At 74.5% G+C, this 42,042-nt stretch carries 33 protein-coding genes, 1 tRNA gene and 3 pseudogenes; 19 read left to right on the forward strand and 18 right to left on the reverse strand.

The features are described 5' to 3' along the window. Window positions 1–58: 58 nt before the first annotated feature. The 3 genes and pseudogenes from RM780_RS22585 to RM780_RS22595 all read right to left on the reverse strand — a co-directional run. A complete protein-coding gene (locus RM780_RS22585) occupies window positions 59–3,736 on the reverse strand; it encodes a CHAT domain-containing protein (RefSeq protein ID WP_311632718.1) in 3,678 nt (1,225 codons plus the stop codon). 144 nt (window positions 3,737–3,880) lie between these two features. Then, window positions 3,881–4,534, reverse strand: a pseudogene (locus RM780_RS22590) (response regulator transcription factor); the annotation flags it as partial. Next, window positions 4,531–5,550: pseudogene (locus tag RM780_RS22595) on the reverse strand (sensor histidine kinase); the annotation flags it as partial. The pseudogenes RM780_RS22590 and RM780_RS22595, both read right to left, overlap by 4 nt. A 263-nt stretch (window positions 5,551–5,813) precedes the next feature. Between RM780_RS22595 and RM780_RS22600 the strand changes: the two are divergent. From RM780_RS22600 to RM780_RS22625, 6 genes and pseudogenes are all read left to right on the forward strand, one after another. Continuing rightward, window positions 5,814–6,181 (forward strand): annotated as a pseudogene (locus RM780_RS22600) (type II toxin-antitoxin system RelE/ParE family toxin). Then, window positions 6,181–6,504: a helix-turn-helix domain-containing protein gene (locus RM780_RS22605; RefSeq protein ID WP_311632689.1), complete on the forward strand. Its 324-nt coding sequence runs from the start codon at window positions 6,181–6,183 to the stop codon at window positions 6,502–6,504. Before RM780_RS22600 ends, RM780_RS22605 begins: the two are co-directional and overlap by 1 nt. A gap of 287 nt (window positions 6,505–6,791) precedes the next feature. Continuing rightward, window positions 6,792–7,091: a hypothetical protein gene (locus RM780_RS22610; RefSeq protein WP_311632690.1), complete on the forward strand. Its 300-nt coding sequence runs from the start codon at window positions 6,792–6,794 to the stop codon at window positions 7,089–7,091. Then, entirely contained in the window at window positions 7,088–7,426 is a 339-nt protein-coding gene (locus RM780_RS22615; RefSeq protein WP_311632691.1) for a type II toxin-antitoxin system PemK/MazF family toxin, read from the forward strand. Before RM780_RS22610 ends, RM780_RS22615 begins: the two co-directional genes overlap by 4 nt. A 367-nt stretch (window positions 7,427–7,793) precedes the next feature. Continuing rightward, on the forward strand, window positions 7,794–8,189 hold the full coding sequence (locus RM780_RS22620; protein WP_311632719.1) for a transposase: 396 nt from the start codon (window positions 7,794–7,796) through the stop codon (window positions 8,187–8,189). A gap of 1 nt (window position 8,190) precedes the next feature. Next, window positions 8,191–8,451 carry a hypothetical protein gene (locus RM780_RS22625; protein ID WP_311632692.1) on the forward strand — a complete coding sequence of 87 codons (261 nt, stop codon included), beginning with the start codon at window positions 8,191–8,193 and terminating at the stop codon, window positions 8,449–8,451. A 109-nt stretch (window positions 8,452–8,560) separates the two neighbouring features. Here RM780_RS22625 and RM780_RS22630 read toward each other — a convergent pair whose 3' ends face one another. Continuing rightward, the gene (locus RM780_RS22630) at window positions 8,561–8,806 is read right to left on the reverse strand and encodes a hypothetical protein (RefSeq protein WP_311632721.1); all 246 of its coding nucleotides are present in this window, start codon (window positions 8,804–8,806) and stop codon (window positions 8,561–8,563) included. On the opposite strand from RM780_RS22630, the gene RM780_RS22635 reads away from it, so the two are divergent. Further along, window positions 8,775–9,239, forward strand: a complete 465-nt coding sequence (locus tag RM780_RS22635; RefSeq protein WP_311632693.1) for a transposase — start codon at window positions 8,775–8,777, stop codon at window positions 9,237–9,239. The genes RM780_RS22630 and RM780_RS22635 overlap by 32 nt on opposite strands. A 191-nt stretch (window positions 9,240–9,430) precedes the next feature. Here RM780_RS22635 and RM780_RS22640 read toward each other — a convergent pair. The 5 genes from RM780_RS22640 to RM780_RS22660 all read right to left on the reverse strand — a co-directional run bounded on the left by RM780_RS22640 (window position 9,431) and on the right by RM780_RS22660 (window position 15,204). Further along, window positions 9,431–9,504 (reverse strand) — tRNA-Gly (locus tag RM780_RS22640). A 289-nt stretch (window positions 9,505–9,793) separates the two neighbouring features. Beyond that, entirely contained in the window at window positions 9,794–11,284 is a 1,491-nt protein-coding gene (locus tag RM780_RS22645; RefSeq protein ID WP_311632694.1) for a ricin-type beta-trefoil lectin domain protein, read from the reverse strand. Window positions 11,285–11,369: 85 nt separating this feature from the next. Continuing rightward, window positions 11,370–11,945 carry a dCTP deaminase gene (gene dcd / locus RM780_RS22650; RefSeq protein ID WP_311632695.1) on the reverse strand — a complete coding sequence of 192 codons (576 nt, stop codon included), beginning with the start codon at window positions 11,943–11,945 and terminating at the stop codon, window positions 11,370–11,372. Window positions 11,946–12,154: 209 nt separating this feature from the next. Next, entirely contained in the window at window positions 12,155–13,066 is a 912-nt protein-coding gene (locus tag RM780_RS22655; RefSeq protein ID WP_311632696.1) for a Yip1 family protein, read from the reverse strand. Between the two features lie 2 nt (window positions 13,067–13,068). Next, the gene (locus RM780_RS22660) at window positions 13,069–15,204 is read right to left on the reverse strand and encodes a (Fe-S)-binding protein (protein WP_311632697.1); all 2,136 of its coding nucleotides are present in this window, start codon (window positions 15,202–15,204) and stop codon (window positions 13,069–13,071) included. 321 nt (window positions 15,205–15,525) lie between these two features. Between RM780_RS22660 and RM780_RS22665 the strand changes: the two genes are divergently transcribed. The 7 genes from RM780_RS22665 (at window position 15,526) to RM780_RS22695 (ending at window position 22,518) form a co-directional block, all read left to right on the forward strand. Further along, window positions 15,526–16,548, forward strand: coding sequence for an LCP family protein (locus tag RM780_RS22665; protein ID WP_311632698.1), 1,023 nt, complete (start codon window positions 15,526–15,528; stop codon window positions 16,546–16,548). A gap of 79 nt (window positions 16,549–16,627) precedes the next feature. Continuing rightward, window positions 16,628–17,272 carry an NADPH-dependent F420 reductase gene (locus RM780_RS22670; protein WP_311632699.1) on the forward strand — a complete coding sequence of 215 codons (645 nt, stop codon included), beginning with the start codon at window positions 16,628–16,630 and terminating at the stop codon, window positions 17,270–17,272. A gap of 34 nt (window positions 17,273–17,306) precedes the next feature. Next, a complete protein-coding gene (locus tag RM780_RS22675; protein WP_311632720.1) occupies window positions 17,307–18,080 on the forward strand; it encodes a peptidoglycan recognition protein family protein in 774 nt (257 codons plus the stop codon). Window positions 18,081–18,240: 160 nt separating this feature from the next. Then, entirely contained in the window at window positions 18,241–20,109 is a 1,869-nt protein-coding gene (gene dnaK, locus RM780_RS22680) for a molecular chaperone DnaK (protein ID WP_311632700.1), read from the forward strand. After that, window positions 20,106–20,816: a nucleotide exchange factor GrpE gene (gene grpE / locus RM780_RS22685; protein WP_311632701.1), complete on the forward strand. Its 711-nt coding sequence runs from the start codon at window positions 20,106–20,108 to the stop codon at window positions 20,814–20,816. Before dnaK ends, grpE begins: the two co-directional genes overlap by 4 nt. A gap of 48 nt (window positions 20,817–20,864) precedes the next feature. Next, window positions 20,865–22,043, forward strand: a complete 1,179-nt coding sequence (gene dnaJ / locus RM780_RS22690) for a molecular chaperone DnaJ (protein ID WP_311632702.1) — start codon at window positions 20,865–20,867, stop codon at window positions 22,041–22,043. A 4-nt stretch (window positions 22,044–22,047) separates the two neighbouring features. Beyond that, entirely contained in the window at window positions 22,048–22,518 is a 471-nt protein-coding gene (locus RM780_RS22695; RefSeq protein WP_311632703.1) for a heat shock protein transcriptional repressor HspR, read from the forward strand. Window positions 22,519–22,630: 112 nt separating this feature from the next. Here the strand turns inward: RM780_RS22695 and RM780_RS22700 are convergent, their stop codons facing one another. Together RM780_RS22700 and RM780_RS22705 are read right to left on the reverse strand one after the other, a co-directional pair. Then, complete coding sequence (locus tag RM780_RS22700) at window positions 22,631–23,341, reverse strand: response regulator transcription factor (RefSeq protein WP_311632704.1); 711 nt, start codon at window positions 23,339–23,341, stop codon at window positions 22,631–22,633. Continuing rightward, window positions 23,338–25,155: a sensor histidine kinase gene (locus RM780_RS22705; RefSeq protein ID WP_311632705.1), complete on the reverse strand. Its 1,818-nt coding sequence runs from the start codon at window positions 25,153–25,155 to the stop codon at window positions 23,338–23,340. The genes RM780_RS22700 and RM780_RS22705 overlap by 4 nt, the downstream gene beginning before the upstream one ends. 326 nt (window positions 25,156–25,481) lie before the next feature. On the opposite strand from RM780_RS22705, the gene RM780_RS22710 reads away from it, so the two are divergent. Continuing rightward, the gene (locus RM780_RS22710; protein ID WP_311632706.1) at window positions 25,482–27,983 is read left to right on the forward strand and encodes a hypothetical protein; all 2,502 of its coding nucleotides are present in this window, start codon (window positions 25,482–25,484) and stop codon (window positions 27,981–27,983) included. Here the strand turns inward: RM780_RS22710 and RM780_RS22715 are convergent. Together RM780_RS22715 and RM780_RS22720 are read right to left on the reverse strand one after the other, a co-directional pair. Then, window positions 27,978–28,691, reverse strand: coding sequence for a phosphatase PAP2 family protein (locus RM780_RS22715; protein WP_311632707.1), 714 nt, complete (start codon window positions 28,689–28,691; stop codon window positions 27,978–27,980). The two genes, RM780_RS22710 and RM780_RS22715, sit on opposite strands and share 6 nt — an antisense overlap. A 127-nt stretch (window positions 28,692–28,818) precedes the next feature. Further along, window positions 28,819–30,792, reverse strand: a complete 1,974-nt coding sequence (locus RM780_RS22720) for an N-acetylmuramoyl-L-alanine amidase (protein WP_311632708.1) — start codon at window positions 30,790–30,792, stop codon at window positions 28,819–28,821. A 229-nt stretch (window positions 30,793–31,021) separates the two neighbouring features. Here RM780_RS22720 and RM780_RS22725 point away from each other — a divergent pair, with 229 nt between their 5' ends. Further along, window positions 31,022–31,810: a trypsin-like serine peptidase gene (locus RM780_RS22725; protein WP_311632709.1), complete on the forward strand. Its 789-nt coding sequence runs from the start codon at window positions 31,022–31,024 to the stop codon at window positions 31,808–31,810. A 43-nt stretch (window positions 31,811–31,853) separates the two neighbouring features. On the opposite strand, the gene RM780_RS22730 is transcribed toward RM780_RS22725, so the two are convergent. Beyond that, window positions 31,854–32,441: a Uma2 family endonuclease gene (locus RM780_RS22730; protein WP_311632710.1), complete on the reverse strand. Its 588-nt coding sequence runs from the start codon at window positions 32,439–32,441 to the stop codon at window positions 31,854–31,856. A 200-nt stretch (window positions 32,442–32,641) separates the two neighbouring features. Here RM780_RS22730 and clpB point away from each other — a divergent pair, with 200 nt between their 5' ends. From clpB to RM780_RS22745, 3 genes are all read left to right on the forward strand, one after another. Next, on the forward strand, window positions 32,642–35,260 hold the full coding sequence (clpB, locus tag RM780_RS22735) for an ATP-dependent chaperone ClpB (RefSeq protein ID WP_311632711.1): 2,619 nt from the start codon (window positions 32,642–32,644) through the stop codon (window positions 35,258–35,260). 199 nt (window positions 35,261–35,459) lie between these two features. Further along, entirely contained in the window at window positions 35,460–36,041 is a 582-nt protein-coding gene (locus RM780_RS22740) for a type III secretion system chaperone family protein (RefSeq protein WP_311632712.1), read from the forward strand. Further along, window positions 36,038–36,334 (forward strand): MTH1187 family thiamine-binding protein, encoded by a 297-nt coding sequence (locus tag RM780_RS22745; RefSeq protein WP_311632713.1) that lies wholly within the window; start codon window positions 36,038–36,040, stop codon window positions 36,332–36,334. Before RM780_RS22740 ends, RM780_RS22745 begins: the two co-directional genes overlap by 4 nt. Window positions 36,335–37,123: 789 nt before the next feature. Here the strand turns inward: RM780_RS22745 and RM780_RS22750 are convergent. From RM780_RS22750 to RM780_RS22765, 4 genes are all read right to left on the reverse strand, one after another. After that, window positions 37,124–38,221 (reverse strand): ABC transporter ATP-binding protein, encoded by a 1,098-nt coding sequence (locus tag RM780_RS22750; protein ID WP_311632714.1) that lies wholly within the window; start codon window positions 38,219–38,221, stop codon window positions 37,124–37,126. Next, a complete protein-coding gene (locus RM780_RS22755; protein ID WP_311632715.1) occupies window positions 38,221–39,450 on the reverse strand; it encodes an ABC transporter ATP-binding protein in 1,230 nt (409 codons plus the stop codon). The genes RM780_RS22750 and RM780_RS22755 overlap by 1 nt, the downstream gene beginning before the upstream one ends. Next, entirely contained in the window at window positions 39,450–40,496 is a 1,047-nt protein-coding gene (locus RM780_RS22760; RefSeq protein WP_311632716.1) for an ABC transporter permease, read from the reverse strand. The genes RM780_RS22755 and RM780_RS22760 overlap by 1 nt, the downstream gene beginning before the upstream one ends. A gap of 18 nt (window positions 40,497–40,514) precedes the next feature. Continuing rightward, window positions 40,515–42,042, reverse strand: a 1,528-nt coding sequence (locus tag RM780_RS22765) for an ABC transporter permease (RefSeq protein WP_311632717.1), incomplete at its 5' end; no start/stop codon positions are given.

Here is a 42,042-nt window from a genome sequence, read left to right on the forward strand (position 1 = left end):
GCCACACCACCCCCTCCCACCCAAGCCCCGGCTCCCTGATCCCGCAACCGGACGGCCCCTAGGGCAACGCGGGCGTGGGGTTCCCCTGGTGGGTGAAGGCGGCCCAGTACGGCAGCTCGTGCAGGTCGCCGCGGGCGGCCTCCCGGCGGAGGGCCGGATCGGTGAGGGTGGACGGGGGCTGCCGGCCGCGGTCGAGCATCCAGAGCTGGGCGGCGCGCAGGGCGTCGGCGGGGGCCAGGCCCCCGGCGGCGAGGTGGTGGTGGAAGACGGCCATCATCAGGGCCGTCGCCCCGTCGCGCGTGGACCAGCGGGAGCCGACGACGTCCGCCGCCCCGGCCGAGACCAGGGCCGTGGCCAGGGTCAGCGCCTCGTCGTGGTCCCCGGCGCTCAGGTCCGTCTCGCAGGCCCCGAGCACGACCAGCGGCCCGGCGCCCGCCGTCTGCCCGCCCGATCCCCCGGCGGGCGCGCGTCGCGCGGCGCGGTCCAGGATGCGCGCCACCGACAGCTCCTCCTCCCCGGCCAGGCTCAGCGCCGAACGCGTCGGGCTGGTGCCCGCGGAGGCGTGGCAGGAGAGGTGGAGGACGGCGGCGGGCCGGGCGTTCTCCCCGAGCGCGGCCAGCACCTCCTCGGGCGTGCCGGCCGCGTCGGGCTCGGCGTCGAGGAGTTCCCCGAAGCGCAGGGCGCCCGGATAGCACCCCGCGTGCAGGGCGTTGACCTCGATCGGGGACCAGACGAGGCTCAGCAGCGGATCGGCCAGCAGCACCTGCCGTTCCGCCACCGGCAGCCGGTCCCGGCGCGCCGCCCGCAGCAGCTCGCCGGCGGAGGGCGCGTAGCTGATCACTGCCTCCCGGCAGGCGTAACGGCCGCCCTGGCCGCCGTCGTCGGCCTCCGCGCCGCCCTCGCGCGCCGCGTGCCAGGGAACGACCCCCAGCAGGTGACTGGGCACGAGCACCACCCGGGGGAGCGCGCCGGGGCCGCCGCCCTCCCCCAGCATCCCGAGCACCGGCCCCATCGCCGCCGTCCAGGCCCAGGCGCACAGCTCCTCCAGCGCGCCGCGCCACGCCTCGTCCGCCGCCTCCCGCTCGGCGCGGTCCGCGCCGTCGCCGGCCGGCCGGGACCGCTCGGCCGCCGCCGCGAGGTAGCGCCGCAACGCGGGTGCGGCCAGGGCGAGTCCGGGCAGCCCGAGGGCGGTGGGCGGGGCGCCCGGGCGCAACAGCAGGGCGTGGCCCGGCTCTTGAGCACGCGGGCTCGGCACCAGGTACACCAGGGCGTCCACGCCGCAGGCCGCGAGGCCGTCCGCCACCTGGGCGGAGCCGGGCACGGTCAGCAGCGCGAGAGCCCCGGAGCCGGTGCCCGCACCCAGCGCCTTCAGGGCCCTGCGGCGCAGCGTGCTGGGCATCAGCGGGAGGGAGGGGTCGGCCTGCGTCCGCAGCAACGCCTCGGTCGCGTCCGGCCGCAGCAGGTCCAGGGGCTCGGTGGCGCGCCACTGGTCCGCCAACTCCCGGTGCCCGCGCTCCTCCAGTAGCTGCGGCACCTCCCGCGAGGCGGCGGCGGCCCGCAGGACCAGGGCCCGGCCCAGCTCCAGTGCCTCCAGGGCCTCGTGGCCGCGGCGCGCGGCCAGCGCCCAGTGGGCCATCTGCTGCGCGAGCATGGCGCCCTTCCGCGCGGTGGACAGGCCGTGCTCGGCGCCGAGTTGGAGGAGCACGTCGGCCGTCAGCTCGGCCAGGGCCTCCCGTCCGACGGCCAGCGCCGCGTCAAGGTCGGCCCGCGGACGCCCGGGCTCCTCGCGGGCGGTGAGCCGCGAGCGGGTCATGTGGGCGCGGGCCAGCTCGGCCAGCGCCTCCGGGTGAACGACCGAGTCCTCCCCGGCGGCTGCCAGTTCGCGCACCCGGCTCAGCTCGTCCACCGCCTGGTCCAGCCGCGCCCGGTCCCGCGTGCGCCCGGCGGCGGCGTGGAGGGCGGCGCCCAGTCCGTAGCGCAGCATCGACTCCTGCTGGTGCAGCAGCCCGGGGCTCTCCAGGGCACCGCGGGCCGCGGCGACCGCCTCGTCGAGCAGGACGGGGTCGGCGGAGTCCTCGCCTCCGGCCTGGGTCAGCACCAGCAGGCCCAGCGCCCGCGCCGACGCGAAGGAGGAGCCGAGCAGCGGCATCGGCTGTTCCTCCGCGAACGGCTCCCGCAGCAGGCGTGCGGCCCGCCGCAGCCGGTCGGGGTCGCCGCCGCGGTGGCCGAGGAAAAGGGAGGCCGAGCCCAGGAGTTGAGCGGTCACCGGGCGCAGCAGGTGGTCGGGCGGCAGCTGCTCGTGCAGCCGGCCCAGCTCATCCAGCCGTGCGGGGAGAGCGGACTCGTCCCCGTGGCGGAGCGCGAGCCGCAGCTCCTGGGCGGCCCGCAGGACCGCGAGGGCGATCCCCACGAACGACGCCGCGGGCACGGGGCCGCGGGGGTCGCGGTCGAGGTCGCTCTCCAGGGCGCGGAGCATCGCGACGGACGCGTCCTCGTCCTGGAGGCTGCCCACCATCGTCCCGGTCAGGCCGGGCAGGTTGTTGAGCATCAGCCGGAGGTACTGCGCCTCGCGGTTCTCCTCCGGCAACGAGCCGACCAGGTCGCGCAGTTGTTCCGCGACGCGTTCCAGCCCCTCGGGCTCGCCCTCGCGCGCCGCCCGCATCAGCTCCTCGAACAGCCCCGCGGTGTTCTCCAGTTCGGCCAGCGCGGACGCCAGGCCGGGCGGGACGCCCGGTCGGCCGTGCTGCCCCGGCGGCTCCTGCCCGGGGTCCGGGTGGGGCCCGAGGGCCGTCAGCATCGCCGTGAGCAGCGGGCGCAGCGGGGAGTCCGGGCGCAGGGCGCCCAGTTGCTCGTGGAGGGTGAGGGCGGTGGCGTGGGTGGCGTTGGCGCGCTCGGCCTCGTCCCGGGCGGTCTCGATCCAGGTGAGGAGGGCGGGCAGCATGCTCAGCTGATCCAGCGCGCTCGCGGGCCCGGCCACGGGCCCTGCGACGGTCCCGGCCGCCGCGGCGGGCTTCTCGGCCTCGGCCGGCCCCTCGGCCGTCGCCGGCTCCGCCACCACCGTCCGCGCCGCCCGGATCACCTCCTCGGAGAGGAAGGCGCCCGAGGGAGCGGCCGAGGCCAGGTCCCGCAGCGCGTCGAAGTGGGCCCTGCCGAAGCCGCCCTCGGTGAACCCGAAAGCGGCTGTCCCCAACAGCCGCCGGGCGCCCTCCAGTTGCTGCCGCAGGGCCGGCGGCAGGGGCGCGGCGAGGAGCCGGTCGATGACCTCACCGGACTCGGCCATCGTCGCGCGGGCGTCGCGGACGGCCTTCCCGCCGCCGCCGAACAGCATGGCGTCCGGGAGGACGTCGCCGCGCGCCCCACTCTGGCCGAACGTGCCCCCGAGGTCCTGCCACAGCAACGCCACCAGCGCGCTGCGGGCGCCCATCCCCACCGCGTCGTGGACGGGGAGGTGCCGGTCGGCCCAGCGCAGGCGCGACAGCGCGTCCTCGCGGTCGCCCGGGGCTCCGCCGTTCATCCGCCGCAGGCTCAGGAGCATCCCGAGCCGCGGAACGACCTGCCCGCGCCAGCTGTCGTCCTCGGGCAGCAGCCTCTCCAGGGTGGTCAGCTGCTCCACGAGGTCGTCCAGCTCCGGCCCGGGCGCGGCCCCCGACCCCGGCGGAAACCGGCTCACCACCTCGTCGGCCCGCCCCGCGACAGCACTCGCCCAGGCGTGCACCCCCGCGAGGCCCCCGCTCATCCGACTCCCCCTCCCACCCGGCCGACCCCACCGTCCCACGCCCCGACCGCCCGCACCGGGAACTACCTGCCCCCTCCCGGATTCCCCCCAACATCCCTCCGCCTTCCGCCCGCTCAGGCACTGGGCCGGTCGTCGCTGCCCCCCCTGGGCCAGGCCCGTTCGGTAGGCGATGACGACGAGTTGGGCGCGGTCCCGGGCGTCCAGTTTGGTCATGGCGCGCTGGACGTGGGCGCGGACGGTGAAGGGGCTGAGGTGCCTGCGTTCCGCGATCTCCTGTTTGGACAGGCCGGTCGCGACCAGGGCCACCATCTCGCGTTCGCGGGGGGTGAGGACGGCGAGGCGTTCGGGGCGGTGGGAGGGGGCGTCCGGTGTGGCCAGGAAGCGGGCGACCAGGGAGCGGGCCGCGGCGGGGGAGAGGAGGGTGTCGCCGGCGGCGATCGTGCGTACGGCGTCCAGCAGTTCCTCGGCGCCGATGCCCTTGCCGATGAAGCCGCCCGCCCCCGCGCGCAGCGCCTGGGCGACGTACTCGTCGGTCTCGTACGTGGTGAGGATCAGGATGCGGCTGGCCCGCAGCTCCGGGTCCGCGCAGATCCGGGAGGTGGCGGTGAGGCCGTCCACCCCGGGCATGCGGATGTCCATGAGGACCACGTCCGGGCGCAGTCGGCGGGTGAGACGCACCGCCTCCCCGCCGTCGGCGGCCTCGCCGACGACGGTGATGTCCTCGGCGCTGTCGAGCAGCAGCCGGAACGCGCCCCGCAGCAGGGCCTGATCGTCCGCGAGCAGCACCCTGAGCGTCACGGCGCCTTCTCCGCCTCGCCGTTGGGCTGCGGCGGCGTGGACTTGACGGACGGAAGGGGGAGTTGGGCGGTGACGAGGAAGCCGCCCTCGGGGCGTTCGCCCGCGGAGAGGTGCCCCCCGGCCGCGGTGGCGCGCTCGCGCATCCCGATCAGGCCGAAGCCGGGCGCACGGTCCGGCGCCGAGCGGGGGCCGGAGCCACAGCCGTCGTCGGCCACGGTGATGGTGACGCGGTCGCGGCCCCAGGCCAGGCGCACCCGGGCGTGGCCGGTGCGGGGGTGCTTGGTGACGATGGTGAGGGCCTCCTGGACGATGCGGTAGGCGGTGAGGTCGGCCCCGGGCGGCAGCGCTCTGGGCGCGCCCTCCCGCTCCACCGAGACCTCAAGTTCCGTGCGGCGGAAGGAGCCGAGGAGCGTGGGGAGTTGGGACAGCCCAGGCGCGGGGTCGGCGGGAGCTGGCGCGTCTCCCGACTGGCGCAGCAGGCCAACGGTGGCCCGCAGGTCGTCGAGCGCGTTGCTGGTGGTCTCGACCAACTCCTTCAGGCTCCGGCGGGTCTGCTCGGGGCGGGCGTCGAAGAGGTGGGCGTCGAAGAGGTGGGCGGCGACCGTGGCCTGGGCGTTCGCCAGGGTGATCTGGTGGGCGACGAGGTCGTGGAGCTCGCGGGCGATGCGCACGCGTTCCTCGGCCACGCGCCGGCGCGCCTCGCTGTCCCTGGTCTCCTCGGCCCGCCGCGCCCGTTCCTCCACGGCCGCCAGGTAGGCCCGCCGGTTGCGCGTCGAGCGACCGAGCACGCCCGCCACCAGCGGGAACGCAGCCACCGAGCCCATCCTGCTCGCGTCCTGCCACGACAGGTGCTCGAACCAGGGCGTGGCGGCGAGCAACAGCGCCGCGGAGGCGAACGACACCACGGCCGCGGCCTGCCGTTCCGTGCGGGCGTGGAGGGCGTACGCGTAGGCGGCGATCACGGCCGGGGCGACGACGGGCGGGCTCAGCAGGAGGCCGAGGGGCGGCACCAGCAGGACGCGGGGTGCCTGGCATCAGAATCCGGAGGGCGGGGGTGCTGCGAGCGGCGCCGCGGCTGCTGTCGGCACTGGCGCGGGACCAGTTGAGCCTATGCCGGCAGCGCGGAAGACCTCGCCGCCCCGCTCCCGCCCCTATCCCGGGCGGCGAGGCCATCGCCTTCCGTCGGAGCCATTGCCCGAGGCTGTGGAGGCCGCGAACCCATCCCGCTGCAGGTCGATGAACTGGCACTATGTAGTTCATTGCATATATCGTTGAGTGCATGGCAGAGCGGTATGTGATCGAGGTCGAGCCCGAGGTGCGGGATTGGCTGGAACTGCTCCCGTTCCGTCTCTACCGTCGTGTCGAGGACAAGGCGGACCGACTTCTGGCCGAGCCCACCACGCTCGGTGAGCCGTACTCGCGGCACCTGGGCGGCAAGCTGCGTGAACTGCGGATGGCGCTTGACGGCGATGCCGTCCGGATCACCTATTGGCTCGCCCGGGCCGGCGGATCGTGCTGCTTACCGTTTTCCGCAAGATCAGGACGCATGAAGCCGCAGAGATCGAACGATCTCACCAGGCCCAGAAAGCCTGCGGGGCCGAGCATGGCCCGGCTCAGCACACCTACGACCGCGTCAAGGAGGCGTGATGAACCACAGCCAGTGGAAGACGCGACGCACCAAGCAGCTTCTTGGTGAAACCGTGGAGCACGACCAGGAGTACATCGACGCCCGCCTCGCCGGCGACCTCGGTCAGGCGATCTACGACCGCCGCGTTGGACTTGGCCTTTCCCAGACCGAGCTGGCCGAGCGCGCGGCCATGACGCAGCCGCAGATCTCGCGCATCGAGGGCGGAGACACCGTGCCGACACTGCCGCTGCTGCGCCGCCTCGCCAAGGCCCTGGACGGCTCACTGAACGTGGCAATCACAGCAGAGGACTCCCGCGTCACTTTCACCCCGCGCGCGGCCTGAACATCGCACTCACCGACTCGTCCATAGACAAGCTCCAGGTCGCTGACCTGCAGCTTTGCCGTGGAGCGGGCGACGAGAATCGAACTCGCGCTTTGAGCTTGGAATCACCGGGCCTCACGGCCTGGATCGGCAGCCTGACCTGCGTAAACACCGGGCCTACTGGCACGCGCCCGGCACGACGCGGCGGCTGGAGGGCTTTCACCCAGGGAGTCGATCCGTTTGACCGGACCGGAAAGGGGACGCATACTCGACGTATGACAGATGTCGTACAGGGTGGGGTGCGAGGGGTGGTGACCACGGACATGGCCGCATCGGTCAAGGAACACAGGCGCGGAAAGCTGGCCCAGGTCCGCCTGCAGGCCGACGAGGTGGAAGCCCTGCATCAGGCGATGGTGACGCTGAATCTCGGTTCGACGTCCGACGCCCTCCGCGAAGGGTTGCACCTTCTTGTGCGGGAAGCCGCCGAAGCCGGGGCGGCCGAGGAGATCCGGGCCTACTACCAGGGGCGGCCGGCGCCGCTGCCGGACGGCGCAGCCCTCCCGCCGAGCGAGGACGAGCTGCGGACGGCCGACGAGATGCGGTGGTGACTGCGGGCACGCCCTTGCGCGGAGAGGTCTGGGGATGTGCCCTGCCCCAGCCGCTCGGCCCGCACCCAGTGGTTGTTCTCACGGTCAATCGCATCGCCGAGCCACTGTCCTCGGTAACGGTCGCGCTGATCACGGGAACCGCGGGCCCGCGGGCCACGCACATCCCGGTCGGCCCCGACTCCGGCCTGACCAAGTACGCCGAGTCCTACGTGAACTGCGCCGACCTCCACACGGTCGCGAAGGCGCGACTGCGCAAGCGATTGGGTCTCTTGGCCCCGGGCGAACTCCGCGGGGTTGAGATCGCGATCCGCGTCATCCTCGGCCTCCAGCGCTGACCCCCGCATCGGTCCTGCGCTTGCCAGGCCCTGAGGCCAGAGCACGGGGTCTGCGGTAGCGGGAAGACGTTCGGCGTGCAGCCCCCAAAAGTGCGGTCGGGTTCCAGTCGGGCCTCGCCCCAGTGGATGACGTGGATGCCGTCCTCCGGGTCGGCTGTGAAGAATCCGCTGAGTGAGCGACTCTGTCGGGGATCTTGGGATTCTGGAGTCGGTCAGGGTGGGTGTCCGGCAGGCTTGGGCCCTGCAGGTAGTTGGTTGATGGTCAGCCCCAGGGATCTTGATGTCCGTTCGTCCCTGCCCTGGCGGGGATGTCCCGCCGCTCACGGCGCGCATGGCCCGCCCGAGTAATCCGTCGGGCACCACCGCGATGTGGGTGCGTGACCACTTGGACGGGTTATGGCGGGATGAGGACTTCGTCTCCTGGTACCCGCGTGACGGCCGCCCGGGGCTGTCGCCGGCGCGGCTGGCCACTGTGTGCGTGCTGCAGTTCCTGCTCAACTTGTCGGACCGGCAGGCGGCGGAGGCGGTGCGCTGCCGCATCGACTTCAAGTACGCGCTGGGCATGGAACTGGACGACCCGGGATTCCATCACAGTGTCCTGACCGACTTCCGCGACCGGCTGGCCGGGAACGACCGTGCCGATCGTCTGCTCGATCTGTCGCTGGACCGCATGCGGGCGGCCGGCCTGCTTGAGGGAACGCGGGCGTCAGCGTACCGATTCGACGCAGGTCCGTGCCGCCGCACGCGAGCTCACGCGCCTTGAGATGGTCACCGAAGCAGTCCGGGCGGCTCTGGAAGAGCTCGCCCGCGATGCTCCGCATCTGCTGGAAGGACTCATCGACGAGGACTGGGCCGGCCGCTACGGGCGTCCGGTGCGGCTGGGCGGGCAGCCCGGCAGCCCGACCACCCGCCTGAAGCAGGCGGGCACCGATGCCCTGCACCTGCTCACCCGTCTGGCGGGCCGGTCGCGCGGACCGCGCGCAGAGGCATTGCGACGCATCTTCCCGGTTCGCCCGCCGGGGTGACACCCGGTGGGCCGGACACCTGGTCCATGTCACAGAAACCTGCGACGAGGACACCGCAAACCTGATCACGGATGTCGCCACTACCCCTCCGACCAGGGACAGCACCGCCCTAGCTGGCATCCACGACCGCCTGGAGAGGCGAGGGCTGCTGCCCGCCGAGCCCCTGGCGGACGGTGGCTACATGTCCGTCACCCTGATCGACCAGGCTGCCCGACGCGACGTCGCCCTCATCGGCCCCCGTCAAGGCCGGCGGATCACGGCAGGACCAGGACCAGGCCGGCTTCTCCCGCGACGACTTCACCATCGACTTCGACCAGCGCCGGGTGACCTGCCCGGGAGGCGAGACCAGCACCACCTGGATCGAGGCGCCCTCCCAGGCCCCTTACACCATGGTCAAATTCGCCTCATACCAGTGCAACCCCTGCCGCGAACGGAGCCAGTGCACCCGGTCCAAGCAAGGAAGAACCGTCTACTTCCTGCCCCGACACCTGCACGAACTCCAGGCTCACAACCGTTCCCAGCAGCAGGACGCCCACTGGCTGCGCCTTTACGGCTCACGCGCAGGAGTCGAAGGAACCATGAGCGAACTCGTCAACGGACACAGCGTCCGGCGCTGCCGCTACCAAGGCCTGGCCAAGACGCATGTCCAGCACACGCTCACCGCGATCGCCATCAACGTTGAACGCCTCGCCGCCGCCCACCAGTCACCCGGCGGCCACGCACGCCTCCGCGACCGCATTCCAGAACACAGCCTCCCCATCCCACGCTGGTGGCGCCGAGACAACTGACTCCTCGATCCCAAGATCCCCGACAGAGTCGCTCATTATATGAGATACCTATCGAACTTGCAGGTAACTGCGCCCTCGGCGTGCCGTTCGGGGAGTGCCTCGAGGACTCAGGTGGTGCGCAAGTGGTGCGAGGTGCTTGAAGGGGACCAGACAACAAACAAGCCCCAGGCCGCTGACCTGGAGCTTTGTCGTGGAGCGGGCGACGAGAATCGAACTCGCGCTCTGAGCTTGGGAAGCTCATGTTCTACCATTAAACTACGCCCGCGCGGGCGGCCGGGGGGCCGCCTCGTTCGCGTATACCTTACCGCATTGGCCGGAGTGCCGGGAGGAGCGGGCGCGGGCTGTCCCCTAGGGTGGGCGGGCGTTGGTGTCCGGAGTCGGGGAGAGGGAAGCGTTGCAGGTCACCGTGGTCCGCTGTGCCGAGGGGCACGTGTTCAGCACGACGAAGTTTCCGATGCAGCAGCTGCGGCCGGACCGGATCGGGCCGGGGCGGTTGCTGCGGTGTCCGCGGTGCGCGCGGTTGAGGAGCGCGGTGCCGGTGGAGGGGGCCCAGGTCAGCTGAAGCGCTGGCGCGGGGAGCCGTCGCAGGGGCGCAGGGTCAGGGGTGCCGCCGGTGAGGCGAGGGTGGCGCAACGGCCGGGGTCGGCCGTCGGGGTCAGGGTGCCGGCGGTCGTGAGGGTGAAGCGCTGGGAGGCGCGGCCGGTGCAGTTGGCGACCGTGACGGCCTCGCCGGAGGCGGTCAGGCAGCGGTCGTGGGTGAGTTCGGTGTAGACGGTGCCCAACCGCGGCTCGCGCCACCAGCCTTGGTTGCGGCGTTCGTCGCAGCGGGCGCCGGACACGGCCGTTCCGTCGCGGGTGGCGTCGCCCGGGAGGGCGAGGCAGGTGCCGGTGGCGGCGTTGCGCAGGGGCGCGAAGCTGTCGTCCCAGGCGCCCGGGTAGAGGCGGATCGCGCCCGTGCCCGTGGGGTCGGCGCAGGAGGCCTCGGACAGGCCCGAGGCGTCGAGCCGGGTGAGGCAGGCCGCGAAGGCGGTGTGGCCGCGGTAGTTGGGGTGGAAGGACTGGCGGACCGAATTGGAGTCCGGCGGGAAGGGGTTGAGCAGGTCGACCGTCAGGCCCGCGACCCAGGTGTCCTCCATGCAGACCTCGTGGCCGTGGAAGAGGCGGGAGGCGTCGAGGTAGGTGGCGCCGGTGTTGCGCGCCGCGTCGCGGATGCCCTCCTGGAACGCCGGGACCGCGGCGTTGCGCCCCCAGGCCGCGTCCGAGGTGTGGCCGGTGCAGCCCCCGGCGAGCTGGCCGGGGAAGCGCGGGTTGTCGCGGAAGTCGGGGCCGATGGGGCTGGGGTAGGACATCAGGACCAGGTTGTAGGAGCCGTCGGCGTAGCCGGCCTCGCGCATCACGGCGCGGACGTCCCCGACGGTGGCCTCGACACGCGGGCGCAGGGCGTCGACGCGGGCCTGCCAGCCGGGGGCGTAGTCGCCGGCGCACGGGCCCTCCCAGAAGAGGAACCAGCCCAGGACGCAGTCGGTCATCACCGAGGAGAACTGGAGGTCGTCGTTGGCGCCGACGACCAGCAGGACGGTGTCCAGGCGGGTGTTGCGGGCGGCGATGGCCAGGCGGTCGCTCTGGAGCAGCTCGTCCGCGTACTGCGGGGCGCCGTCGCGCAGGATGTTGCGGGTGGCGGCGCCGGAGCAGGCCGCGTTGTAGGTGACCTCGGCGGGGATGCCGGTGCGGTGGATCGCCGCGTCCGGGGAGCGGTGGCACCAGTTGTCGGGGCCGTCGGTGGGGGGCTCATAGGTGCCGATGCCCTCGCCGGAGATCTCGCTGTCGCCCAGGGAGATGATGCCGGTGCGCCGGTCGGCGAGGGGGCGGACGGCGGGGTCGCCGTACAGCTCGGCCGCCTCGGCGGCGCGGATGGCCTCCAGGCCGGCGGGCAGCGGCGCGGGGCCGGGGCTGCCGGACGCCGGGGTCGGCCCGAGGGCCAGCAGGCCGGCGAGGAGGGAGAACGCGGCGAGCAGCAGGGCCGCGGCTCTGGCCTGGGGGCGCATGGGGACTCCGGAGGGGCGGGGGCGGGTACCCCCGGGTTCTACTCCGGGTCCGGGGCCCGGGGAACGCCCCGGGCACGCAACGCTCTCAGATCTGAGTGCGGTGGAAGTTCAGATACGAACGCGAGGGCGTGGGTCCGCGCTGGTGCTGGTAACGCGAGCCGACGCCGTTCGTCCCGTAGGGGCGCTCGGCCGGGGAGCTGAGGCGGAAGAGGCAGAGCTGGCCGATCTTCATCCCGGGCCAGAGCTTGATGGGGAGGGTGGCCACGTTGGACAGCTCCAGCGTGACGTGGCCGGAGAAGCCGGGGTCGATGAACCCGGCCGTGGAGTGGGTGAGCAGGCCCAGGCGGCCCAGGGAGCTCTTGCCCTCCAGGCGGGAGGCGAGGTCGTCGGGGAGGGTGATGACCTCGTAGGTGGAGGCCAGGACGAACTCGCCGGGGTGGAGGATGAACGGCTCCTCGCCGTGCGGCTCGATGGTGCGGGTGAGGTCGGGCTGCTCGACCGCGGGGTCGATGTGCGGGTAGCGGTGGTTCTCGAAGACGCGGAAGTAACGGTCCAGGCGCACGTCGATGCTCGACGGCTGGACCATCGTGGGATCGTAGGGCTCGATCCGCACCCGGCCGGCGTCGACCTCCGTGCGGATGTCCTTGTCCGAGAGAAGCACGTGCCGAGGTTACCGGAGGGGCGGGGGTCGCCCGCCGGGGCGGTGGCCCAACGGCCGTGGCGGGGCGCGGTGGGGCAACGGCCGGGGTGGCGCGTGGCGGGGCAACGGGCGCGGTGACGGGCGCGGGGCAACGGCCCGGGTGGACCCGCGGTGGGGCAACGCCCGGGGCGGCGCGCCGGAGACGTCCGCGGCGGCCGTTGCCCCGGGCGTTACAGCGTGCCGAGCTTGATGAGCATCAGCAGCGCCAGGAGCTGGATGCCCGAGGCGGCCAGGGCGCGCGGCCAGGGGATCTCGTGGGAGCGGCTGACCATCAGGGTGAACAGCACACCCGCGTACAGCCACGTCGCCCAGCCCAGGACCTGGACCGCCGGGGAGGCGCCGCCGAGGAAGATGGCCAGGGCCAGGCGGGGCACGTCCGTCAGGGTCATGATCAGCATCGCCAGGCCGGCGGTGGGGGCCCAGTGGCCGTTGCCGCCGAACTGCCGGGCGAGGTTGTGGGTGACCGTGGACAGGACGAGGGCGCCCAGGACCATGGCGACGCCGGTCACCAGGAGGTAGGGGGCCAGGGTGGAGGCCGTGCTCTCCAGGATGGACTCGCGGGCCTCGTCGAGCCCGAAGACGGCGACCAGGCCGTAGAGGAAGGTGACGATCAGCGCGGGCGCCCAGACGGGGTAGTCCCGCATGTGCCAGAAGGTGGCGACCGGGCGCAGGAGGATGCCGCTCAGCAGGCGCCGCCAGGGCAGGGGCGGGGCGGCCGGGCCCGGGTCGGGGGGCCCGCCGGCGGCCGGACCGTCGGGGCCGGGGTAGGGGCCGGGGCCCGGCTGGGGGAGCGTGGGGCCGGGGTCGTAGCCGCCGGGCGCCCCGCCGGGGCCGCCGTACCCCGGGCCGCCGTAGCCGGGACCGCCGCCGGAGGGACCCTGGCCGTACTGTCCGGGATGCCCCGGATGCCCGTACGGGTCGGGCTGCGCCGGGGGGCGGCCGTAAGGGTCCTGGTGCCCGTACGGGCCGGGCCCGTAGGGGTCCGGCCCGTACGCGCCCCGCCGGGCCTGGTAGCCCTGCGGCCCCTGCGGGTGGGGCGCCTGCGGAAAGGTGGGGTCCTGCTCGTCTCTGAAACCGGCCACGCCTATGAACGTACCGCCTCGGGCTCCTCCACAGGAGTCTCGGGCGCCTTCGTGACGGAGTCGAGGAGAAGCTGGGCCACGTCCACGACCTTCAGGTCCTCCTTGGCCTTGCCGTCGTTCTTCTTGCCGTTGATGGAGTCGGAGAGCATCACCAGGCAGAAGGGGCAGGCGGTGGAGACGATGTCGGGGTTCAGCGAGAGGGCCTCGTCCACGCGCTCCTCGTTGATCCGCTTGCCGATCCGCTCCTCCATCCACATGCGCGCGCCGCCGGCGCCGCAGCAGAAGCCGCGCTCCTTGTGCCGGTGCATCTCCTCGTTCCGCAGGCCGGGGACGCGGCCGATGATCTCGCGGGGCGGGGTGTAGACCTTGTTGTGGCGGCCCAGGTAGCACGGGTCGTGGTAGGTGATCAGGCCCTCGACCGGGGTGACGGGGATCAGCTTGCCCTCGTCGATCAGGTTCTGGAGCAGCTGGGTGTGGTGGATGACCTCGTAGGTGCCGCCGAGCTGCGGGTACTCGTTGGCGAGCGTGTTGAAGCAGTGCGGGCAGGTGGCGACGATCTTCTTGGCGGACAGCTCGTTCAGCGCCTCGACATTCTGCTGGCCGAGCTGCTGGAAGAGGAACTCATTCCCCAGGCGGCGCGCGGAGTCGCCGGTGCAGGACTCGTCGCCGCCCATGATCGCGAAGCGGACGCCCGCGATGTGCAGCAGCTCGGCGAACGCCTTGGTGGTCTTCTTGGCGCGGTCCTCCAGGGCGCCGGCGCAGCCGACCCAGTAGAGGTAGTCCACGTCCGCGAGGGACTCGACGTCCTGGCCGACGATCGGAACCTCGAAGTCGACCTCCTTGGTCCACTCCAGGCGCTTCTTCTTGGCCAGGCCCCAGGGGTTGCCCTTGCGCTCCAGGTTCTTCAGCATCGTGCCGGCCTCGCTGGGGAAGGACGACTCGATCATGACCTGGTAGCGCCGCATGTCCACGATGTGGTCGACGTGCTCGATGTCCACCGGGCACTGCTCGACGCAGGCGCCGCAGGTGGTGCAGGACCACAGGACGTCGGGGTCGATGACGCCGTTCTCCTCGGCGGTGCCGATCAGCGGGCGTTCCACGGTCTCGCCGGCCAGCAGGTAGGGCGCGGAGGCGTGCGCGTGGTCGCGCAGGGACATGATCAGCAGCTTCGGGGACAGCGGCTTGCCGGTGTTCCAGGCGGGGCACTGGGACTGGCAGCGCCCGCACTCGGTGCAGGTGGTGAAGTCGAGCAGGCCCTTCCAGGAGAAGTGCTCGATCTGCGAGACGCCGAACTGGTCGTCCTCGCCCGGGTCCTCGAAGTTGACCGGCTTGCCGCCGGAGGTCATCGGCAGCAGCGCGCCCAGCGAGGTGGCGCCGTCGGCGTTCCGCTTCAGCCAGATGTTGGGGAAGCCGAGGAGGCGGTGCCAGGCCACGCCCATGTCGATGTTCAGGCCGATGGTGATCGCCCAGATCATGGTGGTGCCGAGCTTGATCAGGGCGACGAGGTAGATCAGGTTCTGGAGCGTGGAGTGGTCGAGCCCCTCGAACGCCTGGACCAGCGGGTAGGAGACGAAGAAGCCGGGCTCGTAGGAGTCCACGTGGTGGATGGCGCCTTCGAGGCCGCGCAGGGTCAGGATCGCCGCGCCGATGGTGAGGATCACGTACTCGACGAAGTACGCCTGCCAGGAGGTGGAGCCCGCGAAGCGGGACTTCCGGCCGGCCCGGCGGGGGACGCTGAGCTGGCGGATGACGATCAGCGTCAGGATGCCGGCCGTGGTGGCCGCGGCGATGAACTCCACGTACATCTCGTAGGGCACGAACTCGCCGAGCACCGGGAGGATCCACTCGGCGTCGAAGAGCTGGCCGTACGCCTGGAGGATCGTGCCGCCCAGCGTGAAGAAGCCGATGGCCACGAACCAGTGCGCGATGCCGACCACGCCCCACCGGTTCATCCGGGTGTGCCCGAAGAACTCCCTGGCCAGGGTCCGCGTGCGCTGCCCCGGGGAATCGGTGCGGGTGCCCTCGGGGAGGGGCTGACCCAGCCGCAGGAAGCGGATCAGCTGGAAGGCCGCCCGGCTGAACAGCGCGATGGCGACCGCGGTGAGCACCAGCGTGATGACGATCGCGGCGAGTTGCATGTCGGCTCCTCGGGCCAGAGGGCAGAGGCGTACATAGGCTGGACAAGGGCTTGCAAGATAGCCCAGCGCCATCTTACTTGTCAGTAACTTGAGGTGCTACCGCGCGTGCGTGTGGCGTACGCCCTGTTTTCAGGTGAGCGATTGTGCACCCGCCCAGCTCCCCGCGGGGGCCGCCGATTGGCGCCTGGTGCCTGTCCCCGTTCGGAGGAAGGCGTCGGCACATCGTGAGATATCGGTAAAAACGCTCTAGATCCCCCGCAGGATGGCCCGAAAGCCGGGACGAGCGAGGCGGAAGGGCGGTGGGCTGCGGTGGCGGTCCAGATGACGCGCGGCCAGAAGGTCCTGTGGTGGGTGCTGCTGGCCCTGGGCATCCTCCTGGCCATCGTGGCCGGTACCGCGCTGTGGGCGTACCGGTCGCTGGAGGGGAACATCCGCACCGACCACGCCGCCGCCCGGGAGCTGCGGGAGCGGGAGGCGCAGCGGCCCCGGGCGGGCGGCGGGGGGAAGGACGGGCGCAACGTCCTCGTCATCGGCCACGACGCGGGCTCGGGCACGGGGAACGCCCGCTCCGACACCGTTCTCCTGCTGCACGTGTCCGCGGACGGGCGCCGGGCGGAGGCGGTGCACGTGCCGCGGGACATCGTCGTGGACATCCCGGCCTGCGGGCCGGAGAAGGAAGGGGAAGGGCAAGGCGAAGGGCAAGGCGAAGGGGAAGGGCAGCCGGAGGAGGGGCGGCGGGCGCAGTTCAACTGGGCGTTCCAGTGGGGCGGCGCGGCCTGCACGGTCCGGACGTTCGAGGCCCTGTCCGGGGTGCGGGTGGATCACCACCTGGTCCTCGGCTTCGAGGGCTTTGCCGAGGTGGTCGACGCGGTCGGCGGCGTGGAGGTGGAGCTGGACCGCGCGGAGCACGACCCGAACGTCGGGCACAGCCTCCCGGCCGGGCGCCACCTGCTGGACGGCGAGGAGGCGCTGGCCTACGTCCGCGCCCGGGTCCACGTCGGGGACGGCAGCGACCTCAACCGGCTCAGCCGCCAGCAGGAATTCCTGGCCCTGCTCTACGACCGGATCACCGAGCGCGGCACGGTGACGAACCCGGCCCGGCTCTACCCCGTGCTGCGGGCCGTGACCTCGGCCCTGACCGCCGACCCCGGGCTGGACTCGCTGGACGAGCTGCGGGGGCTGGCCGAGGACCTGCGGGCGGTGCCGGAGGGCGGGCTGTCGTTCCGCACCCTGCCGACGCTGCCGCACCCGACCGAGCCGGACCGCCTGACCCTGGACGCCGCGGCGGCCGGCCGCGTCTTCGCCGCCCTGATCGCGGACCGTCCCCTGCCGCGCGAGCCCTGACGGGCGCGCCGCGCGCGCCGGCCGCCCCGGTCCGCCCGGACGAGATGCGGGCAGGTGGGGGGCGTGCTGGCATGGAGAAATGAGGGTCACGATCGTGGGGACGGGCGCCATGGCGCACGGCATCGCCACCATTGCGCTGGCCGGCGGGCACGCCGTGCGGCTGCTGGGGCGGACGCCGGGCCACGCCGCCCGGCTGGCGGGGGAGCTGGCGCAGGTGGCTCCCGACGGGGAGGTGACCGCCTCGGACGTCATCGCCGTGGAGGACGCGGACCTGGTGGTGCTCGCCGTCCCCTGGCCGGCGACCCGCGAGGTCGTCGCCGGGCTGGGCACCGCCCTGGCCGGCACCGTGCTGGTCGACCTCTGCAACCCCGTGGCCTCCCCCGCCTTCGACGCGCTCGCCGTGCCTCCCGGCACCTCCGCGGCCGAGCTGCTGGCGGCCGAGGCGCCGCCCGGCGCGCCCGTGGTCAAAGCGTTCAACACCGTCTTCGCCCCCGTCCTGCTCTCGGGGCGGGTGGACGGCCGCCCGGTGGACGTGTTCGTCGCGGGGGACGACGAGGACGGGCGGCGGGCCGTGGCCGCGCTCGCCGCCGGAGGCGGGCTGCGCCCGCTGGACGTGGGCCCCCTGCGCCGGGCCCGCGAGCTGGAGGCGTTCCAGCTCCTGCACATGGCCGCCCAGGAGCGACTCGGCCTGAACTGGTCGAGCGCCGTCACGATCCTGCCCTGAGCCGGAGCGGAGGGAGGCGCCCGTGTGGTCTCGCGTGTGGTCGCGGCGGATGGCCGTCCTGGCGGCCGTCCTGCCGCTGGCGGTCGTCGTGACCTGGGACGCGCCCGCGGTCGTCGGGTCCGTGCCCGCGCTGCCGGGCGCCGGTCCCGAGCGCCGGGCGCTGCCCGCGGTGGAACGCCCCGCCGGCGCGCCGGAGGTGATCACCCGCGTGGACTGGGGCGCGGACGAGTCGCTGCGCACCGAGAAGGTGACCTACACGGGCGCCGCCCGCGCCGTCTTCGTCCACCACACCAACCATCCCGGCGACTACGACTGCGCCGACGTCCCGGCGATGCTGCGGGCGATGCAGTCCGACCACGTGATGCGGATGGGCTGGGACGACCTGGGCTACAACTTCGTGGTCGACAAGTGCGGAACGATCTACGAGGGGCGCGCGGGGGGCGTGCGGCGCTTCGTGCTGGGGGCTCACACCACCGGCTTCAACATGGACACGGTCGGCGTGGCGGCGCTCGGCTCCTTCGACGACGGGCAGGCCGTGCCCGAGGCGCTGGTGAAGGCGATCGCGGACCTGGCCGCGTGGAAGCTGCGGCCGGGCACGGACCCGCGCGGGGAGGTGCGGCTGGTGTCCAGCAACGACAACAGCCGGGTGCCCGAGGGGGACCAGGCCGAGATGCACGTGATCTCCGGGCACCGGGACTCGGGGCACACCCAGTGCCCGGGGGACGAGCTGTACGAGGTGCTGCCGATGATCCGCGAGGAGGCGGCCCGGCTCCGGGTCCGCTCGGCGGAGGGCCGAGCGGCGGGGTGAACGGCCGTTGCGGGGCGGTCCGGGAGCGCGGGATGGCCCGGCTTGCGCCGGGGGGTCGTACAAGAGTTGAGCCGCATCGGCTCAGGACATTTGACGGGCGCCCCGTCCTCCGGCACTCTTGAGCCAGTCACACTCAAGCCCGCAGCTGGAGGATACCGAAATGGCACGTGCGGTCGGCATCGACCTGGGCACGACGAACTCCGTCGTCAGTGTTCTCGAAGGCGGTGAGCCCACCGTCATCACCAACGCCGAGGGCGCCAGGACCACGCCGTCCGTCGTCGCCTTCGCCAAGAACGGCGAGGTGCTGGTCGGCGAGGTCGCCAAGCGCCAGGCCGTGACCAACGTGGACCGGACGATCCGCTCGGTCAAGCGGCACATGGGCACGGACTGGAAGATCAACCTCGACGGCAAGGACTTCAACCCCCAGCAGATCAGCGCCTTCATCCTGCAGAAGCTGAAGCGGGACGCGGAGGCGTACCTGGGCGAGAAGGTCACCGACGCGGTGATCACCGTCCCCGCCTACTTCAACGACCACGAGCGCCAGGCCACCAAGGAGGCCGGCGAGATCGCGGGCCTGAACGTCCTGCGCATCGTGAACGAGCCCACCGCCGCGGCCCTGGCGTACGGCCTGGAGAAGGACGACCAGACCATCCTGGTCTTCGACCTCGGCGGCGGCACCTTCGACGTCTCGCTGCTGGAGATCGGCGACGGCGTGGTCGAGGTGAAGGCCACCAACGGCGACAACCACCTCGGCGGCGACGACTGGGACCAGCGGATCGTGGACCACCTGGTCCGCCAGTTCGCGGGCGCCCACGGCGTGGACCTCTCCAAGGACAAGATGGCCCTCCAGCGGCTGCGTGAGTCCGCGGAGAAGGCCAAGATCGAGCTGTCCTCGTCCACCGAGACGACGATCAACCTGCCCTACATCACGGCCTCGGCCGAGGGCCCGCTGCACATGGACGAGAAGCTCACCCGGGCGCAGTTCCAGCAGCTGACCGCCGACCTGCTGGAGCGCTGCAAGACGCCGTTCCACAACGTGATCAAGGACGCGGGCATCCACCTCTCCGAGATCGACCACGTGGTGCTCGTCGGCGGCTCCACCCGCATGCCGGCCGTGGCCGAGCTGGTGCGCGACCTGACCGGCGGCAAGGAGGCCAACAAGGGCGTCAACCCCGACGAGGTCGTCGCCATCGGCGCCAGCCTGCAGGCGGGCGTTCTCAAGGGCGAGGTCAAGGACGTCCTGCTGCTCGACGTCACCCCGCTGTCCCTGGGCATCGAGACCAAGGGCGGCATCATGACGAAGCTGATCGAGCGCAACACCACGATCCCGACCAAGCGCTCCGAGATCTTCACCACGGCCGAGGACAACCAGCCCTCCGTGCAGATCCAGGTCTACCAGGGCGAGCGCGAGATCGCGGCGTACAACAAGAAGCTCGGGATGTTCGAGCTGACCGGCCTGCCGCCGGCCCCGCGCGGGGTCCCGCAGATCGAGGTCACCTTCGACATCGACGCCAACGGCATCATGCACGTCTCCGCCAAGGACCTCGGGACCGGCAAGGAGCAGCGCATGACGGTCACCGGCGGGTCGGCCCTGCCGAAGGACGACATCGAGCGGATGATGCGCGACGCCGAGCAGTACGCCGAGGAGGACGCCCGCCGCCGGGAGGCCGCCGAGACGCGCAACCAGGCCGAGCAGCTCGTCTACACCACGGAGAACTTCCTCAAGGAGAACGCCGAGAAGGTCCCCGCCGAGGTCAAGACCGAGGTCGAGGGCACCGTCGCGGAGCTGAAGGAGGCCCTCAAGGGCGAGGACACCGCCGCCATCCGCGAGGCCTCCGAGAAGGTCGCGGCCACCAGCCAGAAGCTCGGCCAGGCCCTCTACGCCGACGCGCAGGCCGCCCAGGCGGCCGGCGGCCCGGGCCCCGAGGCGGCCGGCGAGGCGCGGCAGGGCGACGAGGACGTGGTGGACGCCGAGATCGTCGACGAGGACCGGCCGAACTTCGACAAGCCGAAGGGTGATGCGGCGTGACCCAGGACCCGCAGGGCTTCGACAAGGAGCCCGAGGTCCCCGACGCCGAGGCGGCGAAGACGGACGTGTCCGCGGAGTCTCCGGCCGCCGAGGACGGCGCCCGCGAGGCCGGCGCCAAGGCGGCCGGGGACGGCAGCTCCGAGGCGAAGGCACATCCCCAGGAGTCCCAGGAGCCCGCGCTCACCGCGCAGCTCGACCAGGCCCGCTCCGCGCTCGCCGAGCGCACCGCGGACCTCCAGCGGCTCCAGGCCGAGTTCCAGAACTACCGGCGCCGGGTCGAGCGGGACCGGGTGGCGGTGAAGGAGATGGCCGTGGCCAACCTCCTCACCGAGCTGCTGCCCGTCCTCGACGACATCGGCAGGGCCCGGGACCACGGCGAGCTGGTCGGCGGCTTCAAGCAGGTGGCGGAGTCGCTGGAGACGGTCGCGGCGAAGATGGGCCTGGCCCAGTTCGGCAAGGAGGGCGAGCCCTTCGACCCGACGATCCACGAGGCCCTGATGCACAGCTACTCGCCGGACGTCACCGAGACGACGTGCGTGCAGATCCTCCAGCCTGGGTACCGCATCGGCGAGCGCACCATCCGCCCGGCGCGGGTGGGCGTGGCCGAGCCGCAGCCCGGCAAGGCGGCGGCCTCGGACGGGCAGGAGAAGAAGCCGGAGGAGGACGCCTCCGAGAAGGACGACGGCGGTGGCCCGGACGAGGGCTGACGCCGGCAGGACGGCCGTGGCGGTCGCGGGAGAGGAGGGACGCCGGGGATGAGCACCAAGGACTTCATCGAGAAGGACTACTACAAGGTCCTCGGCGTCCCCAAGGACGCCACCGAGGCCGAGATCAAGAAGGCCTACCGCAAGCTGGCCCGTGAGAATCACCCGGACGCGAACACGGGCGACGCGCGCGCGGAGGAACGTTTCAAGAGCGTCACCGAGGCGTACGACGTGCTGGGCGACGCCAAGCGCCGCAAGGAGTACGACGAGGCGCGCGCCCTGTTCGGCCCCGGCGGCTTCCGCCCGGGGCCGGGCTCGGGCCAGTTCGGCTTCGACCTCGGCGACCTCTTCAACGGCGGCGGCCAGCCGGGTGCCGCGCCCGGCGCCGCCGGGGCGGGCTTCGGCGGGATCGGGGATGTCTTCGGCGGCCTGTTCAACCGCGGCGGCGGCACCGGCCGGCCGCAGCCGCGGCGCGGCCAGGACATCGAGTCCGAGGTGACGCTCAGCTTCACCGAGGCCGTCTCCGGCGCGACCGTGCCGCTGCGGATGTCCTCCTCCGCCGCCTGCAAGGCCTGCTCCGGCACCGGCGACAAGAACGGCACCCCCCGGGTGTGCCCGACCTGCGTCGGCACCGGCCAGGTCAGCCGGGGCGGCGGGGGCGGCTTCTCGCTCACCGACCCGTGCACGGACTGCCGGGGCCGCGGCCTGATCGCCGACGACCCCTGCACGGTCTGCCGCGGCAGCGGCCGGGCCACCAGCTCCCGCACCATGCAGGTCCGCATCCCCGCGGGCGTGTCGGACGGGCAGCGCATCCGGCTGCGCGGCAAGGGCGCCCCCGGCGAGCGCGGCGGCCCCAGCGGCGACCTCAACGTCGTGGTGCACGTGGACGCGCACCCCGTCTTCGGCCGCCGCGGCGACAACCTCACCATCACCGTGCCGGTCACCTTCCCGGAGGCCGCGCTCGGCGGGGAGATCAAGGTGCCGACGCTGGGCGGCCCCCCGGTGACGCTGAAGCTGCCGCCGGGCACCCCCGGCGGGCTCACCATGCGGGCCCGGGGCAAGGGCGCCGTCCGCAAGGACGGCACCCGGGGAGACCTGCTCGTCACCATCGAGGTGGCGGTTCCGCGCGACCTGGGGGAGACGGCGAGAAAGGCCCTTGAGGAGTACCGCGTCGCCCAGGGGGACGAGGACCCCAGGGCCGGTCTCTTCGAGGCGGCGAAGGGAGAGTAAGGCGATGGACGGACGGAGCGGATCCGGCAACCCCTACGAACTCAACGACGACACCCCGGTGTACGTCATCTCCGTGGCCGCGCAGCTCTCCGGCCTGCACCCGCAGACCCTGCGCCAGTACGACCGGCTCGGCCTGGTCTGCCCCGACCGCGCGGCCGGCCGCGGCCGGCGGTACTCGGCCCGGGACATCCAGCTGCTGCGCGAGGTGCAGCGGCTCTCCCAGGACGAGGGCATCAACCTGGCCGGCATCAAGCGGATCATCGAGCTGGAGACGCAGGTCGCCGCGCTCCAGGCGAAGGTGGCCGAGCTCCAGCAGGCCGTGGAGGGCGCGGCCGTGGCCCTGCGCCAGCGCGAGGCCCAGGTCCACGCCTCCTACCGCCGCGACCTCGTCCCCTACCAGGACGTCCGCTCCACCTCCGCGGCCATCGTCGTCTGGCGCCCGGACCGCGGGGGGAACGGCCAGGGCGGGCGTTAGTCCGCGCGTTGGGCCGCGCCCGCCTCACCCGCGCCGCGGTCGCCGGCCCGCGGCGGCCGGTGCCGGGCCCGCGGCGGCGCCGTGGCGCCGGCGGCCCCGCGGCGAGTGAGTCCTACGGGCACGCGTCCGGAGCGGTGTCGTCCTCCGGGGCCGTCCCCGCGAGGCCGGTCTCGTAGGCCAGGACGATCGCCTGGGCGCGGTCCCGCAGGCGGAGCTTGGCCAGGACGGCGTTCAGGTGGGTCTTCACCGTGGATCTGCTGATGCCCAGTGCGCGGGCGATCTCGGCGTTGGCCAGGCCGCGGGCGACCTGCCGCAGGACCTCCGTCTCGCGTGGGGTGAGGGCCGCCAGCCGGGCGTCCCCGGCAGGGCGGGGGCGCGCGGCGACCGCGCCGGAGCGGAAGGCGTCCACGAGCCGGCGCGTGACGGCCGGCGCCAGCAGCGCTTCGCCCGCGGCCACCGCGCGGATCGCGTCGACCAGCTCCCGCGGGTCGCAGTCCTTCAGCAGGAAGCCGGACGCGCCGGCCCGCAGCGCGGCGAAGACGTACTCGTCCCGGCGGAAGGTGGTCAGCACCAGGACGCGGACCGGCGGGTCGAGGCGGGTCAGCAGGCGCGTCGCCTCGATGCCGTCCATGCCGGGCATCCGGAGGTCCATCAGCGCCACGTCCGGCCGGGTGCCCGGGTCGGCCGCGAGCCGCAGCGCCTCCGCGCCGTCGCCCGCCTGGCCGGCCACGGTCAGGCCGGGCTCCGCGCCGAGCACGGCGGCGAACCCGGCCCGCACCACCCGCTGGTCGTCCACGACCAGCACGCGTACCGGTCCGCTCACCGCGCCGCCCCCGGGTCCAGCGTGGCCAGCAGTTCTCGCATGCCGGCCAGGGCCCGGCGTGCCTCGGCTGTCACCTCGGCCAGGGTGGTGGCCGGGTCCCCGGTGGACTCGGCCTGCCGGACCAGCCGCGCCGTCGGCCTCAGCACCGCCTCGCCCAGGCCGGCGGTGACCCGCCGCCGTTCCGTCTCCGCCGCCCCCCGGGCGGCGTTCGCCATCGCCGCGAGCAGCCGCCGATCCCGGCGCCCGCCGCCCTCGCCGCGCCGGGACCGGGCCAGCTCCCCCAGGGCCCATACCGGCAGCAGCCACGGCGCCGCGGCCAGCCCGGCCAGCGCGAGCAGCAGCGTTCCCCCCGGGCCGGCCGAGGCCGCCGCGCCGCACACCACCCCGGCCGCGGCGCCCACGGCGGCCGGCGCCGCCCAGCTCAGTCGGCCGCGGCCGTGCGCGGCCACCGCGTGGACGCCGAGCAGCTCGGCCCCCGAGGCGAAGGCCAGCGCGCCCAGCCAGCGCGGGTCGAGCAGCCCGGCCCAGCCGGCCGCGGCACACGCCAGGGCGACGGCGAGCATCCCGCCCAGTGCGGCCCAGGGCGCCCGCCGCCGCCACAGCAATGGCACCGCGTGGGCGGCCAGCGCCAGGAGCGGGACGGGGGCGGGCGGCACCGGGCCCAGCAGCACGGGGAGCAGGGCGCAGGCCACGAAGGCGGGCGCGTCGGCGGCCGGGAGCCGCGGCCCGCGCGGCAGCGTCGCGCGCACCGCCCAGCCGCCCGCCGGTCCGGGCACCGGTCCGGCCGCGACCCGCCCGCCCAGGGGTTCGGCCCGGGCGCGCAGGCCCGCCAGGCCGCGCCCGCCGCCGGACGGCAGGCAGGGCAGCCGCGCCGCGCCGCTGACCACGGCGATCTCCACCGCCTCGGCGCGGTAGCGCACCCGGACGGCGACGGGCGCCCCGGCGGCGTGCCGCATGGCGTTCGTCAGCGCCTCGCGGACGATGGCCTCGCCCGCCGCCAGGGTCTCCGGCGCCAGTCGGCGCGGCAGGCCGGCGACGGTCAACGCCACGGGCGCGCCGGTTGGTCCGAGCCCCGCGCACAGCGGCCGGAGGAGCCGGTGGAGCGGCCCGGACCGGCGGCGGCCCGCAGCCTCCCCGGCGGCCAGGCGCCCCAGCGCCTCCAGCGCGGCCCGGCCCGACTCCGCGGCCCGCGCCAGCGCCTCGCCTGCCGGCACCGCGGGGCCGGCAGGCCGCAGGGCCGCGGCGCCCTGCACCACGACGGCGGTGAGGTGGTGTCCGGCCGCGTCGTGCAACTCCCGGGTCAGCCAGGCGCGTTCGGCCTCGATGGCGGCTCGGCGCGCGCGTCCTGCCCCGGCCAGCCGGCCGGCCAGCGCGGCCCGGAAGGTGGCCCGCTGCCGGCGCACCTGCCCGGCCAGCACGATGGCCAGGTGGAGCAGCGCGCCCGCCGCCAGGTCGTCGGCCACGCGCCCGGCGGGGGCGCCGCCGGCCAGGGGGGCCGTGACGACGAACGTGGCCAGCGCGGCGGCGAGCAGCGCGGCCCGGGCGGCCCGGGCGGAGGCCAGGCGGAAGAGGACGACCCATGCGGCCAGCGGCAGCCCGGGCGCGACGGCCGGCTCGGGCAGCAGCGCCTCCCCGGCGCCGTCGGCCAGCAGCGTCGCGGCGAAGGCGGCCGGGCCCGGTGGGCGTGCCCGGCAGGCCGGGTACCAGGCCGCCGCCACGACGAGCAGCCCCAGCAGCGTCTGCCAGACGGCGGGCCGCCCCGCCCCGGCCGCGAGGCACACCGCGAGCTGGGCCCCGGCCAACGACGCCGGCACGAGCGCCCGTCCCGTGGGCCTCTTCGGACCGGCCCGCGCCGCTGCCCGAAGCCCCCGGGAAAGGGGGGAGTTCCCGCGGGGAACCGGCAGCGCGGCACGGCGCGGCGCCCGGGCGGGCCCGCCGGCCGCCGGGCCGCGGGCGAGGCGCGAGCCCGGGGAAGTCCACCGCACAGGCCCTCGCACGCGTCGCACGCGGCCGACCCTACCGGCCGGGCGGGAGGGCGCGGGTCCGTCCTGAGGCGGAGACGGGGGCCGAACCAGGGGCCGACCCGGGTCCATCCCGGCGCATGACGCGGCGGAGGCGGGCGCCGGGTGTGCTGGTGCCCATGACGAAGCGCGGGAAGAGCACGGGAAGCGGCGCGGGCGCCGGGGGCACGAGCGGCACGAGCGGCACGAGGGGAAACGGCGGTCCCCGCGCCCGGATCGGCAGGCGCGCGGCCCTGGCGGGCGGGCTGGCCGCCGCGGCGGCCTCCCTCGGCGTCGTGGGACTGGCGGCCGGCGCGCGCGGCGGCGCCGGCGCCCGGGGCGGCGGCGCGATCACGGTCTCCGGAGGGTCCCCCGCCCGCGCCACCATCCCGGTCCGGGGCCGCCGCCTCCATCTGGACACCGCTCAACGGCCGCCGTCCGGCGGCTGGTTCGCCGACTACGCCGTCGACGTCCCCGCGGCCGGGCCGGGCGTCTACCGGATCACTGCGGTCGTCACCGCGCCCATGGAGCGGGCCGGGGCCGAGGAGGCGGGGTCCTTCTTCGCCCTGGCCGCCGACGGCGGCCCGCCCGAGCCGGTCTCCCTCTCCCAGCCGTACTGGTACGAGGCGCCGGCCGGGCCGGACGGCCTGTGCCGCTGCGACCTGGGGGACCTGGAGCTGTCTCCCGGGCGGCACACCCTCACCTTCACCGTGGACGGGCTCGCCCTGCACGAGGCGGGTCTCCGCTACTGGTTCGTCCTGGACGCCTTCACCCTCACGCCGGTGCCGGTCAGCCTGCGCGCGATCGCCCTCGGCGACCCGGCCACCACCCTCGGCCTCAGCCGCGAGGGCGAGGCGGCGACCCTGACGTTCCGGCTCAACGGTCCCGCCCCGCGCGATCAGCGCATCCGCTACCGGCTGCTGGCCCACGACTCCGGCCGGCCTGCCGCCCGCGGCAGCGTGACCATCCCGGCCGGGCGCACCACCGGCATGGCCGAGGTCCCGCCCGGCCTGCCGCCCGGGCACTACCGGGTGCTGGCGGGCGGCCTTACGGGGCAGTTCGTGCGCGTGCCCCGGGCCCGCGAGGCCCTGGACGCGGACGCGAGCCGCTTCGGGGTCAACGTCTTCTCCCACTCCCTGGTCCCGCCCGCGCGGCGTCCGGCCCTGGCCGCCACGCTGAGGCAGGCCGGCATCGGCTGGGTCCGCGAGGGCTCCGCCTGGCCCGCCGACCAGCCCACCCGCGACGCGCCCTTCGGCAACGGCCACCTCGAGGACGTCGCGCGCGTCCACCGGGCCGCGGGCCTGGCCGTCCTGGACGTGATCTCCCCGCCGCCCGACTGGGCGCTGACCGCGACCTCGGTGCCGCTGCCCGCCGACCTGCGCGACGCCTATCACTACGTCCGGCGGCTCACCGGCTCCGACGCCATCCAGCTCTCCAACGAGCCGGACGTGGACGAGACCGCGAGCACCGCCGACCAGCACGCCGCCTACGTGAAGGCGGCGGCCCTCGGCGCCCGGCTGCCGGTGGTGCTGCCCGGCATCGCGGGGCACGGGCCGTTCCAGGACCTGATGCTGCGCAACGACGTCGTGCGCTACGCCGACGTGTGGAGCTTCCACGGCTACCCGGCGCCGGGCGAGGACCCGGACTTCCCCGACAACGCGGCCGAACAGGCCCGGCGGCGCGCCGAGTACGGCCCGGACACGCCGATGTGGATGACGGAGTGCGGCACCTTCCTTCCCGCCGCGCCGGGCGTCGACCTCACCCTGGAACGGCAGGTCACCGAGGCGCGGTACCTCGTGCTGTCCACGGCGGAGAGCCTGGCCAGCGGTACCGAACGGCAGTTCTGGTTCTGCGGCCCGCCGTGCACGGACGACGGGATCTCCTTCGCGCTGCTCAGCCGCGACTTCCAGCCGTGGCCCGCCTTCGGGGCCTACGCCGCGCTGACCGCCCTGCTCGGCCGCGCCGACTTCGTGCGCGTCCTCGACGACCTCGGCCCGGACGCCGTCGGCTTCGTCTTCGGCGACGGCGACCGCACGGTCACCCTCCTGTACGCTCCGGCCGGACGCGTCGTCGTGCCCGTGCCCGGCGCCACCCGGGTGGAGGTCCGCACCATGATGGGCGCGCACCGCGAGACCCTCACTCCCGCGCGCGACGGCGCGGTCCGGGTCCGCCCCTGCCCCGACCCGCTCTACCTGCTCGCCGACGCCGCGCCCCCGCCCCCGGCCGAACGCCCGCCGCTGCGCCGCCGCCCGCGCCTGTCGCCCGCGGAGCATGTCGTCCTCAGCCAGCGGTTCCCCGCCCGCAACGCGGCCCCGCACAAGGACAACGGCGACGCCCCGCCGCCCCACGGCTACCGACTCGGCCGGACCGCCCGGATGTCCCTGGACGTCTACAACTTCGACGACGCCCCCGCCACGGTCACCGTCACGGCGCGGGCCTCCGGCGGCTGGTCCGTACGCCCGGCGACGGCCGCGCCCGTCACCGTGCCGTCCCTGGGGCGCGTCGCGGTGGCGTTCACCCTCGCCGCTGGGGAGGGCACCCGTCCGGGCGTGGACCACGACCTCGTCTTCGAGGCGGCGTCCGGAGGAACGGCCGTCCCGCCGTCCGTGTCGCTGATCCAGCTCCTCCCGCCCCGGTCATGACCCGGCGGCGCGCTTCCCGTCCCTCCCGGCCGCCCCCTCCCTCCCGGTCCTTCCGGCCGCCTCGGCCGCCACGGCATCGACGGCCGTGCGGCTCAGCGCGCGGGAGAGCGGGGGCAGGGCCAGGCAGGTCAGAGCCGTGGCCAGGAGCCAGCCGCCCAGAACATCGGTGGGCCAGTGGACGCCGAGGTAGATGCGGGTGAGGCCGACGGCCGTCGCCCAGGCCGCGGGGAGGGCGACGGCCAGGGCCCGGGTGGCCGGGCGGCGGCAGTGGAGCAGCAGCGCCGAGGCGAGGGCGATGGCCGTCAGGGCCGAGGTGGTGGCGTGCCCGGACGGCAGGGCCGGGCCGTTGACGTGCATGAACCAGTCCTCCACGGGCGGCCGTTCGCGGCCCACCGCGTGGACGAGGTTGTAGCGCAGGAGCTGGGCGGCCAGCAGCGCCCCGGGGCCGGTCAGCGCGCCCAGCCACCAGGTGCGCCGGGGCGAGGCCAGGGCCCCCGCGAGCGCGCACAGCAGGTAGGGGACGAGGCGGTTGCCGGTGTCGGTGACCGCCTCGGACGCCTCGGCCCAGCCGCGCGTGCGGTGGTCCATGGCCCAGTCGTGCGCCGCCCGGTCCAGCACGAACGGGTCGCCGCCCCGGGCCGCCACGACGGCGAGCAGCACGGCGAACAGGGCGGCGGCGGCCGTGGCCAGGAGGTAGCGGAACGGCATGGGGGGCAAGGGTAGTCTCCCGGGCCCAGGAGCCGGGCGGCGGTGGGCCGTTGGGGAACGCGTGCGGCGGGCGCTGGTCCCGCGGCGCCGGTCCCGCGCGGCGGGCGCCGGTCGCGCGCGGCGGCGCTCACCCCCGGCGGGCGAGCACGTCGGCGGCGCGGACGTAGGCCACGCGGTGGCCGAGCTGGATCTGGTAGTAGGGCTCGCCGCGCACCAGTTGGTGCTCGGACGGGTCGAAGGTGACGGCCCGGAAGTAGGAGCTGTCCGTCAGGGCCCCGGCGACGTACTCCTGGCCCGCGGGGATCGTGTAGGGCAGCGGGGTGACGGCCTGGGCGGGGACCCCGGGCGGGTAGGCGGCGGCCTCGGGGTAGGCGCGGCCGTAGACGGGGAGGGCGTCCAGGCCTGGGCGGGCGGTGATCACCCGGGCGCGGGCGTTCAGCGCGGTCGGGGCCTCGGGCGGGTTGTGGAACCAGGCGCGCTGCCCGAGGTACCAGATCGCCGTCCACTCCCCCCGACGCCCGGCCACCGCGAACTGCTGCCCGGCCGAGGCGCGCGCGCCCACGTCGTTCACCCCGGGGCCGGAGGCGCCGTCCCCCGGGTGGGTCCCGGGGTCGCGGATCAGGGGCGCGTCGGGGGCGGGCGCGGCGTGCAGGCGCACGGCCCCGGAGCCGTGCGGGGGGCAGGGCGCGCCGGGCTCGCCGCAGCCGGTGAACTCCGGCCGGTGCGTGGCGTAGTCGGGGGCGATGGTGACGACCCCGGCGCCGGGCCCTGCGGTGGGGACGAAGGGCGCGCCGAGCAGGTCGAAGTAGTGCGACCAGTCCCAGTAGGGGCCGGGGTCGGTGTGCATCCCGGGGACGGAGGCGGGCAGCGGGCCCTGGACGTTGTCGTGGCCGAGGATGTGGTGCCGGTCCAGCGGGATGTCGAAGCGGGCGGCGAGGTAGCGCACCAGGCGGGCCGAGGCGCGGTACATCGCCTCGGTGTACCAGGCGTCGGGGGCGGTCAGGAAGCCCTCGTGCTCCAGGCCGACCGAGGTGGCGTTGACGTACCAGTTGCCCGCGTGCCAGCCGACGTCCTCGGTGGCCAGGTGCTGGGCGACGTGGCCGTCGGAGGAGCGCAGGCTGTAGTGCCAGGAGACGTACGCGGGGTCCTGGACGAGGCCGAGGGTGGTCTCCCAGGTGGCCTCGGTGTCGTGGATGACGATGGTGTCGATGGCGGGGGCCCGGGGGCGTTCGGCCTGGTCGTGGTTGCCGTACTCGCCCTCGCCCAGCTCCTCGTAGGGGGCGGGGAGCCAGGCGCAGGAGAGGGCGCGCGGGCACTCCGCGCGCGGGTCGCGCGACGGGGCGGGCAGGCCGAGGGCGGCGACGGCGGCGCGGTCGGCGGCGTCGGGGCGGGCCCCGGCGGGCGGCAGGGCGAGGCGTTCCCCGGTGTCGGTGACGCGGGAGGCGCCGGCGTTGAGCGTCGCGTACACCTCGTCTGCGAAGGACTCGGCGGCCTGCCGGGTGCCGGCGCCGGGGTAGGCGGCCACGGCCGCGTACCAGTCGGCGGGGTCGGGGCTGAGGGGGCGGCCGAGGCCGCGCTGGGCCTCGGCGAGCAGGGCGGCGCCGCCCCGGACGTTGGCGGCGGGGCTGGTGCGCAGCTCCTCGGCCGGGAGGCCGGTCAGCTCGGCGGCGCGGGGGAGGGTCTGCGGGCCCGGGGCCTCCGGCACCCGGGGGCTCTCGGGAGCGTGCGCCGCGGGGCGCACGGCGGGGCGCGCGTCGTCGCCGCGCGGGTCCTCGGCGCCCTCGGCGTGGTGTCCGGCCCCGGCCAGGGCGGTGGCCGCGTCGGTGAGGTGCATCGGGCCGTAGCCGCCGGAGACGCTGGCCGCGCCGTCGTGGCCGTCCCAGCGGGACTGGAGGTAGGAGACGCCGAGCAGCACGCTCTCGGGAACGCCGTACTCCCGCGCGGCCGAGGCGAACGCCCCGCGCAGGCCGGGCGTTTCCTCCCCGGCCGAGGCGGCCGAGGCGGCCGAGGCGGGCGGGACGGGCAGCAGGGGCAGGGCGGCGGCCAGGGCCGCCGTCACGGCGAGGGCGCGGGCCCGGTGCGCGGGGCGCGCGGGGGGCACGGGTCGCAAGAGGGGCCTCCGGGGCGGCGTGGGGGGACGAGGCCGGCGCGCCCGATGCTGCTCCGGCGCCGCCCCGCCCGTCAATGGGCCCATGAAACACCCCCGTTGCACGCCCGCGCGGGCGCGCCGCCGCCGGGCGCGCCCGCCTGGGTCAACGCCCGGGGCCGGGCTCGCTCGATCGGGTGGCGGGGGTGGACAGCGCGCGCCCGGGCTGCCGAAGGTGGTCGCCATGCCCCTCGTGCGCCTGCCGGCGGCGGCCCTCGCCGCCGCCGCCCTGCTCGTCGCCGTCCCCGCCGGGCCGGCCGCCGCCCAGGCGGCCCCGTGGCCGGACGCGCCGGCGGCCACGGTGGGCAAGCTGGTGTGGGAGGCCGAGGACGGCCGCCTCGGGCAGTGCTCGGGCGCGCTCGTGGACGCCCCCAACGGCAGCGTGGTGGCGACGGCCGCGCACTGCGTGCGCACCCCGCAGGAGCCTCAGCCGCCCTCGGAGGTGTGGTTCGTGCCCGGGTACCACCGGGACGCCGCCGACTACCGGGACAAGGGGTGGCGGGTGGCGGCGTTCCACACCCCGGACGGCTGGGACGTCTCCGGCGGGATGACGGACGTTCTGCCGCACGACTACGCCTTCCTGACGCTGGAGCGGCGCGGCGGGCGGAGTGCGCAGGAGACGCACGGCGCGAACCGGGTGACGTTCGAGCCCGTGCCCGAGGAGGGCCGGGTCGCGGCCCTGGGGTACCCGGCGGCGGCGCCCTACGACGGCGAGACGCTGCACGCCTGCGAGGGCGAGATCGACGTGCTGACCGAGGGCGAGGCGCAGACGCCGAACCTCGGCGGCCTGCTGCTGCGCGACTGCAACCTGACCGCGGGCACCAGCGGCGGCCCCTGGCTGCGCGACTGGGACCCGGCGGCCGGCTCCGGCACGCTGATCGCCGTCATGTCCGTCGGCAGCGGCCACGGCGACGTCATCGGCCGCCCCTTCCCCGAGGCGGCCCGCGAACTCCTGGCGCGCGCCGGGGGCTGACCGGCGCCGGCCGCGGGTGGCGTGCGGCGAGGGGAGAGCGCCCCTAGAGGAACTCGCCGGTGTCCAGCTCGAACCCGAAGGGCTCGGGCAGCGGGAGGGGCCGCCCGTAGGAGACGGCGATGACGCCCTTGTAGTCGGCGGCCTTGGGCTGGCTGTAGAGCGTGGCCAGGGACTGCTCGCGGTCCAGGAGCAGATACAGGGGGATGGCCGCCTGGGCGTAGCAGCGGCGCTTGACGAGCCGGTCGGTCTCCGGATGGCTGCTCGTCACCTCGGCGACCATCGTCACGTCGTCGGGCGCCATCCACGGCGGCGCCGCCGCGAAGGCGTCCAGCTCTTCGGGGACGAAGGTCGCGTCGGGGATCACGTAGTTCCGCGGGCAGCCGCCGGCTCGGGGCAGCAGCAGGCCCTTGTGGCCGGAGAAGTCCATGGCCGTCGACGAGTGCTTCAGGACCAGCTTCACCAGCCGGCTGATGTGCTTCTCATGGTCACCGCTCGGCGGTGGGGTCACGACGACGTCCCCCTCGATCAGCTCGGCCTGAAGACCCTCCGGGGTCTCCAGGGCCCGAAAGGCCTCTTCGAGGAGGTCGTCTTCCTGCACCGGCAGGGGTGTCTCGGCGGCCATGACAGTCATGGTGCCTCCTCTCTTCTGTCGGTGCCAGCCTCGTCCGTGGCCGGCATGCGAGGAGGGCGCGAAGATCGTTTTCACCCGTAAGAGGACAAGCCCACGATTCGGCCCCCGGCGCGGCCTCCGGAAGAAGCTTGAGTGGAATAGACTCAACTTATCGCAGGTTGTCGATGGCAGACTCAGGACGACGGAGGAGTACCGCAGAAGTGAACGCCGAGCTGACGAACAGGAGCCGGGACGCCATCAGCGCGGCCAACGACCGCGCGCTCACCGGCGGGCACCCGGACATCACGCCCGCGCACCTGCTGCTGGCCCTGCTGACCGGCCAGGACAACGAGAACGTCCAGGACCTGCTCGCCGCCGTGGACGCCGACCAGGCCGCGCTCCGCTCGGGCGCCGAGCGGCTGCTCGGCGCGCTGCCCAGCGTGCAGGGCGCCTCCGTGGCCCGGCCGCAGCCGAACCGCGAGCTGCTGGCCGTGCTCGCGGACGCCTCGCAGCGGGCGAACGAACTGGGCGACGCGTTCGTCTCCACCGAGCACCTGCTCGTCGGCCTGGCCGCCAAGGGCGGGAAGGCCGGGGAGCTGCTCAGCCGCGAGGGCGCCACCGACAAGAAGCTGCTGGCCGCCTTCCAGGAGGCCAGGGGCGGGCAGCGGGTGACCTCGCCCGACCCGGAGGGGACGTACAAGGCGCTGGAGAAGTTCGGCACGGACTTCACCGCCGCCGCCCGCGAGGGCCGCCTGGACCCGGTGATCGGCCGCGACCAGGAGATCCGCCGCGTCGTGCAGGTCCTCTCCCGCCGCACGAAGAACAACCCCGTGCTGATCGGCGAGCCCGGCGTCGGCAAGACCGCCGTCGTGGAGGGCCTGGCCCAGCGGATCGTCAAGGGCGACGTGCCCGAGTCCCTGCGCAATAAGCGCCTGGTCGCCCTCGACCTCGGCGCGATGGTCGCCGGGGCGAAGTACCGGGGCGAGTTCGAGGAGCGGCTGAAGGCCGTTCTCTCCGAGATCAAGGAGAGCGACGGCCGGATCATCACCTTCATCGACGAGCTGCACACGGTCGTCGGCGCGGGCGCCGGCGGGGAGTCCGCCATGGACGCGGGCAACATGCTCAAGCCGATGCTGGCCCGCGGCGAGCTGCGCCTGGTCGGCGCCACCACGCTGGACGAGTACCGCGAGCGGATCGAGAAGGACGCCGCGCTGGAGCGCCGTTTCCAGCAGGTGCTGGTGGCCGAGCCGAGCGTCGAGGACTCCATCGCGATCCTCCGCGGGCTCAAGGGCCGGTACGAGGCGCACCACAAGGTGTCCATCGCGGACGGCGCGCTGGTGGCCGCCGCCACCCTCTCCGACCGGTACATCACCTCTCGCTTCCTCCCCGACAAGGCCATCGACCTGGTGGACGAGGCCGCCTCCCGGCTGCGGATGGAGATCGACTCCTCGCCCGTGGAGATCGACGAGCTCCAGCGCGCCGTGGACCGCCTGAAGATGGAGGAGCTGGCCCTGGCCGGCGAGTCCGACGCCTCCTCCCGGGACCGGCTGGAGCGGCTGCGCCGCGAGCTGGCCGACCGCGAGGAGGAGCTGCGCGGCCTGACCGCCCGCTGGGAGAAGGAGAAGCAGGGGCTCAACCGCGTGGGCGAGCTGAAGGAGCGCCTGGACGAGAGCCGGGGCCTGGCCGAACGCGCCCAGCGCGACGGGGACTTCGAGGCCGCCTCCAAGCTGCTCTACGGCGAGATCCCCGCGCTGGAGCGCGAGCTGGCCGAGGCCAGCGCCGCCGAGGAGGAGGCCAAGCACGACACGATGGTCAAGGAGGAGGTCGGCCCCGACGACATCGCGGACGTGGTCTCCTCCTGGACCGGCATCCCCGCCGGGCGGCTGCTGGAGGGCGAGACCGAGAAGCTGCTGCGGATGGAGGAGGAGCTGGGCCGCCGCCTCATCGGGCAGACCGAGGCCGTGCGCGCCGTCTCCGACGCGGTGCGGCGCAGCCGGGCGGGAGTCGCGGACCCCGACCGGCCCACCGGATCGTTTCTCTTCCTGGGCCCCACGGGCGTCGGCAAGACGGAGCTGGCCAAGGCACTGGCCGACTTCCTCTTTGACGACGAGCGGGCCATGGTCCGCATCGATATGAGCGAGTACGCCGAGAAGCACTCGGTGGCCCGCCTCGTCGGCGCCCCGCCCGGGTACGTCGGGTACGAGGAGGGCGGCCAGCTCACCGAGGCCGTCCGCCGCCGCCCCTACACGGTGGTGCTGCTGGACGAGGTGGAGAAGGCGCACCCGGAGGTCTTCGACGTGCTGCTCCAGGTGCTGGACGACGGACGGCTCACGGACGGCCAGGGCCGCACGGTCGACTTCCGCAACACCATCCTCATCCTCACCTCCAACCTCGGCAGCCAGCACCTGATCGACCCCCTCGCCAAGCCGGCCGACCGGCGCGAGGAGGTGCTGGCGGCGGTGCGCGCGGCGTTCCGCCCGGAGTTCCTGAACCGGCTGGACGACCTGGTGGTCTTCAGCGCGCTCGGCGGCGAGGAGCTGAGCCGGATCGCCCGGCTCCAGACCGACGCGCTCCAGCGGCGGCTGGCCGACCGGCGGCTGACGCTGGAGGTCACGGAGCCGGCCCTGCGCTGGCTCGCGGACGAGGGCAACGACCCCGCGTACGGCGCGCGCCCGCTGCGGCGGCTGGTGCAGACGGCGATCGGGGACCCGCTGGCCCGCAAGATCCTCGCGGGCGAGGTCCGGGACGGCGACACGGTCCGGGTGGACGCCGCCCTCGACGGCGGGCTGGTCATCGCGGCCGAACGGCCGGAGGAGCGTTCGGCCGAACGCCCGGCGTAACGGCCGGCGCGGCGCCCGGCGCAACGTCCGGTGCAACGCCTGGCCGGGCGTTCGCCCGAGCCCGCGGGCCCGCCCCTCCCGCGCCTCTCCCGCCCGCCCCCGCCCGGTGGCCGTCCGGTTGCCGGGCCCGGGCGGGCATGGGGGAGGATGGGCCTGCGCGCCCGATGCCCGACGCCCGCAAGCCGCAGGAGGACAAGCCGTGTCTGTCGATCCATCCGCCATCCCGAACTTCGGGGGCAAGCCGCAGGAGAAGCCGGGCGAGCCGCAGCAGGCCGCCGGGGGGCGCCGGACCAACGCCGTGTCCATGCCCTACGCGGACCTGGTCAAGCTCCTGCTGACCCAGATGAACATCAAGTTCGCGGAGGACCCGCAGGGCAACCTGCTGGCCCGCTGGGCGCGTTACCGCATGTTCTTCCTGCTCACCGGCGAGGAGCGGCAGCGCACGCTCACCCTGCGCGCCGTCTACGAGCGGGCGCACGGCGTGGACGACAAGGCCGGCCTGCTGCTCCTGACGGACGAGTGGAACCACTCCCGCCCCTGGCCCAAGGCGTACACCCACACCAGCGACGACGGGACCGTGCGCGTCGTGGGCGACGCAACGCTGCCGCTGTCGGCGGGCGTGGGCTTCGAGCACCTGGTCGCCAGCATCGCGGGCTGGATCCGCGCGGCCGGCGAGCTGGACGCGTGGCTCGCGGAGCGGCTGCCGGACGAGCCGGAGGGCGAGACCCCGGCCGCCGAGGCCGCCGGGGCCGGAGAGGACGCCCCGGAGGAGTCCGCGTGATCGTGGCGTTCTCGGTGACGCCGATCGGCGCCGGGGAGGACGTGGGCGAGGAGGTCGCCGAGGCCGTGCGCGTGGTCCGCGCCAGCGGGCTGCCGAACCGCACCGACGCCATGTTCACCAGCGTCGAGGGCGAGTGGGACGAGGTGATGGCCGTGGTCAGGGAGGCCGTCGCCGCCGTCCAGGCCCGCGCCGGCCGGGTCAGCCTCGTCCTGAAGGCCGACCTCCGCGCGGGCGTCACCGACGGCCTCACCACCAAGGTCGAACGCGTCGAGCGCCTCCTCGCGGAGGACTGAGCCCCCTACCCAGGCGGCCGTGCCCAGCGGGGCACGGCCGCCTCGCCGTGCCCACGCGGCCGGGGGCGGTGTCCGGTCCCGGCTCGCAGCCCCGGCGGACGAGGCCCCGGTCCGTGCCCTCGTCCGCGCCCTCTCTGGCGCTCTCCGGGGTCCGCGGCGGCAGACGTACCCGGGCATTCTGCCGCTTGTGCGGCGCTGACCTGGCCTCTCAGAACGCGTCAAGGAATCGGCCCAGACCGAAACCGGCGGGCTGGTCTCCGGTCGGCCGCCCCCAGCGGCCGTCGCGGACGGGAACCCGGCCCGGAGTCCGATGGGGGGCCTGGGCTCAGCCGTGGAGTGGCCGGGATACCGGTCCGCGGCGGAGGAGAGCGGCCGGGGTGGGCCCGGAGCCGGGAGCGACCGCAGACGCTTCCGGCTCCGGATCGAGACGGTCTGTGCGGGGCCGGGCACCATCCGCGCGGGCCGTCTCAGCGGCAGTCAAGGCTCCTCTCAGCGCGCCCCGGGAGACTGACGGCCGTGTCCGCACCGTCCACCCAGGCTCCGCCCTCCCCCGCGCCGTCCGCGCCGGCCCTCGGAAGGGGGCACCTCCCGGATCCCCGGGCCTGCGGGCGCGACGCCCGGCGGGCGGCCCTCCCGCTCGGGCCGCCGCCGGTCCCCTGATCCCGCGGCGGCCTCGAGCGTGGGGGGCCCGAGGCCGCCGCGGTTCCACCGCATCACCGCCCCACTACCGCACCACCGCCGCGGCCCCGCACGGCCGCAACGGGCCGCCGGGACCTGCATCCCGGCGGCTCAGGTCCGGGGCGCGGGCGCCTGCGCCGCGGTCTCCTCATGGACCGCGCCGCCCGGCCCCTCGGGGGTCGCCTCGGCCACCTCCGGGAAGTGGCAGGCCACGGGGTGGCCCGCGCCCCGGTCCACCAGCGCCGGCTCCTCGGCCGCGCAGATCTCCTGGGCCTTCCAGCAGCGGGTGCGGAAACGGCAGCCGCTGGGCGGGTCGAGCGGGCTGGGAACGTCCCCGGTGAGCACCGTGCGGCGGCGCCGCCGCTCCCGCTCGGGGTCGGCCAGCGGGGCCGCCGACAGCAGGGCCTGCGTGTACGGGTGCGAGGGGCGTTCGTAGACGTCCTCGCGGGTGCCGGTCTCCACGATCTTGCCCAGGTACATCACCGCCACCCGGTCGGAGATGTGCCGTACCACGGACAGGTCGTGCGCGATGAACACGTAGGCCACGCCCAGGCGGTCCTGCAGATCCTCCAGCAGGTTGACCACCCCTGCCTGGACGGAGACGTCCAGCGCGGAGACCGGCTCGTCCAGCACGAGCAGATGCGGCTGGAGAGCCAGGGCGCGGGCGATGCCCACCCGCTGCCGCTGGCCGCCGGAGAACTCGTGGGGGTAGCGGTTGCCGTGCTCGGGGCTCAGGCCGACCAGCTCCAGCAGCTCGGCGACCCGCGCCCGCCCCTCGGAGCCGTGCCACCGGCCGGCCACCTTCAGCGGCTCGGCGACGATGTCGTTCACCGGCAGGCGCGGGTTCAGCGAGGCGTAGGGGTCCTGGAAGACCATGCCGGCGCGGCGCTGCACCTGCCGCAGGCTCGCGCCGCCGAGGCCGGTGATCTCCTGGCCCTCGAAGCGGACGGAGCCGGAGGTCGGCCGGATCAGCTGGAGCACGGCCCGGCCGGTGGTGGACTTGCCGCAGCCCGACTCCCCGACCACGCCGAGGGTTTCGCCGCGGTCCACGCCGAACGAGACGCCGCTGACGGCCTGCACGTGGCCGACGGTGCGGCGGACGAGGCCGCCGCCGCGGACCGGGAAGTGGACCACCAGGTCGGTGACGCGCAGGAGTTCGCCCGTCTGCTCCTCGGCGGGTGCCTGCGCGGGGGCGGTGGGGGTGGTCATCACGCCTCCTCGGCGGTGTCGTTGGAGGCGGTGTCGTTGGAGGCGGGGTCGTTCGCGGGCGGGGCGGAGGCCGCCGCGGCGAAGAAGGCGGTGGGGTCCTCGGCCGCCGCCAGCCGGTCGCTGTGGTGGCAGGCGGCCAGGTGGCCCGCGTCGCCGCCGTCCGGGACCAGGTCCGGCTCGCGCTCCCGGCAGGCCGCGTCGGCCAGCGGGCAGCGTGGCGAGAAGGGGCAGCCCGCCGGGAGGTTGATCAGCGAGGGAGGGGTGCCGCCGATGGGCCGCAGCCGCTCGCCGCGCGCCCCGTCCAGGGAGGGCAGGGAGCCCAGCAGCCCGGCGGTGTACGGCATCCGCGTCCGGTAGAACACCTCGTCGGTGCGGCCGACTTCGACCGGCTTGCCCGCGTACATCACCAGCGTGCGGTGGGCCATGCCGGCGATGACGCCCAGATCGTGCGTGATCAGCAGGATCGCGGCGTTCACCGCGTCCTTGACCTCCAGCAGCTTCTCCAGGATCTGCGCCTGCACGGTGACGTCCAGCGCGGTGGTCGGCTCGTCCGCGATGATCACGTCCGGGTCGTTGATGATGGCCATCGCGATCATCACCCGCTGCCGCATGCCGCCGGAGAACTCGTGCGGGTAGGAGCCCAGACGCCGCTCCGCCTGCGGGATGCCGACCAGGTCGAGCATCTCCCGGGCCCGCGCCAGGGCCTGCCTGCGCGGCACGAGGCGGTGCGCGAGAACGGCCTCGGCGAGCTGGTCGCCTATGGAACGCACGGGGTTGAGCGAGGTCATCGGGTCCTGGAAGATCATCGCGATCTTCCGGCCGCGCAGCGAGCGCCGCTCGCGGGGGCGCAGGGTCAGCAGGTCCCGGCCGCGGTAGAGGATGCTGCCCTCCACGCGGGCGCCGCGCGGCAGCAGGCCCATCACGGCCATCGAGGAGACGGACTTGCCGGAGCCCGACTCGCCCACGATGCCCAGGACCTCGCGGGCGCGGAGGGTGTAGCTGACGCCGCGGACGGCGCGCACGAGGCCGTCGTCGGTGGGGAAGGAGACCGTGAGGTCGCGGACGGCCAGGATCTCCTCCTCGGCGGGGGGCCGGGCGTCCGCGAGGGTCCGGGCGGTGTGGACCTCCTCGCCGGCCTCGGTCAGCACCGCCTCGGCGGCCGGGTTTCCCACGGGGGAGCCGGGCGGCGGCTCGGGGGCGGCGGGGCTCGCGGGGGTCAGGGAGGACATCAGTCACGCACCCGGGTCTGTCGGGGGTCGAAGGCGTCGCGCAGGCCGTCGCCGATGAAGTTCACCGACAGGGCGATGGCGACGATGAACAGGCCAGGCCAGTAGAAGAGCCAGGGCCGCACGGTCAGCGCCGAGCGGTAGTCGGTGATCAGCCGGCCAAGCGAGGTGTCGGGCGGCTGGACGCCGAGGCCGACGAACGACAGGGCGGACTCGGTCAGCACGGCGCTGGCGATGGCGAGGGTGGCCGCCACGATGATGATGCCCATCATGTTCGGCAGGATGTGCCGGAAGATGATCCGGGGGGCCGAGGTGCCCACCGAGCGGGCGGCCTCGACGAACTCCTTCTCCCGCAGCGCCAGGACCTCGCCGCGGGCCAGGCGGGCGGTCTGCGTCCACAGGCACAGGCCGAGGAAGAACGCGAAGACCACCAGGCCCTGGTCGGCGACCATGACGCCGATCAGGCCCGCCAGCAGCAGCACGGGGATGGCGATCACCACGTCCGTCAGCCGCATCAGCACCGACTCGGCCCAGCCGCGGAAGTACCCGGCGGCGGCGCCGATCACGGTGCCGACGAGGGTGGCGACCAGGCCGACGATGAGGGCGATCAGCAGGGAGACCTGCGCCCCGCGCATGGTGAGGGCGAAGTAGTCGCGGCCGGTGTTGTCCTGGCCGAACGGATGCTCGCCCAGGCGCAGCCCGCCGCCGCCGAACGCCTCGGGCCACACCGACAGGGTCGGCTCGCCCCCGGACGTGACGGTGCCGGTGGTGGTGGGGTCCTTGTCCCACCAGCCGGGGAGGGGGCCCGCGCCGATCGAGGAGACGGCCAGGGCGACGACGAAGAGGAAGAGCGCCATCCCGACCAGCGCGCCGCGGTGCCGCAGGAAGCGGCGCAGCACCAACTGGCCCTGGGAGCGGGCGGTGATGGTGAGGCCGGCCGCGGCGGCCTGGCCCGCGGCGTCCCGCGCCGCGTTCGCCGCCGGGCTCTTGGCGAGGTCGGGGCCGGGCGGGCTCGCGTCCCGCGCGGCCGGCGAGGTGTCCTGCGTCATGAGGTGTCAACTCCTCTGCTACGACAGCCGGATGCGGGGGTCGATGAAGGCGTAGGCGATGTCGGCGAGCATGTTGAACAGCACCACGGCGCCACCCGCCACCAGGAAGAAGGCCATGATCGGCATGGGGTCGCCCTGTTCGATGCCGGTCAGCAGCAGACGGCCCATGGCGGCCCAGCCGAAGACCTCCTCGGTGACCACGGCGCCGCTCATGACGGTGCCGATGTCGTAGGCGGCCAGGGTGGTGATGGGGATGAGGCCGTTGCGCAGCACGTGGCGGGTGAGGACCGCGCGCTCGCTCAGGCCCTTGGCCCGGGCGGTGCGCACGAAGTCCTGGTTCATCACCTCCAGCATGCTGGCCCGGGTGTAGCGGGTGTAGGCCGCCAGGGACAGCAGGACCAACGCCAGGGTGGGCAGCGCGAGATGGCCGAACGAGTCCAGGCCGCTCTCCCAGAAGTCGCCCTCGTAGTTGGGGGTCTCGGCGCCGACGGTGGAGATGGGGCGGCCGTTGACCGAGTCGCTGTAGTCGTCGAAGGACTGGAGCATCCGGTCGGTGAAGACGACGGCGCCGGTGAACAGGCCGGTCAGCACGGAGGCGGTGACGGCGGGCCTGCGGTGGACCGGGCCGCCGACGAGGAGGCCGACGCCGAAGCTGACCGCGGCGGTCAGCAGGGCCAGCAGCAGGACGGTGACCGGCAGCGGGTCCTCCAGCACGGGGGCGAGCGCGAGGGAGGCCGCCACCCCGAGGCCGGCGGCGATCAGCGCGGCCCACAGCGGGCGTTGCCACTCGAGCCCCGCGGTCAGGGTGGTGAAGCCGATGGCCCCGGCGGCGGCGGTCAGGGCGATCACGATGGGGCCCAGGCCCGGTTCGAGGAACCACTCGGTGGCCGAGAGCACGGCCAGCAGCGCGCCGGTGCCCACGGCGGTGACGCCGAACACGGCCAGCCGCACCCGCCGTTCGGCCACCACCAGGCCGCCCGCGACCAGCCCGGTCAGCAGCGCGATGCCGACGGTGAAGGCGGGGGATATCCGGGGGTCGGCCAGCCAGTCGTTGAAGTCGATGGCCAGGAACTGCTTGAGCAGGGTGCCGATCCAGAAGACCGGGAGCGAGAAGCAGACGAAGGCGACGAAGGTGACGCTCTGGTCGAGCGCGGTGTACTGGCGCAGCGCGGAGACGACGCCGACGGTGATGCCGACGACGATGGCCAGGACCGTGGCCCCGGTGACGAGTTGGAGGGTCGCGGAGAACGCCGTTTCCAGCAGGCCGTTGACGGACTGGCCCTGGCGGTTGACCCCGAGGTCGCCGGTGAGGGCGTCGCCCAGCCAGCGGAAGTAGCGGACGATCACCGGGTCGCCCAGGTGCATGCGCTCGGTGATCTCGGCGATGCGGTTCTCCCGGGCATTGTCCGGCAGGCCGCGCGCCTCGGCGAGCGGGTCGCGGACGTTGACCGCCAGGAAGAAGATCACCACCGAGGCGACGAGGAAGACCCAGACGGAGACGAAGAGGCGCCGCACGATGAAGACCAGCATGTGCGAACTCCAGGGG

Source organism: Streptomyces boetiae, assembly GCF_031845405.1.
GTDB lineage: Bacteria > Actinomycetota > Actinomycetes > Streptomycetales > Streptomycetaceae > Streptomyces > Streptomyces boetiae.

What these genes read in the sequence shown, in the direction of transcription:
- RM780_RS22585 (WP_311632718.1), bottom strand. Translation starts at nt 3,736, where the DNA reads ATGAGCGGGGGCCTCGCGGGGGTGCACGCCTGGGCGAGTGCTGTCGCG.
- RM780_RS22605 (WP_311632689.1), top strand. Translation starts at nt 6,181, where the DNA reads ATGAACCACAGCCAGTGGAAGACGCGACGCACCAAGCAGCTTCTTGGT.
- RM780_RS22620 (WP_311632719.1), top strand. Translation starts at nt 7,794, where the DNA reads ATGTGGGTGCGTGACCACTTGGACGGGTTATGGCGGGATGAGGACTTC.
- RM780_RS22625 (WP_311632692.1), top strand. Translation starts at nt 8,191, where the DNA reads ATGGTCACCGAAGCAGTCCGGGCGGCTCTGGAAGAGCTCGCCCGCGAT.
- RM780_RS22645 (WP_311632694.1), bottom strand. Translation starts at nt 11,284, where the DNA reads ATGCGCCCCCAGGCCAGAGCCGCGGCCCTGCTGCTCGCCGCGTTCTCC.
- RM780_RS22660 (WP_311632697.1), bottom strand. Translation starts at nt 15,204, where the DNA reads ATGCAACTCGCCGCGATCGTCATCACGCTGGTGCTCACCGCGGTCGCC.
- RM780_RS22665 (WP_311632698.1), top strand. Translation starts at nt 15,526, where the DNA reads ATGACGCGCGGCCAGAAGGTCCTGTGGTGGGTGCTGCTGGCCCTGGGC.
- RM780_RS22670 (WP_311632699.1), top strand. Translation starts at nt 16,628, where the DNA reads ATGAGGGTCACGATCGTGGGGACGGGCGCCATGGCGCACGGCATCGCC.
- dnaK (WP_311632700.1), top strand. Translation starts at nt 18,241, where the DNA reads ATGGCACGTGCGGTCGGCATCGACCTGGGCACGACGAACTCCGTCGTC.
- dnaJ (WP_311632702.1), top strand. Translation starts at nt 20,865, where the DNA reads ATGAGCACCAAGGACTTCATCGAGAAGGACTACTACAAGGTCCTCGGC.
- RM780_RS22695 (WP_311632703.1), top strand. Translation starts at nt 22,048, where the DNA reads ATGGACGGACGGAGCGGATCCGGCAACCCCTACGAACTCAACGACGAC.
- RM780_RS22710 (WP_311632706.1), top strand. Translation starts at nt 25,482, where the DNA reads ATGACGAAGCGCGGGAAGAGCACGGGAAGCGGCGCGGGCGCCGGGGGC.
- RM780_RS22715 (WP_311632707.1), bottom strand. Translation starts at nt 28,691, where the DNA reads ATGCCGTTCCGCTACCTCCTGGCCACGGCCGCCGCCGCCCTGTTCGCC.
- RM780_RS22725 (WP_311632709.1), top strand. Translation starts at nt 31,022, where the DNA reads ATGCCCCTCGTGCGCCTGCCGGCGGCGGCCCTCGCCGCCGCCGCCCTG.
- RM780_RS22730 (WP_311632710.1), bottom strand. Translation starts at nt 32,441, where the DNA reads ATGACTGTCATGGCCGCCGAGACACCCCTGCCGGTGCAGGAAGACGAC.
- RM780_RS22750 (WP_311632714.1), bottom strand. Translation starts at nt 38,221, where the DNA reads ATGACCACCCCCACCGCCCCCGCGCAGGCACCCGCCGAGGAGCAGACG.
- RM780_RS22755 (WP_311632715.1), bottom strand. Translation starts at nt 39,450, where the DNA reads ATGTCCTCCCTGACCCCCGCGAGCCCCGCCGCCCCCGAGCCGCCGCCC.
- RM780_RS22760 (WP_311632716.1), bottom strand. Translation starts at nt 40,496, where the DNA reads ATGACGCAGGACACCTCGCCGGCCGCGCGGGACGCGAGCCCGCCCGGC.